This window comes from Kitasatospora sp. NPDC024654, assembly GCF_055559155.1.
This window is the reverse complement of the sequence record NZ_JBVHLF010000013.1, coordinates 1-48194: the sequence shown is the minus strand read 5'-3', so window position 1 is coordinate 48194 and position 48194 is coordinate 1. Positions and strand designations below refer to the sequence as shown.

The 48194-nt window shown below is 74.1% G+C and carries 37 protein-coding genes; 5 read left to right on the top strand and 32 right to left on the bottom strand.

What is annotated here, in order from left to right; all coding sequences use genetic code 11:
* Positions 1-155: 155 nt before the first annotated feature.
* Positions 156-1073: an HhH-GPD family protein gene (locus tag ACZ38L_RS10750; RefSeq protein ID WP_465691362.1), complete on the bottom strand. Its 918-nt coding sequence runs from the start codon at positions 1071-1073 to the stop codon at positions 156-158.
* A gap of 193 nt (positions 1074-1266) precedes the next feature.
* Here ACZ38L_RS10750 and ACZ38L_RS10745 point away from each other — a divergent pair, with 193 nt between their 5' ends.
* Positions 1267-2130, top strand: a complete 864-nt coding sequence (locus tag ACZ38L_RS10745; RefSeq protein ID WP_465691360.1) for a hypothetical protein — start codon at positions 1267-1269, stop codon at positions 2128-2130.
* Between the two features lie 43 nt (positions 2131-2173).
* Here ACZ38L_RS10745 and disA read toward each other — a convergent pair whose 3' ends face one another.
* Complete coding sequence (gene disA / locus ACZ38L_RS10740; RefSeq protein ID WP_396557334.1) at positions 2174-3232, bottom strand: DNA integrity scanning diadenylate cyclase DisA; 1059 nt, start codon at positions 3230-3232, stop codon at positions 2174-2176.
* Positions 3233-3400: 168 nt separating this feature from the next.
* Positions 3401-4906 (bottom strand): DNA repair protein RadA, encoded by a 1506-nt coding sequence (radA, locus tag ACZ38L_RS10735; RefSeq protein ID WP_465691358.1) that lies wholly within the window; start codon positions 4904-4906, stop codon positions 3401-3403.
* Between the two features lie 125 nt (positions 4907-5031).
* Here radA and ACZ38L_RS10730 point away from each other — a divergent pair, with 125 nt between their 5' ends.
* Positions 5032-7038: a BACON domain-containing protein gene (locus ACZ38L_RS10730; RefSeq protein ID WP_465691355.1), complete on the top strand. Its 2007-nt coding sequence runs from the start codon at positions 5032-5034 to the stop codon at positions 7036-7038.
* 142 nt (positions 7039-7180) lie between these two features.
* Here the strand turns inward: ACZ38L_RS10730 and ACZ38L_RS10725 are convergent, their stop codons facing one another.
* The 9 genes from ACZ38L_RS10725 to ACZ38L_RS10685 all read right to left on the bottom strand — a co-directional run bounded on the left by ACZ38L_RS10725 (position 7181) and on the right by ACZ38L_RS10685 (position 21180).
* On the bottom strand, positions 7181-8695 hold the full coding sequence (locus ACZ38L_RS10725; protein ID WP_465691353.1) for a DUF1254 domain-containing protein: 1515 nt from the start codon (positions 8693-8695) through the stop codon (positions 7181-7183).
* Positions 8696-8918: 223 nt separating this feature from the next.
* The gene (locus tag ACZ38L_RS10720; protein ID WP_396555812.1) at positions 8919-9677 is read right to left on the bottom strand and encodes a bestrophin-like domain; all 759 of its coding nucleotides are present in this window, start codon (positions 9675-9677) and stop codon (positions 8919-8921) included.
* An 83-nt stretch (positions 9678-9760) separates the two neighbouring features.
* Positions 9761-10942 carry a family 2 encapsulin nanocompartment cargo protein polyprenyl transferase gene (locus tag ACZ38L_RS10715; protein WP_465691349.1) on the bottom strand — a complete coding sequence of 394 codons (1182 nt, stop codon included), beginning with the start codon at positions 10940-10942 and terminating at the stop codon, positions 9761-9763.
* Between the two features lie 131 nt (positions 10943-11073).
* Complete coding sequence (locus ACZ38L_RS10710; protein ID WP_465691346.1) at positions 11074-12501, bottom strand: family 2B encapsulin nanocompartment shell protein; 1428 nt, start codon at positions 12499-12501, stop codon at positions 11074-11076.
* Positions 12502-12711: 210 nt separating this feature from the next.
* Positions 12712-13278: a methylated-DNA--[protein]-cysteine S-methyltransferase gene (locus tag ACZ38L_RS10705; protein WP_465691344.1), complete on the bottom strand. Its 567-nt coding sequence runs from the start codon at positions 13276-13278 to the stop codon at positions 12712-12714.
* A gap of 118 nt (positions 13279-13396) precedes the next feature.
* Positions 13397-15331: a glycoside hydrolase family 35 protein gene (locus ACZ38L_RS10700; RefSeq protein WP_465691343.1), complete on the bottom strand. Its 1935-nt coding sequence runs from the start codon at positions 15329-15331 to the stop codon at positions 13397-13399.
* Positions 15332-15371: 40 nt separating this feature from the next.
* Complete coding sequence (locus ACZ38L_RS10695; RefSeq protein ID WP_465691340.1) at positions 15372-17135, bottom strand: ABC transporter ATP-binding protein; 1764 nt, start codon at positions 17133-17135, stop codon at positions 15372-15374.
* Positions 17132-18847, bottom strand: coding sequence for an ABC transporter transmembrane domain-containing protein (locus tag ACZ38L_RS10690; RefSeq protein ID WP_465691338.1), 1716 nt, complete (start codon positions 18845-18847; stop codon positions 17132-17134). The genes ACZ38L_RS10695 and ACZ38L_RS10690 overlap by 4 nt, the downstream gene beginning before the upstream one ends.
* A 386-nt stretch (positions 18848-19233) precedes the next feature.
* Positions 19234-21180, bottom strand: a complete 1947-nt coding sequence (locus ACZ38L_RS10685) for an ATP-binding cassette domain-containing protein (RefSeq protein WP_465691336.1) — start codon at positions 21178-21180, stop codon at positions 19234-19236.
* Between the two features lie 483 nt (positions 21181-21663).
* Between ACZ38L_RS10685 and ACZ38L_RS10680 the strand changes: the two genes are divergently transcribed.
* Both ACZ38L_RS10680 and ACZ38L_RS10675 read left to right on the top strand, forming a co-directional pair.
* Positions 21664-22527 carry a polysaccharide deacetylase family protein gene (locus tag ACZ38L_RS10680; RefSeq protein ID WP_465691334.1) on the top strand — a complete coding sequence of 288 codons (864 nt, stop codon included), beginning with the start codon at positions 21664-21666 and terminating at the stop codon, positions 22525-22527.
* A gap of 27 nt (positions 22528-22554) precedes the next feature.
* The gene (locus ACZ38L_RS10675; protein ID WP_465691332.1) at positions 22555-23277 is read left to right on the top strand and encodes a maleylpyruvate isomerase family mycothiol-dependent enzyme; all 723 of its coding nucleotides are present in this window, start codon (positions 22555-22557) and stop codon (positions 23275-23277) included.
* A gap of 51 nt (positions 23278-23328) precedes the next feature.
* Here ACZ38L_RS10675 and ACZ38L_RS10670 read toward each other — a convergent pair whose 3' ends face one another.
* From ACZ38L_RS10670 to ACZ38L_RS10575, 20 genes are all read right to left on the bottom strand, one after another.
* Positions 23329-24687: an aminotransferase class I/II-fold pyridoxal phosphate-dependent enzyme gene (locus tag ACZ38L_RS10670; protein WP_465691330.1), complete on the bottom strand. Its 1359-nt coding sequence runs from the start codon at positions 24685-24687 to the stop codon at positions 23329-23331.
* A gap of 26 nt (positions 24688-24713) precedes the next feature.
* Positions 24714-25613, bottom strand: coding sequence for a hypothetical protein (locus tag ACZ38L_RS10665; RefSeq protein ID WP_465691328.1), 900 nt, complete (start codon positions 25611-25613; stop codon positions 24714-24716).
* A 27-nt stretch (positions 25614-25640) separates the two neighbouring features.
* Positions 25641-26345 carry a 4'-phosphopantetheinyl transferase family protein gene (locus ACZ38L_RS10660; RefSeq protein WP_465691326.1) on the bottom strand — a complete coding sequence of 235 codons (705 nt, stop codon included), beginning with the start codon at positions 26343-26345 and terminating at the stop codon, positions 25641-25643.
* Positions 26342-27406, bottom strand: a complete 1065-nt coding sequence (locus ACZ38L_RS10655; RefSeq protein WP_465691324.1) for a C45 family autoproteolytic acyltransferase/hydolase — start codon at positions 27404-27406, stop codon at positions 26342-26344. Before ACZ38L_RS10655 ends, ACZ38L_RS10660 begins: the two co-directional genes overlap by 4 nt.
* Entirely contained in the window at positions 27403-28017 is a 615-nt protein-coding gene (locus tag ACZ38L_RS10650) for a GNAT family N-acetyltransferase (protein ID WP_465691322.1), read from the bottom strand. Before ACZ38L_RS10650 ends, ACZ38L_RS10655 begins: the two co-directional genes overlap by 4 nt.
* A gap of 2 nt (positions 28018-28019) precedes the next feature.
* The gene (locus ACZ38L_RS10645; RefSeq protein WP_396555841.1) at positions 28020-28286 is read right to left on the bottom strand and encodes a phosphopantetheine-binding protein; all 267 of its coding nucleotides are present in this window, start codon (positions 28284-28286) and stop codon (positions 28020-28022) included.
* Positions 28276-29790, bottom strand: a complete 1515-nt coding sequence (locus ACZ38L_RS10640) for an AMP-binding protein (protein WP_465691320.1) — start codon at positions 29788-29790, stop codon at positions 28276-28278. Before ACZ38L_RS10640 ends, ACZ38L_RS10645 begins: the two co-directional genes overlap by 11 nt.
* Positions 29787-33149 (bottom strand): non-ribosomal peptide synthetase, encoded by a 3363-nt coding sequence (locus ACZ38L_RS10635; RefSeq protein ID WP_465691319.1) that lies wholly within the window; start codon positions 33147-33149, stop codon positions 29787-29789. The genes ACZ38L_RS10640 and ACZ38L_RS10635 overlap by 4 nt, the downstream gene beginning before the upstream one ends.
* Positions 33146-35407 carry a class I tRNA ligase family protein gene (locus ACZ38L_RS10630; protein ID WP_465691316.1) on the bottom strand — a complete coding sequence of 754 codons (2262 nt, stop codon included), beginning with the start codon at positions 35405-35407 and terminating at the stop codon, positions 33146-33148. Before ACZ38L_RS10630 ends, ACZ38L_RS10635 begins: the two co-directional genes overlap by 4 nt.
* On the bottom strand, positions 35394-36461 hold the full coding sequence (locus ACZ38L_RS10625; protein WP_465691314.1) for an NAD(P)/FAD-dependent oxidoreductase: 1068 nt from the start codon (positions 36459-36461) through the stop codon (positions 35394-35396). The genes ACZ38L_RS10630 and ACZ38L_RS10625 overlap by 14 nt, the downstream gene beginning before the upstream one ends.
* A 5-nt stretch (positions 36462-36466) precedes the next feature.
* Entirely contained in the window at positions 36467-37786 is a 1320-nt protein-coding gene (locus tag ACZ38L_RS10620) for a lysine N(6)-hydroxylase/L-ornithine N(5)-oxygenase family protein (RefSeq protein WP_465691312.1), read from the bottom strand.
* Between the two features lie 98 nt (positions 37787-37884).
* The gene (locus ACZ38L_RS10615; RefSeq protein WP_465691310.1) at positions 37885-39051 is read right to left on the bottom strand and encodes a saccharopine dehydrogenase family protein; all 1167 of its coding nucleotides are present in this window, start codon (positions 39049-39051) and stop codon (positions 37885-37887) included.
* Positions 39044-40108 (bottom strand): saccharopine dehydrogenase, encoded by a 1065-nt coding sequence (locus ACZ38L_RS10610; protein WP_465691308.1) that lies wholly within the window; start codon positions 40106-40108, stop codon positions 39044-39046. The genes ACZ38L_RS10615 and ACZ38L_RS10610 overlap by 8 nt, the downstream gene beginning before the upstream one ends.
* Before the next feature lie 52 nt (positions 40109-40160).
* Entirely contained in the window at positions 40161-41288 is a 1128-nt protein-coding gene (locus ACZ38L_RS10605) for a cytochrome P450 (protein ID WP_465691306.1), read from the bottom strand.
* A 46-nt stretch (positions 41289-41334) separates the two neighbouring features.
* Positions 41335-42585, bottom strand: coding sequence for an acyl-CoA dehydrogenase family protein (locus ACZ38L_RS10600; RefSeq protein ID WP_465691304.1), 1251 nt, complete (start codon positions 42583-42585; stop codon positions 41335-41337).
* Positions 42585-44762, bottom strand: coding sequence for an iron-containing redox enzyme family protein (locus ACZ38L_RS10595; protein WP_465691302.1), 2178 nt, complete (start codon positions 44760-44762; stop codon positions 42585-42587). Before ACZ38L_RS10595 ends, ACZ38L_RS10600 begins: the two co-directional genes overlap by 1 nt.
* A 27-nt stretch (positions 44763-44789) precedes the next feature.
* Positions 44790-45731 carry a 3-oxoacyl-ACP synthase gene (locus tag ACZ38L_RS10590; protein WP_465691300.1) on the bottom strand — a complete coding sequence of 314 codons (942 nt, stop codon included), beginning with the start codon at positions 45729-45731 and terminating at the stop codon, positions 44790-44792.
* On the bottom strand, positions 45728-46573 hold the full coding sequence (locus ACZ38L_RS10585) for an isocitrate lyase/PEP mutase family protein (RefSeq protein ID WP_465691298.1): 846 nt from the start codon (positions 46571-46573) through the stop codon (positions 45728-45730). Before ACZ38L_RS10585 ends, ACZ38L_RS10590 begins: the two co-directional genes overlap by 4 nt.
* A gap of 48 nt (positions 46574-46621) precedes the next feature.
* Entirely contained in the window at positions 46622-47407 is a 786-nt protein-coding gene (locus tag ACZ38L_RS10580) for a thioesterase II family protein (protein WP_465691296.1), read from the bottom strand.
* A gap of 60 nt (positions 47408-47467) precedes the next feature.
* Positions 47468-47683 (bottom strand): hypothetical protein, encoded by a 216-nt coding sequence (locus ACZ38L_RS10575; RefSeq protein ID WP_465691294.1) that lies wholly within the window; start codon positions 47681-47683, stop codon positions 47468-47470.
* A gap of 312 nt (positions 47684-47995) precedes the next feature.
* Here ACZ38L_RS10575 and ACZ38L_RS10570 point away from each other — a divergent pair.
* Positions 47996-48194: hypothetical protein (locus ACZ38L_RS10570; protein ID WP_465691292.1), on the top strand; the 199-nt coding region annotated here is incomplete at its 3' end.

The following is a 48194-nucleotide window of genomic DNA, read 5'->3' as shown; positions in this document are numbered from 1 at the left end:
GGACTCCCCGACCCCTGGAGGGTGGCGAGCAACACCCACACCACCACACAAAGACCCCCCCCCCCCCCCCCCCCCCCCCCGCCCCGGTTCGGGTTCGGGCGGGCCCAGCGCGGGGGCGGCGGGGAGACGGCTGGGGGCCGCGCAGCCGTGGCGGGTCAGCGCGGGAGGCGGTAGACGCCCGGGGCGACCGGTTCCACCAGGCCGTCGGCGACCAGGCCGTCCAGGGCGCGGGCACGCTGGATCGGCTCGGGCCAGACGGCGTCCAGGCGGTGCTGGGGGACCTCGCCGTGCGCCTCGCGCAGGACGGCGAGCAGCTTGCCGCGCACCTGGCGGTCCGTCCCCTCGTACGTCTGGCCGCGCCGGGCCGGCCCCTGGTACGGCGGGCAGCCGGCCCGCTGCCAGGCGCAGCGGCTGCGCAGCGGGCAGCCGCCGCACTCCGGGCCCCGGGCGGTGCAGACCAGCGCGCCCAGCTCCATCACGCCGACCGCCCAGGTCGCGGCGGTCTCCGGGTCGTCCGGGAGCAGCTCGCCGGCCGTCCGGCGCTCGGCGGCGGTGGTCGCCTGCGCCGGGTACTCGACGCCGCTGACCGCCCGCGCGAAGACCCGCCGGACGTTGGTGTCCAGCACCGCGTGCCGCTGCCGGAAGGCGAACGAGGCCACCGCGGCCGCCGTGTACTCGCCGACCCCGGGCAGCGCGAGCAACTCGGCGTGGTCGGTCGGGACCAGGCCGCCGTGCTGCTCGGTGATCGCGGTCGCGGCGGCGTGCAGGCGCAGCGCGCGACGCGGGTAGCCGAGCCGTCCCCACATCCGGACCGCCTCGCCGGGCGCGTCGGCGGCCAGCTCGGCCGGGGTGGGCCAGCGCTCCAGCCAGCTCGTGTAGGCCGGCAGCACGCGCTTGACCGGGGTCTGCTGGAGCATGAACTCGCTCACCATGACCGCCCACGGCGAGGCCCCGGGGGCCCGCCAGGGCAGGTCGCGGGCGTTCTCCCGGTACCAGTCGAGGACGATCGAGTGCAGCACCGGAGCGGGGACGCGCCCGGTGCCGGCGGCGGGGGTGTCTGTGGTGGTCGGCATGGCGCTTCCGATCCTCGCACAGTCCGCGAACGGCCGGGCCGCTCGGCCGGGCTCCACCGAACGGCGGAACCACGCACCGAAGGGCGGCACAACGCTCGCCCCGACGGAGCAAATGGCACATCATGTGAACGATCAGGTTCCGAGACCGGTGTTGGTGCGTCGAGCGGTGCTCCGCCTCTCGTAGAGTTTGATCGTGCCTTCTCTGCGTCAGCCCGTCGGACCGCTGCCCGCCTCGATCTACTGGCGGCGGCGCCTTGTCGTGCTCGCCGCGCTCGCGCTGGTGGTGATCGTGGCGCTGTGGTTGACGGTCGGTCAGGGCGGCGGCAAGCAGAACGTCAGGAGCGCGTCGCCGGCCCCGACCCCGACCGCCGTCAGCTCGATCACGCCCGGCGCGACTCCGACCGGCCCGGCGATCAGCACGGTGCCCGGCGGCTCCACCGGTTCGAGCGGTGGCGGTTCGGGCAGCGGGAGTTCGGGCGGCGGCGCCGGCGGGAGCACGGCGGCCGGTGACGACTCCGGTGGAACCGTCGGCTCGGGCGACACCGGCGGTGGTTCGGCTGGTGGCGGCAACAGCGCCGGCGGTGGCGGCGGTTCGGGCAGCGGCAGCGGCACCCCGCCGATCAACACCGGCACGGTCCTGGCGCTCCCGGTCTGCACCGCCTCGCAGCTCACCCTGGAGCTGGCCGGCACCCAGACCTCCTACCAGCCCGACCAGAAGCCGACCTTCGAGCTGAAGGTCCGCAACGCCTCCGGCACGCCCTGCCGGGTCGACCTGAGCCAGGCCGCCTCCGCGATCACCGTCAACTCGGCCGGCGGGCAACGGATCTGGTCCTCGGCGGACTGCGTGACCGACAAGCAGAGCCGCTGGGTGGAGGTCTCGCCCGCCACCGCGCTGACCGAGACCTTCGTCTGGGACCGCAGCCGCAGCAAGCCGCAGTGCGCGACCCCCTCGGACACCACCCCGGCACCGGACGGCAACTACCTGGTGCAGGCCGAGCTCACCGGCCCGGCCGGTGGGCCGGTGCCCGCCCGGACCTCCACCAACCTGGCGGGCTGAGGCACAACCACCGCCCGCACCGCTCGAGTTCGGGCAAAGCCCGTCAGACGTAGCGCTCCAGGATGGACGACTCGGCGAGCCGGGAGAGCCCTTCGCGGACCGAACGGGCCCGGGTCTCGCCGACCCCCTCGACCGCCTGCAGGTCGTCGATGCTGGCCGCGAGCAGCTTCTGCAGGCCGCCGAAGTGCTCGACCAGCCGCTCGATCACCGTGTTGGGCAGCCTCGGCACCTTGGCCAGCAACCGGTAGCCGCGCGGCGAGACCGCCGCGTCCAGCGACTCCGGCGAGCCCGAGTAACCGAGCGCCTTGGCCACCGTCTGCAGGTCGAGCAGCTCGGCGTGGGTGAGTGCCTCCAGGTCGGCGAGCACCTCCGACACCGTCCGACCGCGCTTGGCGGCCCGCTCGGGGAAGTAGTCCCGGGCGACCAGCTCGCGCTCCGGCTCGACGCCCGCGATCAGCTCGTCCAGCTGGAGCGAGAGCAGCCGGCCGTCGGTGCCCAGCTCCAGCACGTAGCCGGCGATCTCGGCCGCGATCAGCCGGACCATCTCCAGCCGCTGGGCGACCGCGGTGACGTCCCGGACGGTCACCAGGTCCTCGATCTCCAGCGCGGAGAGCGTGCCGGCCACCTCGTCCAGCCGGAGCTTGTAGCGCTCCAGGGTGGCCAGCGCCTGGTTGGCGCGGGAGAGCACGGTGGTGGAGTCCTCCAGCACCCGGCGGGTGCCGTTCACGTACATGGCGATCAGCCGCATCGAGTGCGAGACCGCGACCACCGGGAAGCCGGTCTGCCGGTTCACCCGCTCGGCGGTGCGGTGGCGGGTGCCGGTCTCGTCGGTGGGGATCGAGGCGTCCGGCATCAGGTGCACCCCGGCCCGGACGATCTTGGTGATGTCCTTGTCGAGCACCACCGCGCCGTCCAGCTTGCACAGCTCGCGCAGCCGCGTCGCGGTGAACTCGACGTCCAGCACGAAACCGCCGGTGCACACCGACTCGACGGTCTTGTCGAACCCCAGCACGATCAGGCCGCCGGTGTTGGCCCGCAGCACCCGCTCCAAGCCGTCGCGCAGCGGCGTCCCGGGGGCGATGGCCATCAGGGAGGCGCGCAGCAGGGCCTCCTCGCGGGGGGACTTCTCCGCCCGGTCGCTCGCTGCCACGTGACTCCTCCGGCCGGCCCGGTCCGCCTCCGCGGGGGTTTCCGGTCCCTCGTTCGCTACTGCCCGATCAGGTACCGGACAGGCAGAGTCTACGGTGCGGGCGCGGTGACGGGGCCTCGGTCAGCCCAGTTCGTCGGAGTCGAGCGGCTCCCAGCCGGCCATCAGCTCGTCCGGGTAGGCGGCCGGCGCGGGCACCGCGGCGGGCACCGGCGCAGGGGTGCGGGACTCGGTCCGGGGCTTGGCGGCGGTCCGGCGGCGACCCGGGATCGCCCGCAGCGCCTCGCCGATGTCGGCCACCTCGACCACCTTCATGCCCGGCGGCACCTTGCCCGGGTCCGGCGGGACCAGGGCGTGGGTGAAGCCCAGCCGGTGGGCCTCGGCCAGCCGCCGCTGCACGCCCGTCACCCGGCGAACCTCACCGGCCAGGCCGACCTCGCCGATCGCCACCAGGTTGCTGGGCAGCGGGGTGTCCGACGAGGAGGAGGCGACGGCCAGCGCGACCGCCAGGTCGGCGGAGGGCTCGGTCAGCTTCACCCCGCCGACGGTGGCGGTGTAGATGTCCTGCTTGCCGAGCTTGACCCCGCCGTGCCGCTCCACGACCGCCAGGATCATCGCGATCCGCGGTGACTCCAGGCCGGAGGTGGTGCGCCGCGGCGAGGGGATCTGCGAATCCACCATCAGCGCCTGCACCTCGGCGACCAGCGGCCGGCGGCCCTCCAGGGTGACGGTCAGGCAGGTGCCGGGGACCGGCCTGTCACGGCGGGTCAGGAAGAGGCCGGACGGGTCGGCCAGGCCGGCGATGCCCTCGTCGTGCAACTCGAAGCAGCCGACCTCGTCGGTCGCGCCGTAGCGGTTCTTGATGCCGCGGATGATCCGCAGCCGGGCGTGCCGGTCGCCCTCGAAGCTCAGCACCACGTCGACCAGGTGCTCCAGCAGACGGGGGCCGGCGATCGAGCCGTCCTTGGTGACGTGGCCGACCAGCAGGGTGGCCATGCCGCGGTCCTTGGAGGCGCGGATCAGCGCGCCGGCCACCTCGCGGACCTGGGCCGGGCCGCCGGGCGCGCCGTCCAGCTCGGCGGAGGCGATGGTCTGCACCGAGTCCAGGATCAGCAGGCCGGGGTTGACCTGCTCGATGTGGCCGAGCACCGCGCCGAGGTCGGACTCGGCGGCGAGGTAGAGGTGGTCGGAGAGCGCGTTGATCCGGTCGGCGCGCAACCGGACCTGGCCGGCCGACTCCTCCCCGGTGACGTAGAGCGTACGGTGCTGGGAGGTGGCGGCCTTGGCGGCGACGTCCAGCAGCAGGGTGGACTTGCCGACGCCGGGTTCGCCGGCCAGCAGCACCACCGCGCCCGGCACCAGGCCACCGCCGAGCACCCGGTCCAACTCGCTGACGCCGGTCGAGCGGGCGGTCGCCACCTGGCCGTCGACCTGGGCGATCGGGCGGGCCGGCGCGCTGACCGGACCGGCCGCGGTGGTCCGGATCGGGACGGCGCCGTACTCCTCGACCGTGCCCCAGGCGTTGCACTCCGGGCAGCGGCCGACCCACTTGGGGAGCTGGTTGCCGCACTCCGTGCAGCGGTAGGCCGGGCGGGGCTTGGCGGTGGTCTTCGAGGTACGGGCTGCCATGGGGCCACCGTAGCGGGTGGGTCGGACAGTCCGTTGTCAGGCAGTGGGCGGTGTTGTTACCCGAAAGGAGGACAAGCCGCACCTTCCGCCCGGCCTACTCGCCGGTCCTCCCTACCGTCGGACGGGTGACCCCCCGTACCCACCCCCACGAACGGGCCGCGACCGACCCGCCGGCCGACGCGGTCCTGCCCGCCTTCGAGCAGCTGGCGGACGGCCTGTTCACCTACTGCCTCTCGGCGCTCTGCGCGCACGACCCGGCGGTGGCCGCGGTGCGCGAGGTGCGCGCGCTGGCGCTGGCCAACCGGGACCGGCTGGCCGACCCCGGGCTGCTCCGGGCCTGGCTGTACTCGCTGGCCCGGTACACCGTGCTCGGCCGGCTCGCCCCCGCCGGCGACACACCCGCCGGCGACAGACCTGACAGCGACACACCGGCCGACCGCGCTCCCGACGCGAAGGCGTGCCCCTCCCCCGCCGAGGCGGCCCGGCGGCAGCGCGAGCTGACCGAGCTGACCTGGCCCGAGGCGGCCGGGACGACGGCCGAGCAGCGCGAGGCGCTGGAGCTGGCGGTCCGGCACGGGTTGACCCCGCTGGAGGTCGCCGCGGTGCTCGGCCTCGACGACGCGGCGGCCCGCCAACTGCTCGCCGCGGGCGCCGCCGAGCTGACCCGGACCCGGACCGCGCTGCTGGTGCTGCGCGACGGCAGCTGTCCGGAGCTGACCCGGCTCGGCGGCGCCGGGACCGAGCACTGGCGGGCCCGGGTGCTCGGCCCGGCGCTGCGCCGGGAGCTGCTGCGGCACGTCACCCGATGCCCGACCTGTCGCGGGACGGCCGAGCGGGTGGCCAGCGAGCTGGGCGACGGCCTGACCGGCCCGGACGGCCCGACCCTGCTGCCCGCGCCGGTGGCGGTCCGGCTCGACGCCGATGCCGAGGGCACGGACGGCTGGTCCGGTCACGTGCCGCCGCCGCGCCGGGGCCGTTCCCCCGGGGTCGCCTTCCTGACCGGCGCGGCGGCCGGCCGGCGGGCGGCCGCGAGCCACGCCACCGTGCCCGCGCCGGCCGGCCGCACCGCGCTCCACTTCGACCGCCGGGGCTTCCCCCGGCACCGCGCGCCGGGCTTCCTGGACCGCCACCGGGCCGGCGGCGACCTGCACGAGCGGGCCGTCCTGGTCCGTCAGCGCACCGTCACCACCGGGGTGCTGGCGGCGGTGCTGGCCGCGCCGCTGGGCGCGTTCTGGCTGGCCCACCGGGACGGCACCGGGTCCGACCCCGCGGCCACGGTCTCCTCGGTCCGGGTGGACGACGACCCGGCGGGCGGCCCGGTCGGTGGGCCGACCACCGCCGGGCCGGGGGCCGGCCCGCTCCCCGCGCCCGGCAGTGGCGGCGCGGCCCCGGCGCGAGCGCTGGTCAGCCGCGGCGGAACGGTCGGACCGGGTGGCACGCTCACCGCGGCACTGGTCGGGCGGACATCCGCAGAAACGTTGCTGCCGCCGGTACAGGGGGCGGCGGTACCGGTGCCGGCGCTCGGCGCCGTCCCGCTCAGCAGCCCGGTGCTACGGCCGGCGCCGGTCCCGCCGCCCCCCGCCGGCGCCCAACTGACCGTCCAGGCCGCGCCCTACGGCAACCGGACGGTGATCACCCTGGTCGACAGCGGGAACGCCCCGATCGACTGGGAGGCCGTGCCGAGCTGCGACTGGCTCCGGCTCAGCCGCGACTCCGGCACGCTGGCGCCCGGTCAGCGGATCACCGTGACGGTGACCGTCGACGAGGACCGCGCGCCACAGACTCAGTGGACCGCCCAGATCTCGCTGCCCCCGTCCGAGGCGGTGGTGACGCTGGCCGGCGGGCCGACCGAGCAGCCCACGCCGCCCACGGCCGCCCCCTCCTCGCCGGTGACCTCGAACCCGAGCGCCAGCGCGAACCCGAGCGGCAGCGCCAGCAGCACGCCCTCGGTGTCGCCCAGCTCCGGCAGCAGCGCCAGCAGCGCGCCGAGCAACAGCGTGAGCCCGAGCGCCAGCCCGACGTCCGGGACATCGGGCGTCCCGTCCGCCCGCCCGTCCAGCACGCCCTCCGAGCTGCCGCCCAGCCCCGCTCCGACCTCCACCACGTCCCACTCCTCCTCGCCGGCCCGCTGACACCGCTGACCCGACCTTTCCTGCCCGCTCCTCCCTCTATGACTCCCTCGGCGAGCAGGTCGTTTCGCCGAAAAGATGAGATTTGCCCTGGGATTCCCAGGTGTTCGGCTGGGTCACGCCGGCCGTCTGCCCGGCCGTCAGCTCAGCCGTCCCCGGGCAGGACGGGGTGCGCGACGCCGTGTTCGATGCCGTGCTCGGCCCGGTGCAGCACCCGGCGGGTACCGAGGTGTCCCTCCGGCTGGCCCTCCGGCACGCCGCCGTGACCGGGATCCTCGCCCGGCTCGTGCCGCGGGTGGATGGGCGGGAGCCGGTAGGAACCGTCCAGCACGGCGTCACCCGGCTGGTAGAGCCGGATCGTCGCGCGGAAGGCGCCGGCGGGGGTGGGCAGCCAGTTGGCCGCCCGATCCGGGTCGGCCGGCCGGGTGTGCTGGAGCCGGAGGACCAGAGAGCCGTCCTCGCCGTGCACCAGCCCGGGGGTGTGGTCGCCGATGCTGTAGCGGTCGATCGGGTTGGCGGCCAGCTTCAACTCCGGCAGGGTGTAGACGGTGAGCGACCAGAAGGCGTTGACCGGCGGCGCGTTGTCGAACCGCAGCTGGTAGGCCCGGTCGCCGCTCAGCGGCTCCCCCTCGGCATCCTCGGCGGTGGTCGCGTGGACCACCTCGTAGGCGTGGTTGCCCCAGAGCGCGGTCCGGGCGGCGACCGCCCGGGTGAGGTAGGCGGCCCGACGGTCCGGGATCCGCCAGCCCGGCTCGTCCAGGGTGCCGGGGCCCAGGTGGTCGAGATTGTAGTCGAACAGGTGCAGGCCGGCGGTCCACTCGCCCTCCGGGTGACCCTCCGGCGGTCGGGCCGCGGCGGTCACGTGCTCCTGGCCCGCGGTCAGCCCCTTGGCCAGCGCGGCGGCCCAGCCCGGCTCGGCCGCGGCGTACGGCGAGGGGCCCTCGTCCAGCAGGCCGAGCGGGGCGAACCGCCGCTGGTACTCGACGTCGGGCGCGGCGGGCGGGAAGGCGGCCATCCAGAGCCGCAGCTTTTCGAGGAAGCGCAGTTCCTCGGGGACGGCCGGGTCGGGCTGCGGCAGGCCGGCGGCGACCCCGCCGACCTCCAACGGAGTGATCGTCAGCTGCTGCTGCAGGGCCGCCACCCGGGGCAGCTCGGACGGGCCGGCGCAGGCGATCCGGCCGACCACGGCGGCCACCGTGGTCGGCGAGGCGATCACCCGGACGTCCGCGGGCGGGGTGCCGGGCCAGTGCGGCGGGACGACCAGCCAGGTCTGCTCGCCGGTGCCGGTGGCCCGCCGGCCCAGGTAGGCGAAGTCGTTGGTCCAGGCGTCGATGAACTGCAGCACGTGGTAGCGGCCCGCGGTGTCGGGGACGTGCAGCAGCTGCGGGCCCTCGGAGAGGTCGAGCAGGGCGAGCGAGTGGACGGTGTCGCTGTCGCTGTCGACCGAGGCGAAGTCGCTGTCCGGGCCGGCCAGCCGGGTCGCGTGCCGGAACTGGTTCGGCGGGCCCGGCTGGAGCGAGCCGAGGCCCCGGCGGAGCAGCCGCTCGACCGTGCCGAGGCCGCGCACCAGCGGGAGGCCGTAGACGTACGCGTCGGCGGCCAGCGCGGTGAGAGCCGCCTGCGCGGCCTGGTCGTTGGCGTGGGCGGAGGACACGGGCATCCTGATCCCTTCGAACGGCGGTGGTCGGGCGGGGCCGGAGCCGGGAGGGACGGGACAGCAAGGGATCCAACTCTCACAAATCGGCCATACCCGGACAATCAGCTGGCAAGCGATGGTACGCGGAGATCCGCTGATCGACGCGACGGCGGGCCGGTCCGCGAGCCGACGGACATGGCGGCGGGCCCGCCGGAGAACCGACGGGCCCGCGAGGTGGGTGACGCGCTCAGCGCGGCGGAGGGAGCCGCTGCAGGAAGACGTCGAAGGCGGTCGGCTTGACCGCGGTGACCCCGTGGAACGGGTAGTTCATCTCCTTGATGACCACCAGCGAGAGCACGATCAACCCGGCCAGCGACAGCACCATCAGACTGTGCGCCAGGGTGTTGGGCAGGCCGAAGAGGAAGGTGAAGCCGACGGTGAGCACGGCGCCCGCGATCAGCGCCACCCAGAGCAGCACCGGCACCGAGTCGTCCACCTCGTTCAGCCGCTGACGACGCTCGGAGGCGAGGTCCTCCACGTGGCTCACGGCGCTCTGGTAGAGCACCTGTTGCTGCGCGTTGGTGGGGTTGAACTGGAACGCGGTGTCCCGGATCTGGTAGACCAGCTGGGTGGCCTCCGGGCTGCTCTGGTGCTTGGCCATCAGTGGCCACTCGGTGTCCAGCACGGTCCGCGCGTAGCTCAGCGACTGCTGCTCCAACTGCGGCCCGAGCGGGGGCGGAAGCTCGCGGGCGATCCAGTAGACGCCGGCCAGCGCGTCGGCCTCCTGGAAGGTGGTCTTGCGGGCCGCGTCGATGTTCGTCCAGACCGTGACGACCACGAAGCCGAGCAGCACGGCGTACATCACGCCGACCGCCGCGTAGATGAAGCCCGCGACGTCGTTGTGCGCCTCGCGGAGGTGGTGCGGGACGTAGCGCTGAAGGAGGGCGAGTGCGGCGGCCACGACGACCAGCACGATGACGATGATCCCGATGTCCAGGAAACTCATGGGGGTTCGGTCCTTGAGGGGTGCCGGGGACGGGCTGTCGAGCGTGGGGCGATGTGGGGGCGGGTGAGGTCAGGGGTGGGGGCTCAGCGGTTGCGGCGGGTGACCAACTCGGCCAGGGCCAGCAGGTCGTCGGCCGCCTCCGGTAGCGGGACCGCCTCGGCGAGGTGGTCGATGGCCGCCGCCATCCGCTCGCAGGACGCGCCCTGGGCCCAGGCGCGACCCCCGGCCCGGTCGACCGCGTCGGCCGCCCGGCGCACCTCGGCGTCGGTCAACGGCCGCTCCAGCGCGTAGAGTTCGGCGAGCTCGGCACCGGCTCCGCTGCCCGAGCAGAGCGCGGCCACCACCGGCAGCGACTTCTTCCGGGCGAGCAGATCGGCCCCGGCGGGCTTGCCGGTGACGGCCGGATCGCCCCAGATCCCGATCAGGTCGTCGATCAGCTGGAAGGCCAGGCCGATCTCCCGACCGAAGGCGTCCATCGCGTCGGCGGTGGCCTCCCCCGCGCCGCCGTAGAGCGCGCCGATCGCGCAGGCGCAGCCGAGCAGCGCGCCGGTCTTGGCCTCGGCCATCGCCAGGCACTCCGCGAGCGAGACCGTGCTGCGCCGCTCGAAGGCGCAGTCGGCCTGCTGGCCGTCACACAACTCGACCACGCAGTGCGCGAGTCGACGCATCGCGGGGGCGGCGGCCGGGTGGGCGTCCTCGGCGAGGGTGCGCAGCGCCAACGAGTGCATCGCGTCACCGGCCAGGATGGCCTCGGTCGTGCCGAACACCCGCCAGGCGGTGAGCCGGTGGCGCCTGGTCTCGTCGCGGTCGATCACGTCGTCGTGCAACAGGGTGAAGTTGTGGACCAGTTCGACGGCGGCGGCGGCCTTGACGGCGGCCCGGGCGGGCGCGGTGGCCGGGGCGGTGGCGGCAACCAGGCTGCCGGTCAGGGTGGCCGGGACGCCGGCACAGGCTTGCGCGGCGGCGAGGACGAGCGCGGGGCGGATCGCCTTGCCCGGGTCCGCCGAGGAGAGCGTCCCGTCGGCCTCGCGCCAGCCGAAGTGGTAGCCGGCGACCCTGGCCATCGACGCCGGCATGGACTCGATCGCGCCCCGCAGCACCGGATCCACCGCGGCCCGGGCCCGGGTCAGCACCTCGGCCGCGGCCTGCTCCTCCGAGTGCGGGGCGGTCTGGCAGGGCAGCACGCCGCCGGAACGGATCGCGGCGGCCGGAGTGGCGCGGCTCTGGTCGTCGTGGTCGTCACGGCTCAGCGTCTCTGTGGCCATCGGCTGGTCCCCCCAGTGTCGGTGTGTGATCCCGGCCCGCCGCACGGCCTCCGGAGTCGGAGCCACGCGCACCCGGCCGTTCCATGGCGGTCGGCGCGAAAATGAATCCGCGCCGACCAGCGGAAGAACAATCAGCCTCGGGAGCGGGCGATTTCGACGTTCTCCAGCACGCCGATGGCGTCCGGCACCAGAATGGCCGCGGAATAGTAGGCACTGACCAGGTAGGAGATGATGGCCTTCTCGTTGATGCCCATGAAACGCACCGAGAGACTGGGCTGGTACTCGTCCGGGATGCCGGTCTGGTGCAGCCCGATCACCCCCTGGTTGTCCTCACCGGTACGCATCGCGATGATCGAGGTGGTGTGGCCGTCCACGATCGGGATCTTGTTGCAGGGGAAGACCGGCACCCCGCGCCAGGCCGGGATGCGGTGACCCTGCACCTCGACGGTATCGGGGTAGAGGCCGCGCTCGTTGCACTCCCGACCGAAGGCGGCGATCGCCCGCGGGTGGGCCAGGAAGAGCTTGGTGCCGCGCCGGCGGGTCAGCAGCTCGTCCATGTCGTCCGGGGTGGGCGGGCCGGAGTGGGTCTGGATCCGCTGCTCGTACTCGGCGTTCTGCAGCAGGCCGAACTCCGGGTTGTTGATCAGCTCGTGTTCCTGCCGCTCGCGCAGCGCCTCGATGGTGAGCCGGAGCTGCTGCTCGATCTGGTTCATCGGCTTGTTGTAGAGGTCGGCGACCCGGGTGTGCACCTGGAGCACGGTCTGGGCGACGCTCAGCTCGTACTCGCGGGGGGCCAGCTCGTAGTCGACGAAGGTGCCGGGCAGCTCGTACTCGCCCTCGTGGCCGGCGGACATCTCGATCTCGGCCTCGCCGTGACGATTCTGCAGCTGCTGCGAGTCCGAGAGGTACTGCAGGATCTGCGCCCGGAGCGCCTCCGAGCGGTCCGCGAGCTCCTGGAAAGCGGGCCAGGGCAACGCCATCGCCACACCGGAGGTGGCGGCCTTGACGCCGTAGCTCCACACGCCGTCGGCCTCGGTCAGCGCCTCGTCGCCGAGGTGGTCACCGTCGGCCAGGACGCCGATCACCGCCCGGTCGCCGTACTTGCCGACGCCGATCTTGTTGACCTTGCCGTGCGCGATCAGCAGGACCTCGTTGATCGGCTGGCCCTCCTCGACCAGCACCTCGCCGGCCCGGAAGTCGCGCTGGACGAAGCGCGCGGCCAACTGCTCCAGCAGCGCGCTGTCCTCGAGGCCGCGCAGCACCGGGACCTCGCACAGGCTCGGCGGGACCACCCGGACCTCGGCACCGGTCTTCACGAAGCTCACCCGCCCGCGCCCGACCGCGTACGTCAGGCGACGGTTGACCCGGTAGGTGCCACCCGCCACCTGGGTCCAGGGCAGCATGCGAAGCAGCCACCGCGAGCTGATGCCCTGCATCTGGGGCTCGGACTTGGTGGTCGTCGCCAGGTTCTTCGCGGCGGCCGTGCCGAGGCTCAGCTGCTGGCTCTGCTGCGGCTGACTTCCCGGCCCGGGAATCCCCACATTGGTCTCAGTCGTCATGGCTGGCCTCTCCCCCACATGGTGTATTCCGGCTGGTGTCTTCAGAGTGCGGCCGGAGGTACGGGTGGGGCAATCACTCGGATGGGTGATTGAAGCCCTGGGATAATTAGTATGAATGAACCCTGTGCGCGATTTCCGTCGAATCGTGATCGGGAATGAAAATACACTGTCCGATGATCCGTCGGTGTTCGAATAAGCCGAGGAACGGTCTCAGGCCGGGCCGTCCCAGTCCAGGGTCGGCGGCAGCCGTCCCTCCAGGGTGAGCAGCCAGCGCTTGACGTCCAGCCCGACCCGGCCCGACCCGAAGCCGCCCAGCCCCGCCACCGCCACCACCCGGTGGCAGGGCACCAGCACCGGCAGCGGGTTGGCGCCCATCATCTGCCCGACCACCCGGGCCGCCAGCCCCGGGCCCTCCTCGGCCTGCTCGAACACCCCGCTGCGCTCGGCCAGCCGGCCGTACGCGATGGTCTCGCCGTACGGGACCGTCCGGTACAGCGTCTCCAGCACCACCCGGTGCGGCCCGCTCGTCAGCCGCCAGTCCAGCGGCAGCTCCAGGGCCCGCCGCCGCCCGGCGAAGTACTCCGCGAACCGCCCGGTCACCAGCGCCCGCCGCCGCTCGTCCGAGCACGGCGGCCCGTCGGCCGGCGAGGGCAGCCCGCCGGCCGCGCCCGGGGTGAAGAGCGACACGGCCACCCCGAGATCGGTCACCCCGACCGCCATCGGACCGCTGGGCAGCGGGGTCGGCACGGTGATCCAGCTGATCGGTGAGCCCGTCATGGCACCCAGGGTAGGCGCCCGCACCGACAGGCCGGCCGGGTCCGGTCGAGTTCGATCGGTTGACCGGTCGGGCCCGGCCGGGCCCGGTCGGGCCCGGTCGGTCAACCGCTCCGGGCCCTCAGTCGGTCCACCCGCCCAGCCGGTCCAGCACCGGCTCGGTCACCAGCCGCAGCCCGTCCCCGGACGGCCCGTGCAGCTCCAGCAGGACCAGCTCGTTGACGCCCGGCCGCAGCAGCGGGCCCGGCAGGTAGAGGGTCTGCTGGGGACCGATGTCCCAGAACCGGCCGAGCAGGAAGCCGTTCACCCAGCACAGCCCCTTGCCGTGCCCCTCGGTGAGCACGAAGCCGTCCAGCGGCCGCTCGACCTCCAGCTCCGCCCGCCGGAACACCGGCCGCCCGGGCAGCGCGCCCGACCCTCCGGGCTCTCCGGGGAAGTCCAGCACCCCGGGGTCGTCCAGCGGCAGCGGGTACATCTCCCAGTCCAGCAGCAGCTGTTGGCCGAGCCGCACACCCCCCGCGATGCCCTTGCGCTCGAGCGACGCCGGACCGTAGTTGACCCGGCCGAGGTTCTCCACGAGCAGGTCGAGCCGGGCCCCACCGGCCGGCACCGCCAGCTCGCAGCCCCGCTCGGGCGCGGTCCGGTCCAGCACGCCCACCGGCCTGCCGTCCAGGAAGACCTGGGCCCGGTCGCCGAGCCCGTCCACCGCCAGCGCGGCCGCCTCCCGCGGGCCGCTCACCCTGGTCCGGTAGAGCACGAAGCCGTACGCCTGGTCCAGCTCCTCCATCGCCAGCGGCGCCGCCGAGCGGACCGGCTCGGCCGGCACCGCGGCCGACTCCAGCAGCGGCAGCGGCGCGGAGAGCGGCAGCACCCGGGCGGGCAGCGGCTCGGCCGGCTCCAGGGCGGGTGCCGGCGGCAGCTCGGTGTACTTGCCGAGCACCTCCCGGAACGCCCAGAACTTGGCGGTGGGGCGGCCGGACTCGCTGATCGCCGCGTCGTAGTCGTAGCTGGTGACGGTCGGCCGCAGCCGGCCGTCCTCCAGGTTGGCGCCGTTCAGCAGGCCGAAGTTGGTGCCGCCGTGCGCCATGTAGAGGTTGACCGAGGCGCCGGCCGCGAGCATCTCGTCCAGCACCCGCGCCGCGTCCTCGGCATCCCGGGTGTGGTGCGGGGCGCCCCACTGGTCGAACCAGCCGTTCCAGAACTCCATGCAGACCGGCGGTCCGTCCGGGGCGTAGCGGCGCTGCACCTCGAAGGCCTCGGCCGGCCGGCCGCCGAAGTTGACGGTGGGCAGCACCCCGGGCAGCGTGCCGCCCTGCAGCGACGGATCGTCCGGACCGTCCGAGGTGAAGAGCAGGCAGTCCGCGCCGCGCCGGCGCAGGCCCTCGGCCAGGTGGCGCAGGTACGTCGCGTCGTTGCCGTAGCTGCCGTACTCGTTCTCCACCTGGAGGGCCAGCACCGGGCCGCCCCGCTCCACCAGCAGCGGCAGCAGCCGGGGCAGCAACTCGTCGAACCAGCGGTCCACCGCGGCCAGGAAGCCCGGGTGGGCGCAGCGCAGCCGGATCGCCGGGTCCTTGAGCAGCCAGGCCGGCAGCCCGCCGAACTCCCACTCCGCGCAGATGTACGGGCCGGGCCGGACCAGCACCTTGAGCCCCAGCCCGGCCGCCGTCTCGACGAACCGGAGCAGGTCCAGCCGGCCGCCGAACTCGTACTCGCCGGGGCGCGGTTCGTGCAGGTTCCACGGCACGTACGTCTCGACGGTGTTCAGCCCCATCGCGCGCAGCAGGCCGAGCCGGTGCTCCCACTGCTCGGGGACCACCCGGAAGTAGTGCAGGGCTCCGGAGAGGATCCGGAACGGCTGTCCGTGCAGGGTGAATCCGTCCCGGTCGTGGGCGAGGCTGGGCATCAGCAGCAGGCTCCTCGGATCGTGCCGACCGGTCGGCGGGTCGGCGGACTCGGCGGCCCGGCCCTCGGCGGGTCCGGCCCTGGCACGACTCTGGCACAGCGGGCCCACCCGGCGGGCGCGGCTCGACGGCCGCCGGCGGGTGGGCTCCGTCACCCCGACCGGGTCGGCCCGGCCGGAGGCGCGCCGGCCCGGTTCACGCCGGTTCGGGGCCCGACCAGGCCGCCCAGAGCCCGGCGTAGACCCCGCCCCGGCGCACCAGCTCGTCGTGCGGGCCGAGTTCGATGATCCGGCCGTCGTGCATCACCGCGATCCGGTCGGCGTCCCGAGCGGTGTGCAGCCGGTGTGCGATGGCCACCACGGTCCGGCCGGCCAGCACCGCGGCCAGCGAGCGCTCCAGCAGGCGCGCCGAGCGCGGGTCGATCAGCGAGGTCGCCTCGTCCAGGACCAGCACCTGCGGGTCGGCCAGCACCAGCCGGGCGAGCGCCAGTTGCTGCGCCTGGGCGGGGGTCGGCGGGTACCCGCCGGAGCCCACCGCCGCGTCCAGCCCGAGGTCGGCGGCCCAGTCCCAGGCGTCCACCGTGCGCAGCGCCCGCTCGATCGCGGGGTCGGTGGCGTCCGGCCGGGCGAGCCGCAGGTTGTCCCGCAGGGTACCGCGGAAGACGTGGTGCTCCTGGGTCACCAGGGCGACCCGGCGGCGCAGTTCACCCAGCGGCAGCGAGGCCAGCGGCACCCCGCCGATCGCGACCTGGCCCGTGCCCGGGGTGTGGATGCCGGCCAGCAGCCGGCCGAGCGTCGACTTGCCGGCCCCCGAGGCGCCCACCACGGCCAGCCGCTCGCCCGGCCGGACCTCCAGGTCCACCCCGTGCAGCACGTTCTGCCCGGGCCGGTAGCCGTAGCTGACGCCGGAGACCGTGATGCCGGAGTGCCGTGGGCGCCGCGCCGGGCCGGGAGCCGGCCGCTCGGCCCGGCCGGCCACGCCCAGCAGCCGGGCCAGCGAGGCACCGCCGCTCTGCAACGAGTCCAGTTGGGCGATCAGCAGGTCGACCGGCGCGATGGTCTGCTGCGCGTAGAGCGTGGCGGCGGTCACCGCGCCCAGCGAGGCCAGCCCGTGCAGGTAGTACAGACCGCCGATGACCAGGGTGGCCACCACCGGCAGCAGGAACCCGATGTCGGCGATCGGCAGGAACACCGTGCGCAGCCGCTGGGTGTGGCGTTCCGCCGCGTACGAGCCGGCGCTGTCCCGCTCGGCGCGGGCCAGCCGGCGGTGCGCGATCCGCAGCGCGTCCACCGTGCGCGCGCCCTCGACCGTCTCGGCCAGCCCCGCGGTCAGCTCGGCGTACGAGGCGCCGGCGGCCAGGTAGCCGTCCCGGGCCCGGGCCAGGTACCAGCGGGTGGCGGCCCACAGCAGCGGCACCGCGACCACGCAGGGCAGTGCCAGCAGTGGGCCGAGCAGCACCACCGCGCCGAGCGTGAGCAGCACGGTGGTGCTCGAGATCAGCACGTCCGGCACGGCCGTCCGGACCACGCCGGAGAGCGCCTCGACGTCCCGGGTACTGCGGGTCACCAGGTCACCGGTGCCGGCCCGTTCGACCGTCGCCAGCGGCAGGGCGAGCACCTCGCGGACGAAGTCCTCGCGCAGCTCGGCCAGCAGCTGCTCGCCGAGCCGGGCCGAGGCGTGGACCGCGCAGCGCACCAGCGCGGCCTGCAGGACGAGGAAGGCGCAGATCAGCAGCGCGGTCGGGGCGGCCCGGTCGATGCCGCGGCCGGTCTCCTCGACCAGGTCGCCGAGCAGCCGGGGGGCCACCAGCCCGCAGGCCGCGCCGAGCCCGTGCAGGGCCAGCGCTCCGGCCAGTCGACGGGGGTGGCGCAGGGCCAGCCGCCGGGCGTAGCGGCGCACCTCGCGCACGCCGGCGACGGGCAGGACGGTGGCGGCGGTCGGTACGGTGGCGGCGGTCATGCCCGATCGGCTCCCCTCGTGACGACGGACCGGTAGCGGTGGTCCGCGAGCAGTTCGACGTGCGTCCCCTCGGCGAGCACCTTGGTGTCGGCGACGAAGAGCACCCGGTCGGCCCGGTCCAGCAGGAGCGGGCTGGTGGTGAACGCGACGGTGGTCCGGCCGGCCCGGTCGGCGGCCAGCCTCCGGGCGATCCGCGCCTCGGTGTGCGCGTCCACCGCGCTGGTCGGCTCGACCAGCACCAGCACCTCGGGGTCGGCCATCAACGCCCGGGCCAGTCGCAGCCGTTGCTGCTGGCCACCGGAGAACTCCCGGCCGGAGTCGGCCACCACGCCGTCCAGGCCGTCGGGCAGAGCGGCCACGATGTCGTGGGCGGCGGCGGTGCCGAGGGCCGCGGTCAGCAGCCGGTCGCCCGGGGCGCCGCGGTCGGCGGGGTCGAGTTCGGTGCGCAGCGGGCCGCTGAAGAGCAGCGCGTCGTTGCGCAGTACCAGGATCCGGCGGCGCACCTCGTCCAGCGGCAGTTCGTCCAGCCGGACACCGGCACAGCGGGCGGCGGAGTCGGTGTACCGCCCCAGCCGGTCGGCCAGCAGCAGGGCGTCGCCGGGCGCGGCACAGGCGATCGCGGTGAACCGGCCGGCCGGGACCAGCAGTCCGGCCCCGGGTTCCTCCAACGCGGCCGCATCGAGCGGCAGTTCCGCCATCGCGGTGGCCGGCGAGAGCAACCCCGGTGTCAGCGTGAGCAGTCCGACCACCCGGGCGGCGGCCACCCGGGCCCGCGCCGTCAGGTCGGCCAGCTGGGTCAGCCGGCGCAACTGCGGTGCCAGGAAGACCGCGTAGCCGTAGAAGGCGACCAACTGGCCCGCGGTCAACCGCCCGGCCAGCACGTCCCGGGCACCGAGCCAGACCACCAGGGCTACCAGGAGTCCTGGCAGTAACACCTTGGCCGCATCCAACCAGGCTTCCACCCGGGCGAGTTGGACGCCGGCCCGGCGGACCCGCTGGGACTCGGCGCGATACCCGGCCAGGAACAGCTCCTCGCCGCCGATCCCGCGCAGCACCCGCAGGCCGGCCGCGATGTCCACCGCGAGGCCCGTCAGCTCACCCTGCCGCACGCGCAGTCGCTCCTGCCGGCGGTGCAGTGGCCGGAGCAGCCGGGCGATCGTCCAGGCCAGCAGCGGCACCCCGAGCAGCACGAGCAGGCCCAGCTCCGGTGACTCGTCGAGCATGACGACGGCCACCACGGCCGAGGAGACGGCCGCCCCGACGCCGCGCGGCAGCACCTCCAGTCCCCGGCCGAGCGTGGTGAGGTCGGCGACCCCCACGCTGATCACCTCACCGGCCGAGACCAGAGCCGGCAACGCGGCGCCCAGCACGGTCACCTGACGTGCCACCAGCGACACCGTCGAGTACGTCGCGCCGAGCCGGGCCGCCCGCGCGCACCGGTCGCGCAGGATGCCGAAGGCCGCCTGACCGAGCCCGAGCAGCAGCAGGGCGCCACCCCGGAGCAGCAGCGCGGACTGGTCCCGGGCCGCGATCCCGGCGTCGATGGCGCGGCCGAGCACGGCGGGCATCATCGCCTCCGCCAACAGGCAGGCCACTCCGAACAGCACGGCCCAGGTCAGTTGGACCCGGAAGCGCCGGGCCAGCCCGCGCAGGAAGTGCCCGGGCGAGCGCCGGTCGGCGACCGGCTCCGGTTCGCCCGGGTCGTACCTCATCGCCGCACCCAGCCCCCAGGACCGCCCCACCGCCATCACACCCTTCCGATCGTCAGATCGTTGCCCCGAACGGGTCATGCGTATACGGACGGACTGACCGTGGGCAGCCCGGTCCGCCGGACGGGCCGGACACACCCCCCGGCCGACCGGTGTCGCGCGGGCCCGCCGTGCGGGAGGGCCCGCCGTGCAGGAATCCGCGCGGTCGTCAGGGCATGCCGAAGGCGCGGGCCCGGCAGACGACCGAGGGGCCTTCGCCCTCGCGCCGTCCCGAGTCCGCGGAACCGCCCTGCGCCCGGACGGTCTCACCGAGCGGCATCGCCGGTCAACCCCTTTTGCGGCCGTCCCCCGGTGCGGCGGCCGAGTCCGCCGCACCGGGGGACGATCCGTCAGTCCCGGTCGTCGCGCTGGCCGGGAACCGGCCGGCGGTCCTGCGACAGCTGCCACAGCTCGCGGAACAGTCCCGGCTGCCGGGTGAGTTCGTCGAACCGGCCGAGCTGGGTGATCTCACCGCGCTCCAGCACCACGATCCGGTCGGCGACCACCGTGTTGGCCAGGTTGTGGGTGACCAGCACCACCGCCCGGTCCGCCGCCAACCGCCGCAGCCCGCTGAAGATCCGGTGCTCGGCACGCGGGTCGAGGTCGCTGGTCGGCTCGTCCAGCACCAGCAGCCCGCCGCTGCGGAAGAACGCCCGGGCCACCGCGATCCGCTGCCACTGCCCGCCGGAGAGCGCCACTCCGCCCCACCACTCGCGGGCCAGCAGGGTGTCCAGGCCGGAGCGGAGTCGGTCGATCACCTCGTGTGCGCCGGAGGCCCACGCGGCGGCCAGCACGTCCCGGTCACCGCCGGCGGTCGGCTGGCCGAGCCGGATGTTCTCGCGCGCGGTGTCCGGCCACTCGGCGAACTTCTGCGGCACCACCGCGGTGTGCCGCCAGACCTCGTGCGGGTCCAGCTCCCGGATGTCCACCCCGTCCCATCGCACGCTGCCCTCGGTGGCCAGGTTGAGCCCGCAGAGCAGCCGCATCAGGGTGCTCTTGCCGGCGCCGTTCTCCCCCACCACGGCCACGATCTCACCGCGCCGCACGGTCAGCGAGACCCGGTTCAGGATCGGCCGGTCGGTGCCCGGGTAGGCGAAGCTGACGTCCCGCAGCTCGACCACCTCCGGCGGCCCGGGCCGGCGCGTGCCACGGGCCAGCCGCTGCCCGGCCGCCTCGTCCACGAAGCTCGACCAGTCGTCCAGGTAGAGGCCGGTCCGGTAGAGGTCGGTCCCGTAGCCGGTGATGCCCTGCACCGCCTGGGCCGCCGCGGTCACCGCGATCACGGCGGTCCCGGCCGAGGCCACCGAGAGCCGACCGCCGGCGAGCAGCAGCCCGAGCGCCAACCAGAGCAGCCCGGCGGCCGCGCCGGCCAGCGCCGCGCCGAGCAGCGAGACCCGGGCCGCCTCCCAGACCGCGCGGTCGCTGGTCCGGTCGATCCGGTCGCCGGCGGCCCGGTAGCGACCCAGCAGGTAGCCGGCCACGGTGTCCGAGCGGACCTGGTCGGCCACTTGCTTGTCCATCAGGTACCAGCGCAGCATCGACAGCAGCCGGCGGTCCTGGTGGGTGCGCAGCATCGCCAGGTAGCCGATCCGGGCCGCCCGCACCGAGGCCAACGCCCGCGGCACGGCGCCGAACAGGAGCAGCGGCAGCAGCAGCGGATGCAGCACGGTGAGCACCGAGGCCGCCGCGACCAGCGAGAGCGTGGCGGCGATCAGGTTCTGGGTCTGCGGCAGCAGGTCGCGGGCGACCTCCGCGCCGCGGTCGGCGGCGTCCCAACGGTCGTTGAAGCCAGGGTGGTCGTAGGCGGCCAGCTCGGCGTTGGTGCCCGCGTCCAGCAGCATCAGCTCGGCCTGCCGGCTGATCTTCGGGCCGATCCGCTGGGCCAGGCTGCCGACCGCGATCGACAGCACCGCCCGGACGCCGGCCGCCACCGCCAACAGCACCAGCGAGGGCGCCGCCTGGTGCAGCCGGGCGGTGATGTGGCCGGCGGCGACCAGGGCGGCCAGCGTCCGGGTGGTGGCCAACAGGCCGAACGCGCCCAGCGCACCCGCGAGGAGCTGGCAGCCGAGCAGCACCAGCATCGAGGTCCGGTCCACCTGCCAGCCCAGGGCCAGCGCCCGGCGGACCAGTTGGGGCAGCCGGCGGAGCATCGCGGTGGTGGTCATGGCGGCCACCCTGGTGGCCCGGTGGTCGCCGGGGGCCTGGAAGCGCAGCTCCTCACCGGGGCCGGGCGGTTCGGCACCGGGCGGCTGGGCACCGTCCTCCGGTTCGGCGGTCGGGGAGAGCATCGATGGCATGGTCGGCTCCTGACGGACAGGCGTGCCCACCCCGGGTGGGTGGCGGGCGCGCGAGGGGGAGGCGGTGGCAGTGACCGCGGCCGGTCGGACCGGCGCGGCACCGATCCTGGCAGCGGCTCCGCGGACCCCTCGGCGTGTCGGAGCCGACCTCACTCGTTCGTGCCAATCACTGTGTCGCACCGGCGAGTTGACAGACAGCGAGGACCGCTTCGGGGTCGCCCGCGCGGGTCGTCCGACCCACGCGGCGGTACCGGGCGCGCTCATGTGCGCCCGGCGCACCACCGGGCCCCCACCCACCCCACGCACTCCCTCCCCGGCTCCCCTATTCTCATGCGAACACCGAGTCGAATCTCCGCAACCGGCGGAGGGCTCCGCCGCGTCGATGAGAACGGACTGCACCGGCCGCCCGCCACACCCCGGCGGCCGCCGGTCGGGCAGACCCGCGACGGACCGGTCAGCACACGCACAACTGAGGGGGCTCACATGGCAGAGCGACGGACGAGCCGGACGAACGAGCGGGCGGACGAGCGGGCGGCGGAGCGCGACCAGGGCGTCTCCCGGCGGCGCCTGCTTCGCTGGGGCAGCCTCGGCGCGGCCTCCCTCGGGACCGCCGCACTGGCCGCCTGCTCCGGTCCGTCGCACGCCACCCCCAACAGCGCGTCCGACTCCTTCTCCCCCGGCGCCACGGCCGAACCGTCGATATCCCCGCTGCCCGGCGGGGCCTCGGCCTCACCGGCCGCGCTGCGCAGCAAGCCCATCTTCAAGGTGCACGACCTCTTCCCGAACGCGCCCGCCGACACCGTCGCGCTCACCATCGACGACGGGCCCAACCCGACCTACACGCCGCAGGTCCTGGCGCTGCTGAAGCAGTACGACATCCAGGCCACCTTCTCGGTGGTCGGCATCGAGGCGCACGCCCACCCGGACCTGATCAGGCGGATCGCCGCCGACGGCCACACCCTGTCCAACCACACCATGCACCACCCGCAGCCGCTCTCCCGCAAGACCGAGGCGCAGATCCGGCAGGAGATCGAGGACACCCAGTCCGTCATCGTCGACGCCGGCGCCCCGGCGCCCACCCTCTTCCGCTCCCCGGGCGGTGACTGGTCGTCGACCATCTTCTCGGTCGCCGCGCAGAACGGCCTGACCCCCATCGACTGGGACGTCGACCCGCGCGACTGGGCGCGGCCGGGGACCGCGAAGATCACCGAGAAGCTGCTGGCCGCCAAGCCCGGCGACATCCTGCTCTGCCACGATGGTGGCGGCGACCGTTCGGAGACCATCGCCTCGCTGCGGACGGTGCTGCCGGCCCTCAAGGCCAAGGGCTACTCCTTCATCACCCTCTGACTCATCAACCCCTGACCGGGAGTTCGCTTGACCCCGCCACCGGACGTCCCCGCCCTGCTCGCCCACGTCGCCCGCTCCGGCGCCCGGCTCACCGCGGCTCTCGACCGGCTGACCGACCCGGACGTCCGGGCGCCCTCGACGCTGCCCGGCTGGACCCGCGGGCACGTCATCACCCACGTCACCGGCGCCGTGGACGCGTACGTCCGGCTGCTCGGCCTGGCCCGCACCGGCGAGGCGCCCGGGCCGCGGGGTGACGCGGCGTCGCTCGCCGGGGCCGTCGAGCGGGGTTCGGCGCGCTCCGCCGTCGAGCTGGCCGGCGACCTCCGCGGCCGGCTGACCCGGCTGGCCGCGGAGGCCGCGGCGATGCCCCCGGCGGCGTGGGACACCCTGGTCCCGGCGCTGGCGGGCTGGCGGCACCCGGCGTGGTTCACCCTGTACCGCTGCTGGCGCGAGCTGGAGACCCACCACGTCGACCTGGACCTCGGCCGGCGGCCGGCCGACTGGCCCGACGCGTACGTGCGTTGGACCCTCGACGACACGCTGGGCGGCTTGCGGGCGCGGGGCTTCGCGGCCGGGTGGGTCGAGGCCACCGACCTGGGCCGCCGGTGGGAGCTCTCACCCGGCGGGCCCGGCGTGGCCGCGCCCGGGCACGCGCTCCTCGGCTGGCTCGCCGGCCGCGCGCCCACCCCCGGCCCGGACCTGCCCGCTCCGCCGGCCTGGCCCCTTCCGCCGTACCCCGGCTGGTCCTGACCCCGACCGCGAACGAACGGGCCGCCGCCGCCCCGACCGTCGGAGCGGCGGTCAGGCCCGGCGGGTGAGGTCCGGCTGGGCGTGCAGGACCTCGGCGAGCGAGTCGGCGAGGGGCTGGATGTGCTCGCGCCGCAGGGTGGAGACGGTGAGCCGCAACCCCGGCGCGGACCGCAGCCGGAACCGGGCGCCCGGGGCGACGGCCCAGCCCCGGCCGAGCAGGGCGACGACGGCCGCCGCCTCGTCACCGACCGGGATCCACACGTGGACACCGCTGCGGCCGTGGGCCCGGACCCCGTGCTCGGACAGCGCGCGGAGCAGGGCCTCCCGACGGTCGCGGTAGGAGGCCGCCGTACGGTCGACGGGCACCGCGCCGGTCGCCCAGAGGTGGCCGACGGCCCGCTGGAGCGCGTGGCTGACCCACCCCGTGCCCAGCCGTTGCCGTCGCCGCACCCGGTCCAGGCTGGTCGGATCGCCGGTGAGCAGCGCCAGCCGCAGGTCCGGGCCGTACGCCTTGGCCACCGAGCGGACGACCGCCCAGTGGCGGGTGGTCGGCCGACCGCCGTTGACGCAGACCGGGTGGTAGGGCAGATCCACCAGGCCGTGGCCGTGGTCGTCGTCGATCAGCAGCACCTCGGGGTGCCGGGCCAGCACCGCGCTGAGCGCACCGGCCCGGTCGGCGCTCAGCGCGGCCCCGGTGGGGTTCTGCGCCCGGGAGGTGAGCACGAACGCGCGGGCGCCGGCGGCCAGGGCACGCGCCGCCTCCTCGGGGCGCGGACCTTCGTCGTCGATGCCCATCGGGATCGGGCGCAGCCCGAGGGCCGGCAGCAGGTCGAACAGGCTCGCCCAGCCCGGATCCTCGCAGGCGACGCCGTCCCCGGGTCTCAGGTGGGCGAGCAGCAGCCGTTCGATCGCGTCGAGCGAGCCGGAGGTGACGGCCAGCGGCCCGGCCGGCACGCCGTCGGCGGTGAAGGCGTCGCGGGCGAGCGCCAGCAGGCGTTCGTCGCCGGTGCTCCCGCCGTACCGCACCGGCCGGCGGGTGTGCTCGGCCGCCGCGTGCGCGAAGGCCTCGGTCAGCGAGGGCAGCAGGGCCGGGTCGGGGTTGCCGTCGGAGAGGTCGTGCACGTCGGCCGGCACCTCCAGCGGCACCTGACCCCAGGAGGTACCGGACGGCCGGGGCAGCACCCGGCTGCCCCGCCGGCCGGCCGTCTCGATCACGCCGCGGTCCCGGAGGGTCCGGTAGGCGGCGGCGACGGTGTTGGCGTTGACGCCGAGGTCCACGGCCAGCTCGCGGAGCGGGGGCAGGGCCGTTCCCGGCGGTAACCGGCCGGCCTCCACGGCGCGTTCGACGTCGGCGGCGATCTCGACGGCACGCCGCCCACGGATCCGGTGCGGCTCGGGCACCACGGGCACTCTCCAGGATCAGCGGTTGGGGGCGGTCAGCCGCCGAGGAGTACCGGCGGCGGGGTCGGGAGGTCGGTCAGCGGCCGGTCCGGCTGCTCGGCGACCGCCGTGAGGACGGCGGTCCAGGCCGCCAGCAGTGCCGACAGCTCCTCCGCCGTCGCCAGGCCGGGCGACTCGACGTGCAGGCGGTGGCCGGCCGCCTCCGCGCGGACCGAGCACTGCACCCGCCCCGCCACCGGGTTCGACCAGGAGCGCAGTTGCCAGCCGGCGGGGAGCGCGGGTGGTGCCGTGCGGTCGAGGACGACCTCCGGCGTGCGGGCCGCCGGGTGGCGGGCGACGGGGGCGAGCAGGGCCTCGCGGACGCTCCCGGCCGGCGCGGGGGCCTGGGACGGACGGGTGGCGGGTGGGCCGATCTCGGCCCACGCCGTCGCCGGGACACCCCAGCCGCGGAGCAGGGACCGCCAGGCGAAGGCGGCCACTTCGGCGGGCGGCAGGCCGCTGGCCTCGGCGAGCGGGCGGACCGCCGCCGGGAGCCGAGCGGATCGCGAGCGGGACGGCTCCGGGGTGACGGACGGCGGATCGGTGGAGGTCGGATCGGTGGAGGTCGGATCGGTGGAGGTCGGATCGGTGGAGGTCGGATCGGTCGGATCGGTGGCGGTCGGGGAGGCCGTCAACTCCCTCCCGGACAGCAGTCGTTCGACGGAGTCGGCGGCGTCCTGGGTGGCGGCCCGGCCGAGGCGCAGCTCGGGCCCGTCCCAGGAGTCGTGCACGAGGAGGGTGAACGGACCACCCTGCAGCAGCCAACCATCGCTGCTGGAAGTCCAGTCGGTGCCCGCGCCGAGCAGAACGCCCAGCCGGTGGCGGAGTTGTTCGGCACTCAGCCGCGGGACGATGGCGTGCAACTGGGCGCGGGCGGGACGGTGTCGTGGGATCAAGACGGAACCTCGGTCGAAGTGGTGCGGTCAGGTCGGCCAGCGCCGTAGTCGGACGCCCGGGTGGCAGCCGCGGGAGACGAAGGAGGCCATCAGCCCCCGACCGGCGGTCGGGCCCTCCAGCAGGTCGGTGCGGGCCGACCACGGTTCGGCCCCGCTGCCGGCGATGCCCAGCAGGGCCGCCCCGCCCGCGGCGGGGAAGGTGAGTGTCACGTCGGGCGCGCCGGCGGCCAGACCACGCCCGGTCGCCTTGACCGCCGCCTCCAGCAACGTCCAGGCGGAGAAGAAGAGTTCGGGACCGGCACAGTGGGCCCGGGGCGGCACCGCCGGGTAGACCGACGCGAGCACGTGCCCGGCCGAGGGGATCGCCCGGAGCCGTTCGAGGTCGACGCCGAGCGGCCCGTCCTCGGTGATCCCGAGCAGCAGCAGGTCCTCCGACCGGGACCAGCTCACCCGCACCCCGGGGTGGTCCGGCAGGTACGGCTTGCCACCCGCGGTGCGAGCCAGCCGGACCGCCGCCGGGGCCTCGCCGAGCCGGTCGGCGAGCAGGGCCCGCACGGCCAGCCGGGAGCGCAGGAAGAGCCGGGCGTCGTCCTCGTACCGGTAGCCGGCGGCCCGGCGGCGCTCGCCCTCGGTGAGGTCGCTGGCGTAGCGGGCCGGACAGAGCGGCTCGACGTCGCTCGCCAGGTCCGCCAGCCAGGCCTCCACGCCGTACGCCGGCTGAACGCCCGTCACGTCGGGCGCAGGCTGAACACCTGCGTGCTCGACCGGGACGGGTCACCGGGCCGGACGTGCAGCTCCCCCCGGTCGGGGAGCATGACCACGGCGGCGACCGTGCGTTCCCGGCGGATGTCGCCCTCGTCCGGGACGCAGATGGGCGGCTCGGACAGCAGCGCGAAGTGCTGCTCGGGGTCGGCCACCGGGCCCAGCTCGGCCAGTCCGGCCTCGACGGCCTTCAGCCGGCGGACCGAGGAGTTCCGGGCGAAGACGTTCAGCTCGTCGCCCGGGGCGAGGTCGGGGTGCAGGAAGTGGTTGGTGTGCAGGGTCTCGACGGCCTCGGTCACCCGTAGCTCGTCGCCGAGGACCTCCACCCAGACGGCCTTCTCCCGGTCGCACAGGGTCAGCGAGCGCGAGCTGGCCAGCCGCATCCCGCGCAGCGCGGCGACCGCCTGGTCCACGCTGGACGTGCTGTCCAGCAGCTCGCGGATGGCCAGGTAGGGCGGCAGACCGGGCCGCCAGTCGCCGCCCAGCACCAGGTTCAGGCCGATCGCCAGACCGTCGCTGTTCAGGCCGAGGTAGCCGAGCAGCCCGGCGAAGCTCAGCACCAGTGACCGGCGCGAGCCGCCGGTTCGGCTCACCTCCAGGACGCTGATCTGGTCGTCCAGGTCGCTGTTGAGGTCGATGGTCTGGGCGAGCACCGGGTGGCCGGCGAACGGGCCGCCGGCCCGTGCGTAGGTGGTGCAGTCGCCCGCGGTCGGCACCTTCTGGTAGCCCATGATCTCCCGGCGCAGTTGCAGCAGCCAGGCCTCCGGCTCGCTGATCCCGGCGCCCTCGGCGAGGCCGCGCACCTCCTGGGCCAGGTCCGGCGCGGCCGCCGCGACCGCCGCCTGGTAGGCGGCGATCGTCGGCAGCAGCGCGGTCATCGACAGCGGCGTCGCCAGCACCCGGTTGAGTCGGGCGAGCGAGTCGTCGATGAAGGCCCGCAGTGGTGCGGCAAGAGCCCCGCCGTGCAGCCGGCCGGCGGCGAAGGGGTCACCGGCCACGCGGACCAAGGGGATGCTCCTGCCGCCGCTCATCCGACCGGCTCCGTGCGGGCGACCTTCGGCCGGGCGGCCAACTGGCCCTTCACCTCGGGCCATTCGGCGCGCAACACGCTGTAGAAGACGGCGTCCCGACGGCGCCCGCCGGGCATCGGGTTGAAGCTGCGCAGCACACCCTCCTCACTGGCACCGATGTTCAACAGACCCTTGCGAGCCTGCTTGTTCAGCACATCCGTCTTGAACTCGACGCGCTCGGCGTCAAGTTGCTCGAAGGCGTGCTCCAACAGCAGGTACTTGGCCCAGCGGTTGACGCCCTGCCCCTGGAAGTCCAGACCGAGCCAGGACCAGCCGATCTCCAACCGGCGGTCCGCCTCGGCCATGTTGCCGAAGCTCATGCTGCCGGCCGCCCGGCCCGACCGCTTGTCGGTGATGTGGAAGACCGCCCGCCGGCCCGCCTGGTGGTCCGCCAGGGTCGCGTCGAAGAAGGCCTCGTAGTCGGCCTCGTTCTCGATCCTGCTGACGAAGTAGCGCCAGATCGTCTCGTCGAGGGCGATCGCGCGCAGCGAGGAGCGGTCCTCGGCGGTGATCGGCCGCAGCCGGACGTGCTCGTTCTCCAGGACCGCCGCCGCCTTCTCTGCCCAGCTCATGCTCAGACCGCCTTTGCCGTGGTGATGGCCTCGACGACCTCGCGCAGGGTCGTCATCCGGGCCAGGTCGTGTTCGGTGAACCGGGACAGCTCGGTGCCGGTCTCGTCGCACAGCGAGGTCAGGAACAGCACCTTGTTGAGCGAGGTCAGCCCGTAGGCGCCGGCCATGTCCGCGTCCGGGTCGATCGCGTCCGGGTCGACCGGGGTGGTGAGGACCAGGGAGAGGTTCTCCCGGGCCGCGGTCTCCGTCTCGGGGTGGTCAGTGTGCATGGATACCCTCCTGGGGGTGGTCGAGCTGGTCGGCGTAGGCGGCCCGGATCTGCGGGCGCCTGGGCTTGAACTGCGAAGTGAGCAGGCCGTTCTCGATGGTGAACGGCTCCCGGGCCACCACCACCCGGCTGATCCGCTCGTCCCGGTCGAGCGCGGCGTTGGTCCGGGCGAGCTGCTCGGCGATCGCCGCCTCGTCGGCGGGCAGGGTGGCGGGTGAGACGACGGCGACGAGGTCGGTCTGCGCGGGGCAGAACAGCACGCACTCCTCGATCGCCGGACCGGACTTCAGGCGTTCCTCGATCGGCCGGACGACCACCTTCTTGCCGTTGTCCAGCACGATCACGTCGTCGGCCCGGCCCCGGATGAAGAGGAAACCGTCCTCGTCCAGGTAGCCGAGGTCGCCGGTGCGGACGATCCCGCCGGGCCGGAACACCCGCTCCGAGACGCCCGGGGCGGCGAACTCGTAGCGGACGTTGACCGGGTGGTCGCTACGGACGCTGACCACACCGTCCTCGTCGAACAGCACCTGCTTGCCCGGCACCACCCGACCGACGCTGCCCTCGCGGAACGCCCCGGGGTGGTTCTTGGCGACGATGCAGGTCTCGTTGAGGCCGTAGCCCTCGTAGATCGGCACTCCGGCCTCGGTGTAGAAGCGCAGCATGGCGGGGTCGGCCGGGGCCGAGCCGGTCCACAGGTAGCGGACCCGGTCGCCGAAGAACCGCTGGGCCTCCGCCCGGGTCCCGGTCCCCGCTCGACGGGCCCGGCCCTCGATGTGCCGGCGGGCGGTGTCGAAGAACGCCGGCACGCCCATCACCACGGTCGGGCGGGCCCGGCGCAGCGTGGAGAAGGCCGCCTCGTAGGTCGAGACGGTGACGTCGTGGCCGTACCGCAGCGCCGAGTAGATCCAGTACCGCTGTTGCAGCAGCGAGAGCGGGAGGAAGACGAACAGGTTGTCGTCCGGGGCGTGGTGGAACATCTGCTGCACCGCGCGCAGCGAGCTCTCGATGCTGCCCGCGGTCGCGCCGAGGCCCTTGGGCTCGCCCGTGCTGCCCGAGGTGAACTTGATCGTGGTCACCTGGTCCGGGGCGTACCGCACCGGTGCCGGGGCGTCGGCCGGGTCCGCCGCGTCGGCGATCCGGCCGACCTCCGCGATCGGCACGGCGCCGGCGGCCTCGGACGGCTGGTCGGTGAAGAGCAGCTTGAGCCCGTAGCGGGCGAGCAGCGCGTCGTCCGGCACGAACTTGCCGGGCTCCAGGCCGGCGGTCACCGCGCCCAGCCGGAGCGCGGCGAGGTCGAGCAGCACCCACTCCAGCCGGTTGGCGGAGAGGATCCCGATCCGGTCGCCGGCGCCGATCCCTCTCGCGTGCAGCCCGGCGGCCAACTTCACCGAACGGGCGTGGAGTTCGGCCAGTTCCAGGGTCTCGGTGCCGTCCAGCCGGGCGAAGGAGATCCGGCCGGTGCCGGGCGGGACGGTCAGCACGTGGTCCAGCACGGAGTCCGTCATCGGGAGGCCTCCCCGGTGGTCGAAGCGGCGGCCGTCGCGCCGGCCGGGGGCGCCTGGACGGCGCTGATGTGGGCGGCCATCAGCCGGACGGTCTCCAGCTCGGGGAGCCGGTCCAGCGGGATGCCCACCCCGAACCGCTTGCGCACCGCGGTCAGGATCCGGGCGGCGCTGATCGAGTCACCGCCGAGCGCGTAGAGGTTGTCGTGCGGCCCGACCGTGGCGCCGCGCAGCACCTCCGACCAGATCCCGCTGAGCACCAGCTCGGTCTCGGTGGCCGGCCCGTCGTCCACCGGCGCGGGCGCGGCCGGCTCCTGGTCGGCGGCGGGCGCCTGGTCGACCAGCGCGCTCCGGTCCACCTTGCCGTTCCTGGTCAGCGGCAGCTCGTCGTGCCAGACCACGACGGACGGGATCATGTAGTCGGGCAGTTCGGCCCGCAGCTCCTGGCGCAGCGCCGCCACGTCCGGTCGGTCGGCCCCGGCCGGGACCAGGTGGGCGACCAGCCGGTCGCCCCGGGCGCCGGTCCGCCGGACCACCACGGCCTGCCGGACGGCGTCCCGGGCGGCCAGCCGGGTCTCGACCTCGCCGGCCTCGATCCGGTAGCCGTTCACCTTGATCTGGAAGTCGCTGCGGCCGAGGATGGCGATCTCGCCGCTGGGCAGGTAGCGGCCGAGGTCGCCGGTCCGGTAGAGCCGCTCGCCGCGCCGCTGGTCGGTGTAGAACCGCTCCGCGGTGCGCTGCTCGTCCCGCCAGTAGCCGCGGGCCAGGCCGGTGCCGGCCGCGACGATCTCGCCGGTGACCCAGTCGGGCGCGTCCTGGCCGTGCTGGTCGAGCACGTAGGCTCGGTTGTTGCTGTTCGGCCGGCCGTACGGGATGCTCTCGCTGCCGTCCTCCTCCTCGCCCACCGGGTGCAGGATGTTCCAGATGGTGGTCTCGGTGGGACCGCCGAGCGAGACCACCTCCAGGCCCGGCCGGAGCCGGCGCAGCGCGGCCGGCAGGGCCGGCGGCAACCGGTCGCCGCTCATCATCACCAACCGCAGCGCGGGCGGCGCGGCCTGCTCGGCGACGGCCTGGTCGTGCATCAGCGCGACGATGGCGGGCACCGAGTTCCACACCGTCACCCCGGCGCTCTCGCACAGCCGCAGCCAGTGGGCCGGATCCACCGCCTTGTCGCGATCCGGCATCACCAGGGCCGCGCCCGCGGTGAGGGCGCCGAAGACGTCCCAGACCGACAGGTCGAAGTTGAACGCGCTGATCGCGAAGAACCGGTCGGCGGGGTTGATGCCGAAGCGGCTGCGACAGTCGGCGACCACGTTGGCCACGTTGCGGTGGGTCACCATCACGCCCTTGGGCGTACCGGTCGTCCCGGAGGTGTAGAGCACGTAGAGCAGGTCGTCCGGGTTCGCGCCGGGCAGCACCGCCAGCGGCGCCGGCTCGCCGACCGGCGGCTCGTCCCATGCGTCCAGGGCCAGTACGTCCCATCCGTCCTCCTGCCAGGCCGCGTTGGTGAGCACGCAGCGCACCCGGCCGTCGGTCAGCAGGTACCGCTGCCGCTCGGCCGGCAGCCCGGCGTCGACCGGCAGGTAGGCCGCGCCCGCCAGCACGGTGGCCATGATCCCGATGAGCTGCTCCGGCCCGCGGCTCATCACCAGGCCGACCAGCTCGTCCCGCCCGACCCCGCGCTCCCGCAGCCAGCCGGCGGCCCGGGCGGCCCGCCGGTGCAGCTCGCCGTAGCTGATCGAGCCCCGCGAGGTGATCACCGCGACGGCCTCGGGCGTGCGCAGCGCCTGGGCGGTGAAGGCCTCCTGCAGCAGCTGGTCCGGCCGCTCGACCGCGGTGTCGTTGGCCACCCGACGGCGCTCGCGCTGGTCCTCGGGGAGCAGGTCGAAGGTGGTGGCGGACCAGGCGGACTCGTCGAGCAGCGTCTCCAGCAGCTGCTGGTAGCCGGCGGTGAGGGCGTCCAGCAGGCCCTCCGGGAACAGCTCGTCGATGCCGTCCAACTGGACGACCAGGCCGCCGTGTTGCTCCATCGCGAAGGCGTTCAGCCACACCTGCGGGGTCTGACTGACGGAGTACACCTCGGCACCGAAGAGCTCCAGCGCCGAGCCGTCGACCTCGTCGTGCACGTAGCCGATCGCGCTGTTGAAGGTGAACGGCATCCGGGCCTCAGCCGCGCCGCCGCGCCGCCGGCCCAGCTCGCGCAGCACCTCGATACCGGAGTGGTGCCGGTGGTCCAGGTTGCTGCGCAGCCGCGCCTGGAGCGCCTTGCCGCGCTCGCGGAACGGGAGTTCGCGGTCGATCTCGACCTCGACCAGCATGGTGTCCGAGAACGGCCCGATCGCCGCGCTCATCCGCGGGTGGATCGGCGGCCGGTTGGCGACCGTGGTGTTGAGGGTGAACCGGGAGCCCGCGCCCCAACAGGAGAGCGCCTCCCCGTAGGCGGCGAGCAGCAGGGCGGACGGGGTGAGGCCGGCGCGCTTGGCGGTCTCCTTCAGCCTGGCCCAGGCCTCGGCCGACAGCCGGACCTGGCGCTGCGTGAAGCGCGGTTCGGTGATCGCGGCCGGGCTGGTCCGCAGCGGCAGGTCCGGGTGCGGCGCGAGGTCGTCCAGCAGCCCCGCCCAGTACGTGCGGGAGCGCTCGGCGGGCGCCTTGGCGCGGGCGGAGTCCAGGGCCGCGATGTAGTCCTCGAACGGCAGCTCCCGGCAGCTCCCGGCAGGCTCGCCCCGGTACTCGTCCCACCAGGCGCGGAAGAACAGGAAGGAGCTGATGCCGTCCATCACCAGGCCGTCGTGGCTGACGTGCAGCACCATCAGGTCGTCGGTGAGGATGGTCACCTCGACGGCGACCAGCGGCGCCCGGTCGGCGGGCAGCACCCGGTGCGAGCGCTCCTCGCGGAGCGCGAGCCGGATCCGCTCCTGCTCGTCCGCCGGCTTGCCGCGCAGGTCGAGCCGGTCGAGCCGGAGGTCCACCGCGGCCTCGACCACCTGCCGGCCCTCCTCGCGGAACCGGCTGCGCAGCGGGGCGTGCCGATCGACCACGGCCAGCAGCGCGGTCTCCAGCCGGTCCAGGTCCCAGAGGCCCTCGATCTCGTGGTAGACGTGGCTGGCGACGGTGCCGATCTCGAAGATCCCGCTGCGCCCGAGCAGGTAGCCGTGCTGGAGCGGGGTGAGGGGGAAGCTGCCGGGCTCCTGTTGTGCCGCGACGCTCAGGTGGGCGACCAGCTCCGGCTTGAACTGCTTGATGCGCGAAATGAGTTGCGGGTCCATCCGGTCCCGCATGCCCTGCAGCCGGAGGTCGCCGCCACTGACCGTGATGCTCAGGCCGCTGGCTTCGATGTCGCGGAGTACGTCGAGGTGGTTCATGCCGTGGCTCCGATCACCTCGGCCACGGCGCCGGCGTCGGCGCGCTGCTCCAGCAGCGTGGCGAGGGTGCCGAGGTCGTGGTCGCCGAGCAGTTCGTCGACCAGCAGGTCGACGCCGAGCGCGTCGAGGATCTGGTACTGCAGCGAGACGGTCTGCAGTGAGCTGGCGCCGAGGTCGATCAGGGTGGCCGAGGCCGGGGCGTGCTCGATCTGCAGCGAGCTGGTGACCAGGTCGGTGAACCAGCCGAGCAGCGCGGGCTCGGCGGAGGCGGCCGGGGCGCCGAAGAACACCCGACCGGCGAGCTCGACCCGGCTGCCCGGCGCGAGCAGCTCGGGGCTGGTCGGCCAGCGGTCCGGCGCGGGCAGGCCGAGCGCGGCGGCGAGGCGGCCGGCGAACCGGGGCATCACCGGCGCGGCGCCGTGGGCGAGCAGCTTGGCGGCGGCGAGTTCGAGCGCGATCGTCGTCCGCGCCTCGTCGCGCCAGCCGGCGGCGTCGGCCAGCGTCTTCTCCTGGGCCGCGAAGCGCACGGTGTCCTGGACGATGCCGTCCAGCTCGGCGGCGGCCTGGTTGAGCGAGAAGCCGTCCTTGCCCAGGCTGCCGGTCAGCGCGGTGAGCCGGGCGCCGAGCCGGCCGAGGAAGGCGGTCTGCTCGGGGGTCCAGTTGCCGGCGTCGGGGGCGAGGCCGTCGTGGTGCTTGCGGACCCGTTCGCCGAGGTCGTTCAGCCAGGCCTGCCAGCCGTCGATCAGGGTCTCCCGGAGCACCGCCTGGTAGTCGTCCCGGCGGAAGTTGGTGCGCCGGCCCTCGGGGCGGGTGAGGGAGAGGAAGTAACGGACCGAGTCGACGGTGTCCGGGCCGAGGATCTCCTTGCCCCAGATCGCGTGCCGCCGGCTGGTGGAGAACTTGGCGCCCTCCAGCAGGTAGAACTCGTTGACGTGGTAGTCGATGTCGGCGTCCCAGCCGGGGTGCGCCAGCCGGTAGAGGGCCGGGTAGAGGATCGCGTGGTAGAAGCTGTTGTCGTAGCCGAAGAAGTGGACGATCTTCCAGTCCGGCTGCGGCTCGGCGGCCCGCCAGTCCTGGCCGAGCCGGCGGCCGAGCGCCTCGATGCCGTGCAGGAAGCCGTAGCTCATCTCCGGCCAGACCCAGATGACCTGGCCGGCGCCGGCCGCCTCGGCCGGGCCGACGCCCCAACTCGACGGGTGGGTGAGCGAGATGTCGAGCCGGGAGCGGCCGAACAGCCGCCCGGCGAGGTCGCGGAGCCGGGCGGGGACCCGGCCGGCCCGGTGGTGCGCGGCGATCTCCGCGTGGAACTCGTGCAGCGGGAGGGTGTACCGGTTGGCGGTGCCGGTGCGCGGCGGGGCGTCGGACCGGTTGGAGCGGGGCTCGACCAGGTCCACCACGGCGTTCGGTTCGCCGCACTCCTCGCAGATGTTGCCGCTGGTGCCGGAGCCGCAGGTGGGGCAGCCGCCCTTGACGTCGACCTCGTAGAGGTAGGCACCGGACTCCGCGTCGAAGAGCGCGGGAGCCTGCACGGTGTCGACCCGCCCGGAGTCGACCACCCGGGAGAAGAAGGCCCGCAGTCCGTCCGGGTAGGACGGGTCGTCGTTGGTGACGGTGTACTGGTCGAGCGGGATGTCCATCAGGTCGAGCGTCCGGGCGATCTCGGCGCTGTAGTGCGCCGCGGTCTCGGCCGGGGTGCGCCCCTCGCGGTCGGCCGCGCCGACCACGTAGCTCTGGAAGTCGTCGCTGCCGGTGAGGTGGAAGGCCCGGGTGCCGTTCATCCGCTGGTAGCGGACGAAGGCGTCGGCGCCCAGGTACGGCCCGGAGAGGTGGCCCAGGTGCAGGTCGCCGTTGGGCGTGGGCGGGGTGGAGAAGACGAAGACCGGACGGTCCGCGAAACCGGTGCGGTCGGAGCGCTGGGAGGCGCTCAGTGCCCGCTGCGCGTCACGCCAGTACTGGGTGACGAAGAGCAGGTCCGACTCGCCGGTGTTGTGCAGCACGTGGGACTCGAAGGGCTCGAACAGTGCCACCGTGCCGGGCACGGCGGGGTGGTGCTGGTCGCCGACGACGAACTCGCCCGAACCGGCCACGATCACGAAGAACTCGGTCTCGTCGTGGTGGTGCAGCTGCGAGCTGACCCCGGGGGCGACCCGCCCCCAGCCGGCGCCGGAGCCCTGGACGCCCTCGATGCCGTCGATGCTGCTCATGTCGATGCCGAACGCCTCGTGGAGCACGGCCTCGTCGTAACTACTGATGATCACGGTGACTCCCTGGCGTGGACGGAAGGTTGAGCAGGTCGGCGGCCTGCGCGGCGATGGCCGGGGCGAGCCGGTAGCCGGAGCCGTTGGCGGCGCCGGCGAAGACCAGTCGCGGGTCGGCCGGCAGGGTCCGCACCAGCGGCTCGCCGGTACCGCTGTAGGCGTCGCAGAACACCCGGCCCGAGTCGCAGTACTTGGCGAACTCAGGTGACAGTGCCCGTAGTTCGGCGAGCGCGTCGCGCAGGTCGCGATCGGACAGGCCGTGGTTGAGGGCGTCGGGATCGACGTCCCACTGCCGGCAGGTGTGACTGAACAGCCAGTACCCCTCCTCGTGCAGGGGCAGCAGGAAGGCGTCCTCCTCCTGGAACACGATCGCCCGGTCGCCGGGTTCGGGCCGCCGCTCGACGTGCAGCGCGACGATCTTCTTGACCCGGGCACCCAGCGGTGCGACCAGCTCCCGCCAGGCGGGGGCGGCCAGCCACGGGCCGGGCGCCAGCACGACCTGACGTGCCGTCATTTCCTGCTCCGGGCCGAGCTGGAGGACGATCTCCTCCGGGCCCAGCCGCAACGCGGTGACCTCGATCCCCTCGTGGACCTCGACCTGCGGCCGCAACTCCCGCAGCAGGCCGCGACTCAGACCGTGCACGTCCGCGTACTGGCCGCCCTCGACCTCCCAGACGCCGGCGCCCGCGGGCACCTCGACCAGGCCGCCGGGCAGCCCCGCGGTCTCGGTGGGCTTGGCACTGTCCAGGAAGTTCTCCCGCACCAGGCTCCCGGAACGGGCCACCACCGACATGGCCAGCCGGTGGATCGGCAGCTCGGGGCGGCGGCCGAGCAGCTCCGCGTAGTAGTCCTGGCTGTAGGAGGCCATCCGGCGCACCCGCTCGGTGGAGCCGCGTGGGAAGTGCAGACCCGCCGATCGGCGGCTGGCGCCCGCGCCGACCGCGTCGCGGTCCAGCACGGCGACCGACAGCTCGGGGGCGCGGGAGTGGATCTCCCGGGCGGTCAGACAGCCGATGATCCCCCCGCCGACGACGGCGATGTCGACCTCGGTCATCACGCTCACCCCTCCCACGGCGTGGTGGCGGCCGCCTTGGCGGACCAGTCGATGAACGACTCCAGCTGCTCCTGGTCCCGGACCCCGCGCAGCCGTTCGATGATCCGGCGGCTGCGCCAGGCGTTCAGGCTCAGGTTGGGGTCGGCCAGGCCGCGCTGCTGCTTGGCGGCGTTCTGCACGAAGATGTTCCGGTCGGCCGGGCCGTCCCAGCGGACCGCGTAGTCCTGGTCGATCCGCAGCTCGCCCCCCTCGCGCTCCAGCCGGTCGGCGATCGGCGCCAGGAAGTCGGTCGGGGCCGGCCGGTAGCCGGTCGCCCAGATGACCACGTCCGCGTCGTAGCGCTCTGCGCTCTCCGGGTGGTCGTTGTGCCGCACCCGCAGCTCCCAGCCGCCGACGGCGCCCGGGCTCACCTCGGTGACCTCCCGGTTCGGCGCCAGCGCGACCAGGTCCTGGGTGCCCTCGATGAAGCGGTGCACGTAGATCCGCTGGTAGATGTCGCGCAGGGTGGACTCCGACACGCCGTCGCTGGTGAGGGTGTGCTCCCGGTTGAACCGCTCGCGAGCCTCGGGGGCCAGGCCGTGGAAGTAGTCCGAGTGGTCGGGCATGTAGAAGTCGTTGGTGAAGGGCGAGTCGTCGATCGGGAAGTAGTTGCGCCGGCGGGAGATCCAGGTGACTCGGCGGGGCAGCTCGTGGCCCGGCCGGGAGATCAGGTCGAGGAAGGCCTCGGCACCGGACTGCCCGCCGCCGACCACCGCGACCCGCTTGCCGACCAGGCCGCGCGCCTTCTCCACGAAGTCGCTGATGTGGAACTGGGTCGGGCCGAGCAGGCCTTCGGCCAGCGCCGGCACCCAGGGCCGGGTGCCGACGCCGAGCACCAGGTTGTCGGCCGTCACCGTGCGGCGGCTGGTCCGGACCACGAACCGGTCCGCGAAGTCGACCGACCGGACCTCCTCGCCGAACACCACGTTCTCGTTCCGCCGGCTGGCCCACTCCAGGTAGTTGCGGAACTCCAGCCGTGGCACGTCCGAGAACTGGGCGTTCAGGAAGTGGTAGATCCGGCCCTGGTCGTGCAGGTAGGACAGGAAGGAGAACGGGTTGGTCGGCTCGGTCAGACTGACCAGGTCCTTGAAGAGCGACACCTGCAGCGTCGCCCCTGGTATCTGCTGTCCGTCGTGCCAGCCGAAGCTCGCCCTTCGGTCGAGGAAGAGGTTCGACACCTCGGGATGACCGTGCAGCAGTGAGGCCAGGCTGAGGTTGGCCGGGCCGGCGCCCACGCCCACGCAGGTGAAGTGGGCGGGTTCGAACTGGGTGGATTGCTGGGACATGTCGGCCTCTCTTACTCGGGTGGCGATTCGGGAGAACCGGGGCGTGCGGGAAGGGTGGGGCGTCGGGCGGGCCCGGGCGGCGGTCAGGCCGGATCGACTCAGGCCGTCTCGCGGAACCGGAAGCCGATCCCGCGCTCGGCCAGGAAGGCCAGCCAGCGCTCGGCCTCCTCGGGCGTCTCGGCCGCCCGGTGCAGCCCGGCCGGGAGCTCGCCGGACAGGATCCGGGTGATCCCGTAGGCGAGCGGCAGCGAGACGCAACGGGCCATCGCGCTCTCGGTCTCGCTCCCGACCAGGTCGAGCAGGTACTCACCGGACCAGCTCCGGCCGCCGGTCGCCCGCAGGCTCAGGGCGACGGCCAGCACCACCCGGTCCCGGTCGGTGTCGGTCATCGGGTAGCGGGCCGCGAGGTCCCGGGCCAGCGCGCCGATCCGCGCGTCGTCCCCGCCGGTGAGCGTGGCGAACACCGGCTCCCAGGCCGCCCGCCAGCCCTCCAGCCGGAGCGTGCCGCGGACGAAGGTCGCCAGCCGCCAGCCGGACGGCAGGCCGTACTGGGCGACGAACGGGAGGCTGTCCCGGTTCGGGTACACCTCGAACGGCTCGCCGTCCAGCAGGTGGGTGCTGGTCGCCTCCCACGGGCGCTCGGCGGTCCGCTCCGCGCCCTCACCGATGTACCGGGCCGGCGATCGCAGCGCGGAGAGCACCCCGTTCGGCGCCCAACTGAACCGGTAGCGGAAGTCGTTGGGCACCGCCGGGACGCCGCCGCAGTACGACGTGAAGTCCGCGTCGACCGCCACGCCGGGCAGCGCGGCCTGCCCGCGCGCCACCAGCAGATGGGCCATCAGGTGGTCGATGCCCGGGTCCAGTCCCGCCTCGGTCAGCACCACGGACCCGCTCGCGGCGGCGTCCCCGGCAGCTGTCCGGAGCTCCGCGGAGACGTAGCTGGAGCAGGCGAAGTGCGCGCCCCGGCGGACGCACAGCTCGACCAGCTCCGGGTGCCGCGTGGCGGGCAACATCGAGACCAGCACGTCCCCGGGGGCCAGCTCGGCGGCCAGCGCGTCGAGGTCGAGGGCGCGCACGGCGGCCCGGCCCAGGAGGCCGAGTTCGGCCAGCCGCCGCTCCGCGCGCTCCTCGGTGCGGCCCCAGAGCACCACCTTCGCGGCCTGCTCGCAGACCAGCCGCAGGCCGCTGGTGCCGGTGGACAGACCGGTGCCGACCCAGTGGACCGTTCCGCTGGCGGTGGATATCGCGGCTGTCGCATCAGACATGGTGAACCTCCAGGTCGTTCGCGCGGCAGGCGGCGACGAAGTCGTCCGCGCAGCGCCGCCAGGGCGAGGCCGGGTCGTCGTCGCCGAGCAGCGGCAACTGCGGCGACAGCTCGGCGGAGAAGGCGCGGCTGGCCTCGGCGGGCAGCAGCGAGGGCAGGTTGTCGATCGCGATCAGGTCGAGCGGCTTGGCCTCGCGCAGCCGCCGGACCGGCTGCCGCCAGTCGGTGACCGTGTCGTACACCGGCAGCACGTTGAGGTCCGAGGTCACGTCGCAGGTGACGTCGGAGATCACGGAGAGCCGGCGGCGCGGATCGTCCAGGTCGGCGGGGCGCAGGAAGGGCGGGATCGGCCGGGTGGCCAGCACGGTGTTCAGCAGGACGTCGTGGTCGAGCAGCGCCGCCCGGTCGAGCTGTCGGGTCTCGGCGACGTCCCACTCGGTCGGGGTCAGCCCGGCGGTTCGAAGCGCGTCGACCGCGCCCCGGCCGCAGCGGCCGAGCGCCCCGATCACCAGCGCGGCGGGCGGCTCCGCGACGTGCGGCTCGCGCAGCGCCGCGTCCAACTCGGCCTTGCCGAGCGGTTCCAGCGGGGTCCGCAGTCGGCCCCTGCCGTGCAGCACGGCGAGCGCCGCGCCGACGTACCCGGCCCAGTAGCCGAAGGCCGCGAGCCGGCGGCCGGCGGCGTCGGCCAGGTACTCCAGGTCGAGCAGCGTGCCGCCGCCCGCCACGAACCTGCCGAGCAGCTCACCGGCGCCGTCCTGGCCCTTGTAGACGTGCCCGAAGAAGATGTGACGATGGATCAGTTCCTCGGGCCCGTCGGGGAGTTCCTTCAGGCCGAGGATGTGGGTGTCGGCCGGGGCGGCGGTCCAGGAGCCGGCCGGCGCGGTGGCGCAGCCGGCCGCGACGTACTCGTCGAGCGGGTAGACCCGCTGCGGGGATTCCTCGACGGTGATCTGGACGCCGTGTTCGACCAGCCGTCGGGCGTCGTCGGGCACGATCGGGGCACGGCGCTCGGTCGAGCGCACCTCGTGCCGGATCCACAGCCGTGGCATGTTCGCCATCGGGTCGTTCCTTCCTGCGTGTGTCGCGTGGTGGGTCGGGTGGCGGGCGGGTTCAGAGCACCGGGATGCGGGCGTTGGCCAGCGGCCGGTACGCCACCTCGGCGGGCAGGTCCGACGACGGGTCGAAACCGCCGGCCAGCAGTTCGCCCAGCACACCGGCGGTGATGGCCACCGCCAGGTTCTCGCCGGGGCAGCGGTGCGCGGCGGCACCGAAGGTGAAGACCGCCGGCGTCGGGCGGCCCGGCCGGAACGCGTGCGGATCGGCGTTGACCGCGGGGTCGCGGTTGGCCGCCGCCAGCAGCAGCAGGATCGGCTGTCCCGGTTCGACCAGGGCCTCCCCGTGCTTGAACGGCTCGGCCGCGAACCGCCGGGTGTTCTGGATCGGCGCGTCGTGCCGGACCACCTCGCGGACCACGTCCGCCAGCTGGTCGGCCGAGCGCGGCAACGCGGCGTCGCGCAGCGCCAGCAGGCTGTTGCCGATCAGGCCGGCGGTGGCGTCGTAGGTCTGCGAGAGGAACCCCACGGCGTTCGCCAGCAGCGGCCCGGTCTCGGCCCAGTCGTGCCGGCCGGCCGCGCCTACCAGCGCCCCGAGCAGCCCGGTGGGCTCCTGCGCCAGCCGAGGCCCGAGCAGCAGCCGCAGCCGCTCGGCGGCCACGGCCGCCGCCCGCTGCTGCTCCGGGGTCGCCGAGGCCGGGATGCACTGGACGAAGTCGCCGATCAGCCGGGCCGCCTCCGCGTCGGCGCCCTCGTCGAGCCCGCACAGCGCCGCCACCACCTGGGCGGGGACGGCGAACATCAGCTCCAGCAGCCGAGGTTCGGCCCCGGCAGCCAGTACGCGCCGGGTCCGCTCGGCGGCCAGCCCGGCCGTGTGCCCGAGGTCGGCCGTCAGCAGCGCCTCGACCACCACCCGCTTGAGCCGCCGCTGGACCGGGCCGTCGGTCATCCGGACCAGGTCGCCGAAGACCTCGCCGGCGGCGGTCCCCAGCAGACCGGTCGGCACCGGCTCGGCCGGCGGGCGCACCCGGCAGTCGGCGGACCGCAGCACGGCGGTGACGGCTCGCGCGTCACTCGCCACCCACGCCGACACCGACTCGTCGTAGGCGAAGGGCCGTTCGGAGACCAGGGTCGCGTAGTAGGGGTAGGGATCGGGGTGCCGGACGGCGTCGACCGGTGTGAGCATGAGGGTCGTTCTCCTCGGATGGTTCAGGTTCGGCGGGGCGGACGATTCAGCGAGCGCGGCGCGCGTCGAGCGCGCCGGCGATCGTCGACTGTTGAACCTCTGACGTGCCTTCGTAGACACGCAGCGATCGGATCTGCCGGTAGAGCCGCTCCGGCACGCTGCCCTGGACCAGCCCGGCGGCCCCGAACAGCTGCACGCAGCGGTCGACGATCCGCTGGGCCGCCTCGGTGGCGTGCAGCTTGGCGATGCTGGAGTGCTTGGCGAAGCCCCGGCTGCCCCGGTCGAGTTCCCAGGCCGCCCGGGCGACCAGCAGCGAGGCGGCGTTCAACTCGACCTCCATGTCGGCGAGATCGGCCTTGACGGTCGGCAGGTCGAACAGCAGGCCACCGTAGATCGAGCGCTGCCGGGCGCGGCCCTGGGCGGCGTCCGCCGCCCGGCGGGCGAAGCCGACGGCCGCCGCGCCCACCGTCATCCGGAACCGCTCCAGCAGGTCCATCGCGACCACGAAGCCGCCGCCGCGCCGGCCGAGCACGCTCCCGGCGGGCAATCGACAGTCCTCGAAGGCGAGATGGGCGAACGAGCGCGGGGCGATCACCTCCAGCGGCTCGCGGACCCGCAGGCCGGGGGTGTCCGCCGGGACCAGGAAGGCGGTCAGGCCGAGCGGCCCGGGGCCCTCGCCGGTGCGGGCGATCACCACGAACAGGTCCGCGATCGTGCCGTTGGCGATCCACGCCTTGTGCCCGTTGAGCACGTACTCGTCGCCGTCCCGCTCGGCGCGCAGGGCGAGCGCGGCGACGTCCGAGCCGGCCTGCTCCTCGGAGACCGCGAAGGCCCCGGCCAGCGTGCCGCTCGCCATCGCGGGCAGGAAGCGCCGCCGCTGCTCCTCGGTGCCGTGGCGCAGGATCGGCGTGGCCGCCAGCGCCTGGATGGAGAAGGCGAAGTCGGCCAGGTCCTCGGTGTAGGCGAGGGCCTCCCGGGCCAGGCAGAGCGAGCGGAAGTCGCCGTCGGCCGGGTCGGCTCCGCCCGACTCGGGTTCTCCCGCCGCCATCTGGTCCAGGAAGGCCAGCCAGCCGGCCTCGCCGAGCACCCGCAGGATGTGCCGGCCGGCCTTGTCCGGGGTCTCCTGGCGGGCCTGCTCCCAGAACTCGGCGCGGTCCTCGCACCACTGGCCCAGGGCCAGTGCGCGGGCGCGGTGCCGGGGTTCGTAGAAGGGGAGGTCGAGGATCTCCCGGTCCAGGGGGACGGGTCCGGCCGAGGGCGCGGGCCGCGGGGCGGGCCGCACGGTGTCGTCTCCCATCAGATCACCAGGTCCGCGGGCTGCGGCCGGTCGGCCAGCGACCTGACCAGCTGGTGTTCCACGAACCAGGCGAACGAGGCGTAGCCGCGCCAGATCCGCCGCCACTCCTGCTGCACGGCCGCCTCCCCGGAGTCGCGCCGCACCCCGTCCAGGTAGCTGACGACGATGTCGGCGGACTGCCGGGCATGGCCGGCCGAGACGTTGTCGATCGACAGGTGCGCCTCCTCGTAGCCGGTGTCGAGGTTGTGCCGGCGCAGCTTCTGGATCTCGTGCAACCGCATCTCGCCGAGCCCGAACATCTCGATGCCGAGGTTGTAGCCGAGGATCTCGTTGTAGAGGCTGTCCGGGAACAGCGACAGGCAGAGCTGGTGGATCGAGAACCCGTAGAGCTCGTCCGGCAGTTCGCCCTGGTCGAGGAAGTCCGCGGAGCGGATGTGCGGCAGCAGGACGTCCATGCTGGCCAGCACCTGCCGGATCAGCGTGATGTGGTTCTTGGCGAGGTCGCCCCGGCCCATCTCGTCCGCGTAGATCGAGAAGAGCATGGCGTCGCTCTGCCGGTGGTACCGGCCGAGGTTGCCGATCCGGTGAGCCCAGGTGCCGTCGATCAGGCTGCCGAGCGCGAAGGTCTTCTGGTGGAAGATCACCTCCTCGCGGTCGGGGATCTCCTCCAGCGGCCGGTACGGCTCGACCAGCTTGTCCCAGTAGATCCGGTCGACCCGCTCGTACAACGCCGGTGCGCTGTAGTCGAAGTAGCTGGCGTCGGTGTAGCGGCCGCCGGCGCCGTGCGCGAAGAGCAGCTCGGAGCGGTCGAGTCCGGCCAGCGCCAGCTTCCGCGCCAGCGGCAGCGTGTTGGGGTACGTCTCGATGTTCACCAGGCGGTGGAAGAGCTCACGGTCGTCCCTGGGCGCCGGCTCGGCGGTCACCAGGTCCGCCGGTGCCGGACCGGCGAGCGCCGCCTGCCAGTGCGCGGCCCGCGCCTCGCCGCTGCGGTCCGGGGTGAAGTCCAGGCCGGCGGGCTCGCCCTCGGCCACCGCCGCCGCCCAGGCCTTGAAGACGGCCGCCTCACGCTCGTCGAAGATCCCGAACATCGGGCCGCCGAACTTGATGGCCCGGGTGAACGGGCAGCCGCCGGCGCGCAGCGGTCGGAGCTGGCGGGAGGCGCGGAACTCCTTGACGAAGGCCGCCGGTTCGAAGTCCGGGTCCGCCAGCAGCTCCGAGAGCAGGTGCCCGCCGATCCGGACCGCACGGTGCTGCCGGCCCGCGAAGAGCCGGTGGCGCTCGACGATCTCGGCGACCCTGGCGTCCAGTGACAGGCCGCGCCGCCACTCGGCCAGCTCGGCCAGCAGCGCCACCTGCTCGCGCTCCAGCCGGACGACCAGTCGGACCGCCCGCACCAGCCGCCGCCACTCCGGCGCACCGGACAGTTCGGCGAACTCGGCCAGCACGGAACGGAGTTCGTCCGAACTGAGGGGCGATTCGGCCGCGTCGGTCAGCAGCTCGTCGACGCCGAGCGCGTGGAAGGCGTAGTGGACGCCGACCACCTCGGGCAGGTGGCTGGCGGGCAGCCGGGAGAGCGCCAGGTAGAACGCGCCGTGCAGGGCCGTCAGCGGACGGGCCCCGGCCTTGCGCAGGAAGTCGGCCTCCTCGATCCCCGGGAGCAGGACCCCGGTGTCCTCCAGGGCCCGGCGCCGCAGGTGGTGGAGCGAACGCGGCGGCTGGCCCGCGCCCTTGAGCACGAAGTGGTGGGCGAAGAGGCGGTTCACGATGACCGCCGGCTGGGTGGCCGGCTGCGAGAGGGTGTCCAGCCAGCAACCGCCGAGCAGGGCGAGCGGCGCACGCTGGCTCAGCACCGCCTCGCGCACCTCGCCCGGCTCGGGCGCGATCCGCCCGACCGCCGCCGCGAGCTCCGCGCGGGCCGCGGCCACCTCCGCGACCAGTTGCTCGACGGGGAGCTCCTGGGCGGCGTCGTCGGCCGGGAGGAAGGCGGCGAGCACGCGACGGGCGAGGAGCAGCACCGTCTCGGACTCCTGGTCGGCCAGTAACCGTTGGAACAGCTCGGTCGGTGGCCCACCGAGCAGCTGCTCCGCCTCGGCCTGCGCGGCCTGGCCGACCTCGAACGGGCGCGGTGGCAGTGAGACGATCAGATCGGCATGGGGATGACTCTGGTACGCGTTCACGGGGCACTCCACATCGGTGGGCGGGGGTCAGCGGCCGGAGGCGGGCAGGCGGCGGAGCAGCACGGCGATCCGCGATCCCGGGACGCTCACCGCCAGGACGTAGTGCCCGCCCTCCCTCACCCGGCCGTCGGCCTCCTGGTCGACCAGGTTGATCAGCGGGTCCGCAGCGAAGCAGTGCCCGAAGCGGGTGATGTTCGCGGTGTAGAGCTGCTCGGCGATGAAGCCCGCCTGGCGCTCCTTCATGGAGACGATGGGCAGGAAGAGGTTGGCGTGCATCAGGCCGTCGATGTCGCCGACCTTCAGGCCGGCCGGCTCCAGCAGCCGGGTGTTGGCCTCGCGGGCCAGGTCGGAGCTGATCTCGTGCGACCAGTCCAGGGCGGCGGTGTCCTGTGCGCTCGCGGTGGACACGATCTCGTAGCCGTCCTCGGGCGCCGACCCGTCCGCGGCGGTGACCAGGCAGCCGGCGGCGCCGTCGCTGAAGAGCGCGAACCCCTCCATCCGCTCGGACTCGTCCTCCACCCGGTCGGTGGTGACGACCAGCACCCGCCGGTGCCGGCCGGCCGCCACCAGCGCCCGGGCGGTGTCGATGGCGGCCAGCAGGTTGGTGCAGCGGTTGAGCGTGAGGCCCAGGAAGGCGGCCCGGGCCAGGCCGATCCCGGTGGCGATCCGCTCCACGAACTGCCCGTGGGTCCGCGGACCGCCCGGGAACCGGGTCGAGCACAGCACCAGGGCGTCGACCGACGCCGGGTCCACACCGGCGGCCCGCAGGCAGGCGGTGCCGGCCTCGACGGCGAGCTCCTCCAGGCCGCGCTCGGTCCGGCGCACGGATCCCCAGCCCCACAGCGCGGCCTTGGGCACCATCCCGAGCTCCCTGGCCCGGTCCGCCAGTCCCTCGACCTCGGTGTGGTGCTGCGTCACCTCACCCAGCACGTAGTGCGGTTCCCGCAGCAGGACGCTCGTCCGGTTCATGTCGTCCTCCGCATCAGTCGGTTGGCCTCGGCGTACGGCAGCGCGTCGGCGGCGAAGCCGAAGGTGCCGTCCTGCTGGATCTCGCGCGCGGCGCGCAGCACGGTCGCCAGGGCGGCCCTCGGGAACGCCGAGCCGAGGCTGATCCGGCGCACCCCGAGGTCGCTCAACTCGGTTACCGACAGCCGCGGTCCCGCCCCGCCGGCGAGCACGTTGACCGGGCGGCCGACCGACTCGCAGACCGCGCGGATCGCCGCCGCGTCGGGCAGCCCCGGCGCGTACAGCACGTCCGCGCCCGCCTCCTCGAAGGCCTGCAGCCGGCGGATGGTGTCGTCGAGGTCCGGCCGCCCGTAGAGGAAGTTCTCGGCGCGGGCCGTCACGGTGAACGGGAAGTCCAGGCCACGGGCCGCCTCGACGGCCGCGGCGACGCGCTCGACGGCCTCCTTGAAGTCGTGCACGGGCCGGTCCGGTTCGCCGGTGGCGTCCTCGACGGAACCGCCGACCAGCCCGGCCTCGGCGGCCAGCCGGATGGTGGTGGCCACGTCGGCGGGGGTCGGACCGAAGCCGCTCTCCAGGTCCGCGGCGACCGGCAGGTGGGTGGCCCCGACGATCGCCCGGGCGTTGGCCAGCGTCTCGTCACGGTCCACCAGGTTGGCGCCGTCCGCGCGGCCGAGTGCGAAGGCCAGGCCGGCACTGGTGGTGGCCAGCGCGTGGTAGTCAAGTCCGGTCAACAGCCTGGCGGTTCCGGCATCCCAGGGGTTGGGGATGACGAACGCGCCCGGGCCGGTGTGGAGTTCACGGAAGGCGACGCCACGCCGGTACTGGTCCTCTGCGGCCAGGAGCATCGGAGGGGTCCTCTCTGTTGTGCCTACGCCGTCGAAGTGCGGCACAACCTAGATAAGTTCAACGTGCTCGGCGTGGTGCTGGGACGCGCCGGAGTCACTCCGAACGAGGTGACGCAGCAGGTCCACGGCCGGGGCCGGATCGGGGTCGAAGTAGAAGTGGCCGCCCTCGGCCCAGTGGTAGCGCGGCTTGTCCGCGCATTCCCTTTCCCAGAGCCGCAGTTCGGCTGCGCCGATGTGCGGGTCGGTCCGGCCGTTGATGAGCGAGACACCGATCGCCAGCGGCTCCGCGGGCCGGTACTCGTAGCCCGAGACCAGCCGGAAGTCCGCGCGCAGGCCGGGCAGCAGCAGCTCCTGGAGCTCCTCGTCGGCGACCACCTCGGGCGGCAGCCCGCCGAAGAAGCCCACCGCCTCGGTGAATTCGCGGCCCTCCAACCGGGCGGTGCGCACCACGCGCTCGGTGGGCAGCAGGGCGGGCGCGGAGCAACCGGAGGCGACCAGGTGGCGCAGCTCGGGCAGGTCGCACAGCCGGCGGGCGACCTCGAACGCGACGACCGCGCCGAAGCTGTGCCCGAAGAGGTAACAGGGCCGGTCCGCGACGGCGGCGATGGCCTCGGCGGCGCGGTCGGCGAGTTCGGCGACGGTCGACGGACCGGGCTCGGCCGCTCGGCGTCCCCGCCCGGGCAGGGTGACCCCGATCAGCTCGGCGTCGGGCTCGAGGAGGCGCTGCCAGCCGAGGAAGGTGCGGGCGTTGCCTCCGGCGTGCGGAAAACAGAAGATCCTGGGGTCCCGGCGGTCGCCTGCGGCCCGGGACACGAACCACGGTGAGTCCAGCATGCGGGTACTCGCTCTCTCCGACGATCTGCGATGGGGCGGTCCTGGCGCGGCGGGCGCCGATCAGGCGCCGGGAACCGTGGACTGCGGGGGCACGTTGTTCCAGCCGACGTCGCCGGCCACCTGGTGCACCTGCGAGTTCGGGGTGGTCGACGCGCCGCCGAGACCCGCGCCACCGAGGCCGTTGAGGCCGACCAGCAGGGCCGCGACCGCGAGCAGGGCGATCGGCAGCAGGCGGAAAAGGCGGGCGACGGCGGAGCTCGAGCTGTTTTGACGCATGACAATTCCCATCGTGTCGAGGAGCCGTTGGCGAGATCAGCGAGTGGGCCGAAGAAGGCGCGGAAGCGCGACACGGCGAGATCGGGAATGGCAATTCCACCGCGTTTGTTGCGTTTCCGAATACCGAATGATGCGGGCGGTGCGGCGGGTGAAGGGGTCGACTGTCGGGTACGCCGACAACCACCTCATTCAGTCGGCCCCGGCTGGTTGCCGGCGCCGCTGCCCGCAGAACCAACTCTCTGCTGCTGACATCCGAGGAGAAAGATCTAAGATGGGTCGGGTCTCCGCACTGCAAAAAGCCGAGGGATCCTCATGGGTATAGACCAGGGCAAATCGGACACGTCAGGAGAGATCGAAATGGGAAATGAGGCCGGCGGACCGGAAAATGGAGCTGATCGATCCGAATCGGAGGTGGTCGGGGCGGTCTCGCCGCCGAATTCCACGGGCGGGGTAACCCCGGATGTATTCACGCTTACCGGCGGGGCCGTCGAGGCGGCCGTCCGCGAGGCGC

What these genes read in the sequence shown, in the direction of transcription:
- ACZ38L_RS10610 (WP_465691308.1), bottom strand. Translation starts at nt 40,108, where the DNA reads ATGGCGAACATGCCACGGCTGTGGATCCGGCACGAGGTGCGCTCGACC.
- ACZ38L_RS10640 (WP_465691320.1), bottom strand. Translation starts at nt 29,790, where the DNA reads ATGACGGACTCCGTGCTGGACCACGTGCTGACCGTCCCGCCCGGCACC.
- ACZ38L_RS10635 (WP_465691319.1), bottom strand. Translation starts at nt 33,149, where the DNA reads ATGAACCACCTCGACGTACTCCGCGACATCGAAGCCAGCGGCCTGAGC.
- ACZ38L_RS10585 (WP_465691298.1), bottom strand. Translation starts at nt 46,573, where the DNA reads ATGCTCCTGGCCGCAGAGGACCAGTACCGGCGTGGCGTCGCCTTCCGT.
- ACZ38L_RS10645 (WP_396555841.1), bottom strand. Translation starts at nt 28,286, where the DNA reads ATGCACACTGACCACCCCGAGACGGAGACCGCGGCCCGGGAGAACCTC.
- ACZ38L_RS10685 (WP_465691336.1), bottom strand. Translation starts at nt 21,180, where the DNA reads ATGCCATCGATGCTCTCCCCGACCGCCGAACCGGAGGACGGTGCCCAG.
- ACZ38L_RS10680 (WP_465691334.1), top strand. Translation starts at nt 21,664, where the DNA reads ATGGCAGAGCGACGGACGAGCCGGACGAACGAGCGGGCGGACGAGCGG.
- ACZ38L_RS10580 (WP_465691296.1), bottom strand. Translation starts at nt 47,407, where the DNA reads ATGCTGGACTCACCGTGGTTCGTGTCCCGGGCCGCAGGCGACCGCCGG.
- ACZ38L_RS10605 (WP_465691306.1), bottom strand. Translation starts at nt 41,288, where the DNA reads ATGCTCACACCGGTCGACGCCGTCCGGCACCCCGATCCCTACCCCTAC.
- ACZ38L_RS10715 (WP_465691349.1), bottom strand. Translation starts at nt 10,942, where the DNA reads ATGGCCACAGAGACGCTGAGCCGTGACGACCACGACGACCAGAGCCGC.
- ACZ38L_RS10710 (WP_465691346.1), bottom strand. Translation starts at nt 12,501, where the DNA reads ATGACGACTGAGACCAATGTGGGGATTCCCGGGCCGGGAAGTCAGCCG.
- radA (WP_465691358.1), bottom strand. Translation starts at nt 4,906, where the DNA reads ATGGCAGCCCGTACCTCGAAGACCACCGCCAAGCCCCGCCCGGCCTAC.
- ACZ38L_RS10625 (WP_465691314.1), bottom strand. Translation starts at nt 36,461, where the DNA reads ATGACCGAGGTCGACATCGCCGTCGTCGGCGGGGGGATCATCGGCTGT.
- ACZ38L_RS10590 (WP_465691300.1), bottom strand. Translation starts at nt 45,731, where the DNA reads ATGAACCGGACGAGCGTCCTGCTGCGGGAACCGCACTACGTGCTGGGT.
- ACZ38L_RS10720 (WP_396555812.1), bottom strand. Translation starts at nt 9,677, where the DNA reads ATGAGTTTCCTGGACATCGGGATCATCGTCATCGTGCTGGTCGTCGTG.
- ACZ38L_RS10575 (WP_465691294.1), bottom strand. Translation starts at nt 47,683, where the DNA reads ATGCGTCAAAACAGCTCGAGCTCCGCCGTCGCCCGCCTTTTCCGCCTG.
- ACZ38L_RS10750 (WP_465691362.1), bottom strand. Translation starts at nt 1,073, where the DNA reads ATGCCGACCACCACAGACACCCCCGCCGCCGGCACCGGGCGCGTCCCC.
- ACZ38L_RS10655 (WP_465691324.1), bottom strand. Translation starts at nt 27,406, where the DNA reads ATGAGCGGCGGCAGGAGCATCCCCTTGGTCCGCGTGGCCGGTGACCCC.
- ACZ38L_RS10690 (WP_465691338.1), bottom strand. Translation starts at nt 18,847, where the DNA reads ATGAGGTACGACCCGGGCGAACCGGAGCCGGTCGCCGACCGGCGCTCG.
- ACZ38L_RS10650 (WP_465691322.1), bottom strand. Translation starts at nt 28,017, where the DNA reads ATGAGCTGGGCAGAGAAGGCGGCGGCGGTCCTGGAGAACGAGCACGTC.
- ACZ38L_RS10695 (WP_465691340.1), bottom strand. Translation starts at nt 17,135, where the DNA reads ATGACCGCCGCCACCGTACCGACCGCCGCCACCGTCCTGCCCGTCGCC.
- ACZ38L_RS10600 (WP_465691304.1), bottom strand. Translation starts at nt 42,585, where the DNA reads ATGGGAGACGACACCGTGCGGCCCGCCCCGCGGCCCGCGCCCTCGGCC.
- ACZ38L_RS10705 (WP_465691344.1), bottom strand. Translation starts at nt 13,278, where the DNA reads ATGACGGGCTCACCGATCAGCTGGATCACCGTGCCGACCCCGCTGCCC.
- ACZ38L_RS10620 (WP_465691312.1), bottom strand. Translation starts at nt 37,786, where the DNA reads ATGTCCCAGCAATCCACCCAGTTCGAACCCGCCCACTTCACCTGCGTG.
- ACZ38L_RS10725 (WP_465691353.1), bottom strand. Translation starts at nt 8,695, where the DNA reads ATGCCCGTGTCCTCCGCCCACGCCAACGACCAGGCCGCGCAGGCGGCT.
- ACZ38L_RS10615 (WP_465691310.1), bottom strand. Translation starts at nt 39,051, where the DNA reads ATGTCTGATGCGACAGCCGCGATATCCACCGCCAGCGGAACGGTCCAC.